Raw genomic sequence first — 55,281 nt, forward strand, 5'->3', positions numbered from 1 at the left:
CCCTGAGGCGGGAAGTGCCTGTGATACGAGAGTTCAAATCCTCAGGGTGTGATCAGCCCTGACGGATCCAGGTGAACGGACCGGGCTTCCGTTTGGCTAAGAGCCGGTCTTGAGATTGGTCCCGTTCTGCTGAGCCCGCGCTCGCGAAAGCGGGAAATTGGTGCTGCCGTTTGGAGCGGCGACCGTATGTGAGGTTGTACAGGCTCGATAGCGAGCCGGTAAAGCGATGGGCTCGGACCATGGATCCGCAAAAAAGGACGCTTTGTGATGACAACAAAATGAACCGTTGACAAAAAACCTGATGTGAACGGAATCGAACCAAAGACGATTCAGTCGGCCGATTCAAAATAAAGCTTATCTGATTTTCGGTTTGTAGCCATAGCGACTTGAAGTGAGCGCTCGGTTAGGAGCGTGGAAAAACCGACTCTGAAAAACGGCCGTTGACACAAGGAGGATTTTAGTTTTCCTTGTAAACCGGTTTAGTAAATCGCTTTACAAACCACACAGAGGTCGAAAAGGCCCGGATTGAGCGGAACAGAAAGCGGGAGTTCAATGGCGCGTCACCATGCGACCAGTCTCAAAGATGTTGCCCAGGCGGCAGGCGTTTCCGTCGCGACCGTATCGCGTCTGTTGAACGGCACGCTGGAGCTGCCCTCGGAAACGAAGACGCGGATCGAGACCGCCATTCGTGAGCTCAATTACGTCCCCAATCCCCACGCCCGGCGCTTGAGCCGGGGCCGCTCGGATACGATCGGCCTGGTCGTTCCCGACATTGGCAACCCTTTTTTTGGAATGCTGGTCGCGGCCGTGGAAGAAGAAGCCGACAGGCGTGGCCTTGCCCTGTCGCTGTTTGCGACGCTGAACCGCAAGGGCCGCGAATTGTCGTATCTGAGATTGCTCGCCCGCAATCACGTTGATGGTCTCGTCTTCATCACCAACCATCCCAATACCGATGAACTGGCGGAACTGATCAACACCACTGGCAAGGTCGTGGTCGTCGATGAAGACGTTCCCGGCGCAACCGTTCCAAAACTCTTCTGCGACAATGAACAGGGCGGCCGCCTGGCAGGCACACATCTGGCAGAGCACGGACACAGCCGGGTTCTTTATGTCGGCGGCCCGGAAGACATGATCAGTACCGAGCGCCGTTTTCGCGGAATGACATCCGCCCTTTCCGAAGGAAAGAGCGAGGCCGAGCTTTCGATTACAAGATATTGCGGCGCCTACACCGTGGAATTCGGCCGGGCGGCAGCACGCCGATTCCTTGATGAGGGCCGGCCTGCAACGGCGGTGTTTGCAAGTTCGGACGAAATCGCCATCGGCTTTGTCGAAGTGCTGCGCGCCGAAGGCGTGCGCATTCCGCAGGATGTCTCGATGATCGGTTTCGATGATGTCGGGCCATTGCATCTGTTTGCGCCACCGCTCACCGCCATTCGCCAGCCTGTCAGCGCGATCGGCCAGCGCGCTTTGTCGCTTCTGCTTGAAACCAATTGGGATCAGGACGCTCCGCTGCTGTCGGAGGAACTGCTGCCCGTCGAAATCGTCGTGCGTGAATCCGTTGCGCCGCCCGCGATCTAATAAAAAAGCAACGAAACCAACAGAGGAAGAACGATAATGCAAAATTTCAAACGTCGATATTTTTCCGCAGCGCTGGCTGCAACCGTTCTTGCCGGCGCGACCTTGTCTGCCGGTCTTGCCAATGCCGCCGAAAAGACGATCGCCCTGGTGCAGATCAACCAGCAGGCGCTGTTTTTTAACCAGATGAACGAAGGCGCGGAAAAAGCGGCCAAGGAAGCCGGCGTCAAGCTGGTGATCTTCAACGCCAACAATGATCCGGCCGCCCAGAACAGCGCCATCGAGACCTATATCCAGCAGAAGGTGGATGGCATCGCCGTGGTCGCCATCGACGTCAACGGTATCATGCCGGCTGTAAAGCAGGCGGCCGCCGCCAATATTCCCGTCGTTGCCATTGACGCCATCCTGCCGGAAGGCCCGCAGAAGGCGCAGATCGGCGTGGATAACGGTAAAGCGGGCGCGGATATGGGGAAATTTTTCCTCGATTACGTGAAGTCCGACATGGCCGGTAAGGCCAAGATCGGTGTCGTCGGCGCACTGAATTCCTTCATCCAGAACATTCGTCAGAAGGGCTTTGAAGACACCATCAAGGATAAGTCCGGCATTACGACGGCCGGCGTCGTCGATGGCCAGAATGTTCAGGACACCGCACTTTCTGCCGCAGAAAACCTCATCACCGGCAATCCTGACATGACCGCCATTTACGCCACGGGTGAACCGGCGCTTCTGGGCGCTGTCGCTGCCGTTGAAAGCCAGAGCAAGCAGAAAGACATCAAGGTGTTTGGCTGGGATCTGACCAAACAGGCGATCACCGGCATCGATGCGGGTTATGTCGCAGGCGTCATCCAGCAGGATCCTGCCCAGATGGGTGCAGCCGCAGTCAAGGCGCTCAAGACGGTCGCCGATGGCGGCACGGTCGAAAAGACCATCGCTGTGCCGGTCACCATCGTCACCAAGGCCAATGTCGAACCCTACCGCGCGGTTTTCAAATGATTGCCGCCGGACAGCCCACAGGCGCTGTCGACGGCGCCGGGGGAGATGTTCTCTCCCGGCAGCCCGATCGTGAAGCGCGTATCTCCCTGCGCAATATCCGCAAGACATTCGGCTCGCATCAGGCGCTGCGCGGCGTCGATCTCGATATCTTTCCCGGCGAATGCCTCGGCCTCGTCGGGGACAATGCGGCCGGTAAATCAACCCTCACCAAGGTGATCTCCGGAACCTACATCCCGGACGATGGCACGATCATCATGGAAGGCGAAGCCATTCGCTTTTCAGGCCCTGCCGATGCCCGCAACCGCAACATCGAAATGGTTTTCCAGGATCTCAGCCTCTGTGACCATATCGATGTCGTCGGCAATCTCTTTCTTGGGCGCGAAATCACCAAGGGTCCATTCCTCGACCGACCCACCATGCTTTCGGAAGCCCGCAAGATGCTGGATGCGCTGGAAATCCGCATTCCGCGCCTCACCTCCAAGGTAGAGAAACTGTCCGGCGGCCAGCGGCAGGCAATCGCCATTGCGCGGGCGGCCTCCTTCAATCCGAAGGTCCTGATCATGGATGAGCCGACATCGGCGCTTGCCGTTGCGGAAGTGGAAGCCGTGCTTTCACTCATCAATCGCGTTAAGGCAAAGGGCGTGTCGGTCATCCTCATCACCCACCGCCTTCAGGATCTCTTCCGTGTCTGCGACCGCATTGCCGTCATGTATGAGGGCACCAAGGTGGCGGAGCGCCAGATCAACGACACCAGCCTTGAGGATCTCGTGCGGCTGATCGTGGGAGGGCAACGTCATTGACCGTCTATACTGAACGCGCCAAAGGCTCGCCGCTCTCGGATTTCTTCGCCGAAAATGCACAGGTGCTTTCCATCGCAGCCTTTTTTGCCCTCTGCATGGTGTTCTTCTCCGTGACCACGGATACGTTTTTGACGGCTGGCAATCTTCTGAACGTCGTCCGTCAGGCCGCACCGATCCTGATCGTCTCCGTCGCCATGACATTCGTCATCATCACGTGCGGTATCGATCTGTCCGTCGGTTCGATGGTCGCCCTGATCAACGCCGTTGGCGCCATCCTGCTCGCAGCCGGTTATCCCTGGCCGCTGGTTATCGTCGCCATGCTGGTGCTCGGCGGCGGGCTTGGCCTGGTGCAGGGATGGTTCATTGCCTATCAGGGTATTCCCGCCTTCATCGTCACGCTTGCCGGTCTCTCCATCCTGCGCGGCGTCGCCCTCTACATCACGCAGGGATATTCCGTGCCGATACCGGAAGCGCCGGGGTTCTTTTACCTCGGCAGGGGTGATTTCCTCGGCATGCCCGTCCCTGCCCTGATCGGCGTCGTCGTTACCGTGATCGCCTATATCGTTCTTTCGAGCACCCGATACGGTCGTCGTGTCGTGGCGGTCGGCTCCAATCCGGAAGCGGCGCGCCGCGTGGGAATGCCCGCCAAATGGATCCTCGCCTCGGTCTATCTGGCCGCAGGCGTGGCGTCAGCCATTGCCGGCCTCATGATTGCGGCGCGGCTGGGGTCTGGATCATCGAATGCGGCGGTTGGTTTCGAGCTTCAGGTGGTTGCAGCCGTTGTTCTCGGCGGCACATCGCTGATGGGCGGTCGCGGCACTATCCTCGGCACGGTGCTGGGCACCATGACCATCGCCGTCATCGGCAACGGTCTTATCCTCCTGCACATCTCTCCGTTTTTCACCCAGATCGTCACCGGCGCCATCATCCTTGCCGCAATCTGGCTCAACACCCGCATCTTCACCGCCAACTTCCGCCTCGGCGCGAAAAGAAAGGGGTGATGCGATGACAACGGAACTGTCTGAGGGACATATCCGGTCGGGAAAGATCATGACCGTGCGTGGCGCAATCGCTGCGGATCAGCTTGGCGTCACCCTGATGCACGAGCATATCCTCAACGATTGCCGTTGCTGGTGGCACGCCCCCAAGACACCGGAGCGGCAATATCTTGCCGAAGGTTTCGTCTGCATGGAAATCCTCGGCGAATTGCGTCAGGATCCCTTCGTCAACAAGCACAACATTACGCTTGACGACGAGCCTCTGGCGATTGCGGAACTGAAGGATTTTGCCGTCGCCGGAGGACAGACGGTTGTAGAACCGACCTGTCAGGGCATCGGCAGAAATCCGCTGGCAATGCGACGGATTTCAGAGGCGACCGGGCTCAACATTGTCATGGGAGCGGGTTACTACCTCGCGTCCTCTCACCCCGAAAAGGTGGTTGGGCTGACCGTCGAAGCCATAGCCGACGAGATCGTGCACGAGGCGCTGCACGGTGTTGATGGCACCGATGTCCGCATCGGCCTGATCGGCGAAATCGGTGTCTCCGCAGATTTCACGGCGGAGGAGGAAAAATCCCTGCGGGGAGCGGCGCAGGCGCATGTTCGCACTGGTCTTCCCCTGATGGTTCATCTGCCGGGATGGCTGCGGCTGGGACACCGGGTTCTCGATATCGTCGCAGAGGAAGGTGCGGATCTCAACCACACCGTTCTTTGCCACATGAACCCGTCCCACGCCGATATTGCCTACCAGAGCGAACTCGCAGGCCGCGGCGCTTTCATCGAATACGACATGATCGGCATGGATTTTTTCTACGCCGACCAGCAGGTGCAGTGCCCCAGCGATGAAGATGCGGCCCGCTCCATCGTCACGCTGGTCGAAGGCGGTTACCTCGATCGCATTCTGCTTTCGCACGACGTCTTCCTGAAAATGATGCTGACGCGATATGGCGGCAATGGCTACGCCTATATTCTCAAGCACTTCCTGCCGCGCCTGAAACGGCATGGGCTCGACGACGTCACTCTTCAAACCCTTATGCGGGATAATCCGCGCTCGGTCTTCCAGGCGAAGACCTGACGAACCTATGGAAATGGAAAGATCATGACAAAAAAAGTGCTTCTCGTCGGTGAAAGCTGGGTCAGCTCCGCCACCCACTACAAAGGCTTCGATCAATTTGGCAGCGTCACCTTTCATCTGGGTGCAGAACCGTTGGTGAAGGCTCTGGAAGGCAGCGAATATGAGCTGACTTACATGACCGCCCACGACGCGGTGGAGAAGTTTCCTTTCGAGATGGCGGGTCTCGACGTCTATGACACCATCATCCTTTCGGATATCGGGGCGAATTCCCTCCTGCTGCCGCCGGCCGTCTGGCTGCAGTCTAAGACCGTGCCGAACCGGTTGAAGCTCATCAAGGCATGGGTGGAAAAGGGCGGCGGCCTGCTAATGGTCGGCGGCTATTTTTCGTTCCAGGGCATCGACGGCAAGGCCCGCTGGCGCCGCACGCCGGTGGAAGATACCCTGCCCGTTACCTGCCTTCCGTGGGACGACCGCGTGGAAATTCCGGAAGGCTCGACAGCCGATATTCTAATACCCGACCATCCGACTGTTGCCGGTCTTTCCGGCGAGTGGCCGCTTCTGCTTGGAGTGAACGAGGTAGAAGTGCGTGACCGTGACGATGTTGAGGTGGTTGCCCGCCTGCCGGAAGATCAGGGGTCTCATCCGCTGCTCGTCACCGGACGTTTCGGCAAGGGCCGCACGGCCGCATGGACGTCCGACATCGGTCCCCACTGGCTCTCTCCCGCCTTCTGCGAATGGGACGGGTACGGACGCCTATGGAAGAACATTCTCGGCTGGCTGTCGGAAAAGCCGTGATCGGCAGGCTCAAGCCCACAGGATGGTCATCAGTTCGTCATGGCTGGGAAAGGCATCCTGCGTGCCACGGCGGCCGACCGTGATGGCTGCGGCCCTTGCGGCATCCTCAAGGGCGCGGGCGTCCACGGCAACGCCGCGACGTATGGCGGAGGCAAGCGCAACACCCGTAAAACAGTCGCCAGCGCCCGTGGTGTCGACGATCGTCGCGGGCGCGGCCGGCACCTCGATAGCGCCTTCGGCGGACACAAGCACGCAGCCCTGTCCGCCGAGCGTGACGATGACGAGGCCTACACCGGCGCGCAGCAGGAGAGCGCCGGCCTCGGCCCCGTTCTCGCCGGTCAGCGCCTCAGCCTCGATGCGATTGAGGACGGCGATATCGATGAGCGGCAGAACGCTGGTGAACCAGGGTTGCAGCGGGGAAGGATTGAAGGCCGTTTTCAGCCCCTTCGATCTCGCCGCGTTGAGAATGGCGAGGGTTGTTTCTTCGGAGAGATTGCCCTGCAAAATGACAAGGTCGCCGGAGACGGCGTCGCCAAGCGAGTCCAGGGCAGCCTTTTCATCAAGCGCTGCCGCTGCTGACCGGGTGGTGATGATCGAATTTTCGCCGTCCGGCGTCGTCAGAATGATGGAGATATCGCTGGTGGCGCTGGGAACTGGAATGAGCTTTGGTGTCAGGCGCTCTCGGGTGAGCGCTTTTCCGATCGCAATGGCGCGGTCATCCATGCCGACGGCGGCAACCAACGTGGTTTCGACACCGCAACGTGAAAGAACAATGGCCTGGTTGCAGCCTTTGCCACCGAGACTACGCGAGGCCTGCTCGCCGAAGATTGAAGCGCCTGCCTCAGGCAGTGCGGCAATGGAATAGGTTTCATCAAGTGCGATATTGCCGATAACAAAGGCGCGCATGGAGAACTTTCGAAAGGGACTGAAATGCAGACCATATCCGACAATCCGGCCAATGCTATCAAGGAAATTTTCGGTCGACGCAAGGCGCTGATCGGCATGATCCATTGCCCGGCCTTTCCTGGAGCGCCGCGTTATCGGCAGGCGAGTATGGACACCATCTACGATGCGTGCATGCGCGATGCGGAACGGCTTGTCGAAGGCGGCATGCACGGTCTGATGATCGAAAACCATGGCGACGTGCCCTTCTCCAAGCCCGACGATATCGGGCCGGAAACCTCGGCCTTCATGAGCGTGGTGACAGACCGTATCGTTCGCGCCGCCGGCGTTCCCGTTGGCGTCAACGTGCTGGCCAATGCTCCCATTCCTGCCTTCGCCATCGCCATGGCGGGCGGAGCAAAGTTCATCCGCGTCAATCAATGGGCCAATGCCTATGTGGCCAATGAGGGCTTCATGGAGGGACGAGCAGCCGAGGCGATGCGCTACCGCTCGCTGCTGCGGGCAGAGCATATCAAGGTTTTTGCCGACAGCCACGTCAAGCACGGGGCCCATGCCATCACGGCGGATCGCAGCATCGATGAGCTGACGCGGGACCTCGCCTTCTTCGATGCAGACGGCGTCATCGCAACGGGCCAGCGCACCGGTAACAGTGCATCCCTGGAGGAAATCGAGGAAATCGGTGCAGCAACCCATTTGCCGCTGCTGGTCGGCTCGGGTGTCAATGAAGGCAATATCGTCGATATCCTCAAACGGACCAGTGGCGTTATCGTCGCTTCCTCGCTCAAGGAGGGCGGCGTCTGGTGGAACCCGGTCGAACTGGCGCGGGTGCGCTCTTTTGTTGCCGCAGCCGGCCCCGGCCTCGAAGCCTGAAGGGGGAGACAGGCATGGCAGAATTTTCGATAAACGGTGAAAGACTGTTGGCAAATCTCGACCGGTTTGCAGCGATCGGAGCAACCGAAAAGGGTGGCGTCAACCGGCAGGCGCTCACTGAACTGGATCGCGAGGCAAGACGGCTGCTGGCGAAACTCGCGATCGACAGGGGATTTTCGGTGTTTCAGGATCCCGCCGCAAATCTCTTCATTCGCCGGCGCGGCCGCGACGAAACGCTGCCGCCGCTTCTCATCGGCAGCCATCTCGACAGCCAGCCCGTCGGCGGGCGGTTTGACGGCGCGCTCGGGACGCTTTGCGCATTCGAGGTGCTGGAAACGCTCGATGATTTTGGGATGGAGACGGAACGCCCGGTTGAGGTCGTCGCCTTCACCAACGAGGAGGGCTGCCGTTTCGCCCCGGGCTGCATGGGATCGATGGCTTTCGCCTCTGGAACGATACCGCAGGCTTGGCTGAAGCTCACGGCAAACGATAACGGTGCCGATTTTGCGGGCGAGCTTTCCGCCACCCTGAAAAGTCTGCCGGAAGCCACCATGCGCGATCTCGGTTTTCCGGTCTTTGCCTATATCGAGGTTCACATCGAGCAGGGCCCGTCCCTCGAGAAACAGGGTGTGCCGATTGGAATAGTGACGGGCATACAGGGCACACGCTGGCTGGAAGTATCGATCACCGGCCAGACCGCGCATGCGGGCACGACGGCACTGATGTACCGACGCGATCCGTTTCACGCGGCGGTCAATGCGCTTGGATCACTATTCTCCGCCATGATGCCTAGGGATCCAGCCGCTCGTTTCACGGTAGGGCGGATCGCACTGCACCCCGGTGCGGTCAATGCCATTCCGCAGACCGCGGTTTTCACCGTCGACATCCGGCACCCTTCATCCGAAACGCTTGACGGAATGGAGAATAAAATTCGCGCGGTCACACAGGCGGCCGCGAGGGACCAAAACTGTGAAGCGACGATCACACAGATCTTCGAGATGCCGCCGGCGAATTTCCCGGAGGATATTCTCGCGACCTTGGATAACGCCGCAGAGGATCGGGGTTTTGTGACACGGCGAATGCTTTCCGGCGCCTTTCACGACGCGCTCTTCATGCATCGTATCGCACCATCGGCCATGATTTTTGTCCCCTGTCGTCATGGTCTTAGTCACAATGAGGCCGAGTACGTCGAACCAGAACATAGCGTAGCGGGATGCAACATGCTTTTAGCCTCAGTGCTTCAAATCCTCTCATAAGTCACGGCAACGTCATCCCCGCTTTACCGACATTTAGCTCAGAACAGGCTGATCTGCGTGACATCCCGGATGTCCTCACCGTCGATGCGAATGGCGCCATCGTGAATGTCGTAGAACCGCAGGAGTAGATTGACCAGCATGGTTTTTTCCGCACCCGACAGACCACAAGTCCGACCTTCTTCCCGGCACGTGTCGTCGGGATTATTCAGCGCGCGGCGATCGAGTTTGAGGATCTGGATGGGATCTGTCGGCCTGTCGGCTTTGATATTGTTCCTGTTGCCGACGAGGGGATGACCGCGGCAGGCCGCGACTATTCAAAACCAGGAGAATCCGCTCAGCACCTCCAAAATACGGCAGAGGGCATGCTCTGCATCGAGCGCTGCCGGGTCCGCACCTTCTGAGGTAAAAGCAAGAGAAACCGAACTCGTCGACCTGGCGATTAACCGCTTCAGGCCTGATCTCAGGCGCAAACTCCAACGGCAAGCCTCCAGTTACCGTGATATTGTCGACGCGGTGAAAACGCTTGAAGCGAATAAGTCGGCTGGATCAAAAGCGATGGTTTCGACGCCCGCGTGCTTATCATCAGCCCTCGACGCCTGTGTATCGAAAACAGTGATAAACAGCGCCACCTTTTAATATCCTCATGATGAAAAATCGACTAGTGAATTCTAGCGAGCGCCCGATCGAACTGGCGGGGCACGTTATCGAAACCCAGCGGGACGCGGGCTACGACGATTGCCAAGCCGATGCACTGATCTATCTCCCATTTCGCGACGGTGTGACGGTAAAACTCGGGGGTGATTTGGTTGATCGATTACAGGCGACGTTTGCCGATCAAAGAAGCGCGCGGATCAGCGGCAACTACAATCTTCGGCTGCAGACTACCCGCGGGCTGCAACAGCCGCTATGTTGGACATCCCCCGGAAACAACAACTGACCGGTGGCGCTGTTCAAGCGCACGACAACAGAGGATATGATCATGGCTACAACACCCCGGCGACCGTCCAACCCGAAAGATGCGGCAGAGGCGTTGTTCAATCCGGCAAAAAAGGTCGCAGCGCCCGTCGTTGAACGGCCTGCAATCCCCAACACCAGGGAGCTTGTATCATTGAAGATCGACAGCGACGTCCTCGCGCATTTTCAGGCGGACGGTCCGGGCTGGCAAGAGCGCATCAACGATACCTTGCGAGCCGCAATGAATGCGTCCAATTGACCGCTCTTGAATCGACCCTAAGCTGCGGCGCCCGAGACTGCTAGAATAGAACGCTTTGCATGAAGCCGTTAGTGTGGCGTCAGTCATCTTTTTTACGCTAACGTACCATCTTGTAAGAGTTTTAATCGTCGAGCGAGAGAGGCCGCGGTATCTTCTTTGATATAGCCGATTGTGAATCCTTGCTTACGCGACGAGCGGGTTGATTTTTCTTTCGCGAGCCCGCCCGATGCGTTTTGTGACCCTTATTGCAACGGCATCTGCGTCCGAGAGAGCGCCCTGGACAGCGTCGGCAATGCCCGTAGCAACGAAGTCGGCATCAATGTCCTCCGCCGCTAAGGAGCTTTCTCTTTCACCATCGATACCTGGCATTACGATCCCAACCCTTAGGGACGGCTTCTGCCGCTTGAGGCGACGCACTGCCTGGCGGGCATGGGCCTTGGATCCTGCATTCAGAAACGCAATGACGACGGTGTCGATGTCTGTGAGGCGAAGCAGGTTTATGGTTGTGCCGCTGACCATGGAATGCTCTGCCTGGGAGACGATCGCCCCCTGGATAGCAAGAACTTGCGCAATCATCGAAGCGGCAGCGTCGTCCATGGCGCCCCTGCCGCCAATGCAGAGGACCGATTTATACTCAGCCTCGGGCATTCCGGGGTTTTTAGTCGTCTCTCCAAGCGCGGTCGCTTCCGTTGCGGACTGATCCTGTTCCGCCTCTTCCTCGATCGCAATTTCCGCGAGGTTGCCGATCAGTGTCTGGGTCGTGGACGCAAACAGGGCAATTTGCGCTTCCGTCATCACACCCCGCTGCCGATCCATCTCACCGAGTTTCAGAGCCGGAAATCCGACTTGCTCGTAATAGTCGAGGAGGTACTCGTCCTCGAGAAAATCTTCGGCATTATCGGTAGCTTCGTTTGGGTCTCCGGCAAGAAGTCTCTGATAGAGCTTTTCTTGTGGTTGCAGGACGGGCTCGTTGCCGAGGAGAACGTCCAGAAAGCTAAACTGTGGGACATACCGCCCAAGCACGACGAGGCAGACGGTAAGGGGTGTGGACAGCATCAACCCGACTGGTCCCCAGAGCCATGACCAAAAGATCGCTGAGACGATGATCGCAAGCGGGGAAAGGCCGGTATGGCTTCCATAAAGCCAAGGCTCGACGACATTGTTGCTCACCAGTTCCGTGATGATGAAGAGCGCTGCCACCCATGCGACCAGCGACCATCCGGGCGCGATTGCTAGCGCCAGGAACAGCGGCAGGATCATGCCGATCACCGGACCGATATAGGGAACAAAACGCAGAACAAGCGTTAGCAGTCCCCAGAGAATGGCATTCGGAATGCCGAGCAACCATAGTCCAACTGCGATCGGAAGGGCATAAAGCGCGTTGACCACAAGCTGCATCAGGAGATATTTGCCGACGCGCTTTCCGGCATCCTGAAGCGCTGCCGTCGTCCGGTGCAGATCACCCAGCCCGACGAGACGGATGAACCTGTCGCGCAACTCCTCGCGCTCCAGCAGCATGAAGATGACCAGAACGATGACGAGACCAGCCGTTGCAAATGGGCTGATCAGGGGGAGGATAAAATTGCCGAGCGTTTGAACCGGGTTGGAGCGCGTGACGATTTCAACCGGCATCGGGTCACGCCTGGGGGATTGTGAGGTCGCGTCTTCCTTGCTCTCCTCGGCATTATACTGCATTTCCGAGCCGATGCGCTCGACGACCTTGCTGATATGTTCGAGCACTCCGTTGCCGGACCCGGCCTGGCTCAGCGCCTGCACCTTTGCAACAATGTTTCGTTGATAGGTCGGAACGTTGTCCGCCAAATTCGCAACCTGTCCGGCGACGATGAAGCCGAAGGCCGCAATAACCAGAAAGGCGCTCGCCACTGCCATGAGGACCGCAGCGATTTTGGGTACGCGGCGTTTGCGCAGAAAGCTAACGATCGGGGCAAGCGTGAAGGTCAGCAACAGGGCCAGCGCGAGGGGAATGAACACTTCCTGCCCGACGTACAGAATGACCGCAACGCCGATGAGGACGATGATCGTCCGACCTGAAAGGGTCGGCGCCGTGACCGCGACCGATCTAGTCGGAATCACTGCTCCTGCGATTGCGTTTTTCTCGATACCGCTCACGGATTTCTCCAAATTGGGTGCCCTGCCGTGAATTCGGCGTGCAGGTAAATGCGTCAGGGACGAAACTGATCGGGCCACTGCTAAAAAAATATTGAGGTCGCATAAAACCACGGCTCGTCTCTGAAGAGACGGTTGCTGGATCTGCGCCGACTTCAGTGTTTTAAGGTCATGACGCGATCCAGCCACACGACGATCGGCACTGTGGTCGGTCCGCAGTTTACTGGAGACATTGATCGATCATCGTACAGCATCTTATGCGCGTTCTATTTCCTTGAAGGAATAATTTCTAATGAAGTGATTGCGTATATATCAATCCAAACTGAAGTCACACGGCCGGAAGCGCTGATCAAACTCAACCAGCGACGCAAACCCTGAAGGTGCTGATTGGTCGAGAAATGTTCTTTACCTGCTGAAAGCCAGTGTCCTCGAACTTCAGCTTTCTTTGCTTGCGGATGTGATCCCTGACGGAGCGCGAGACACATATCCCCCCGGGCTCAGCAATCCCCTCAAGCCGCGCAGCGATGTTGACCGTATCACCGAATATGTCACCGTCATCTATAATAACGTCGCCGACATTCATTCCTATCCTGAACAGAAGCTGATCTTCATCCGGCCTGTCAGCGTTGTGCGTCACCATGAATTTCTGGATTTGAAGTGCGCAGTCGATTGCCGAGAGCGCGCTTGGAAATGCCGCCACGATGCTGTCGCCCGCTGTGGTTATTATCGAGCCATTGTTTTCTTCAATTATCGTATCGATGACGTCTCTCGCGGCCTTCAAACGCTCGAGGGTATCGGCCTCGTTGTTCTCCATGAGCCTGCTGTAACCAACGAGGTCAGCTGCCATCACCGCCATGAGGCGCCTGTCTGCACGCGAAAGAAGTTCATCTCTCGTTTTTTCAGCCGCTTTTGCCCGGGTGACCGTGGCGCGCACGACCAATATCGCCATACCTCCGGCCGTGATGGCAAACAGCAACAGCATCAGGTGCATCCGCGTCTTTGCTGTGCTGGCCGCTTCGGAACGCTTCGCGAGTTGCCCCAAACCATCCTTTTTCATCTGAGCCAGAACAGACCTAATCCCGTCCATGAGGATTTTGCCTTGTCCCGTTTTCACCAGCGCGATTGAGCCGTCCTCATCCCCATTGCGGCGATACTCCACGCTTTGTTGAAGCTCTGATTTTTTCTGGGCGACCAGACTGCGCAGTGTCGCGATACTTCCTGTTTCGGCAGATGCATTGTCGGCTCCCACAGCGAGCTTATCAAGCATACCGTCAAGAGACTCCATCGCTGTGGTATACGGCTTGAGGTAAAGCTCGTCGCCCGTGAGGAGAAATCCTCTCTGTCCAATTTCTGCGTCCTGGATATGAGACATGAGGTCGGAGATTGCACTGAGATATGCAACGTTTCTCTGGACAGCCAGATCTGCCTTTTTGTCTTCAGACGATATCCAGAACGACAGGTACATGGTCATGCAAACACCGATCGCAACGGCTGAAAGCGCAATGGGCATTGCCTTCTTTGCGAGCTGTCGGGAAATTGTCGAGTCGATGGAGGAAGGTCGTCGCATGCGTGTGATCCCACCCCAAAAAAAGCGTCGAAAGACAATCTGCAGCTCAACCCACAGCCTGCCGAGAGAAACGAGGGCCGACGAACATTGTTCACCAGCGCGCACGTTTAAATTCGCATGGATTTGTTTCATCCCGCCTCACGCAACCGGTCGCGAGCGTTGCTCTCGAGAGCGACGATCTGCATCACAGACTCGATTTCGCGCGCATCCGACCTTGATGGGGAGCATACTTGCAATCTCCACACTTCAGAGCAAGATGGCGGCCGTCTCTGGAGGAGGATGCTCACATGCTGGAAAATGCGCTGGTTTATGATGTGCATGGTCAGCCGCTCCTGAACGGAAAACTGAATGCGTCCCGGGAGTGGGCTGAAGTCAATGCATTCTGTAACAGGGTCTACATGCCGCTCGCGGCGCGGCCGCTCATAAAAGGTGCGGACCCGAACGCAACGTTGCGGACGCTTTCAATCGGCCGGATCATCCTTAGCCGCTTCTGCTTCGGCGTGCCGACGAAAGCAGATGAATTTGATCCGTCCTCGGGCAACATCATCGTCGTCAACACGATGCGGGGTAGCGTCCGCCATCCGCTTGCCGACGGCGCCAGCATAGATACGCAGCCCGGCGACAGCTATGTCGTCGATTGCAGCCGCACGGATTACTGGAACGTTGCCGATGGCGACGACTTGCAGTTGAACCTGACCATTCCTCACAGCCTGATGGAGGAAACGGCGCAGCGTTGGTATGGCTTCGTCCCAGACGACGACCTCTGGAAGAAACGCCTTCTCTTCGGCCATGGCCAATCTGCCTGGCTGTCCCTGGTCGAATATGCGACGCGCTCCGTTGATTCCCGCAATGACCGTATCGCCAATCCCCTTATCGAAAAGCGCATCGAGGAAACGCTGTGCCTCGAATTGCTGCGCGGGTGGGCAGAATGCTCCGGCCTCACGCTGGAGACGGGTGCGCGCAGTGCCGCGCCAAAATATGTGCGCGAGGCAGAACGGCTGATGGAAGAAAGGGCGCATGAGGGGCACTCGGTGCTCGAAATCGCCGCCGCGATTGGCATTTCCGCCCGCAGTCTCTCCAATGGCTTCCGGCGGTTTCGTGGCATCACCCCGCACGATTACCTCAAGGCACGCCGTCTAGACGCCTTGCGCAAGGCGCTGGGGGACGCGCCTCCCACCGAAACGGTTTCCTCTATCGGGCTTGCACACGGCTATGTGAACCTCACCGCCATGGCCACGAGCTACCGCCAGCGCTTCGGCGAAAGCCCCTACCAGACGCTGCGCAACCGAGCGGGAAAACACCCTGCAGACTGACCCACAAGCGACACCAAGATCCTGACACCTTGCAATCGTCAACCGCTTTAACCGCCGCTTTGCGCAAACGGCGAACGCCGCTGCGTTTCGGCGATGGACCTGCCTTATACGCCAATCGCTTCCGTTTTCGATTATCCGCTTCCGGAATGGAGCAAAGCCCGGCCAGCGGCGATCCTCTTCGTTGGCTATGGTGGCTGTCGGGTGTCGTTTCACCCCCGACAGCCCGGACAGGAGGCCGGTTTGTGCGATCTTTGCAACGTCATGCTGAGGGGTATGCCCTCGAGGGAGGATTTGATGAAAGCGCTTGTCTACAACGGACCAGGCAAGAAAGATTGGGTGGATAAACCCAAACCGGTCGTCCAGGAGCCAACCGATGTCATCGTGAAAATTACGAAGACGACCATTTGCGGCAGCGACCTGCATATTCTGAAGGGTGATGTTCCAACCGTTATCGAGGGGCGCACGCTCGGCCATGAAGGCGTCGGCGTGGTCGAAGAAATCGGTAGCGCAGTGCGCAACTTCAAGAAGGGCGATCCCGTCCTGATTTCCTGCATCACATCCTGCGGTTCCTGCCCGAACTGCAAGAGGCAGCTTTATTCCCATTGCGACGACGGCGGCTGGCAACTCGGCCACACGGTTGATGGCACGCAGGCCGAATATGTCCGTATCCGCCATGGCGACAACTCGCTTTACCCAATCCCCGATGGGGCAGACGAGGAAGCGTTGGTCATGCTCTCCGACATCCTGCCGACGGGTCTTGAAATCGGCGTGCAGGCCGGCGGCGTGAAGCCGGGTGACACCTTGGCAATCGTGGGCGCTGGCCCGGTCGGCATGTCGGCGCTCCTGACGGCCCAGTTCTATTCGCCGGGTAAGATCGTGATGATCGATATGGACCCTGCGCGCTTGGCACTGGCCCGGCAGTTCGGCGCCACCGATACCGTTCAGGTCGGCTCTGAAGATGCGGCCGCCAAGGTCTTGGAGATGACAGACGGACGCGGCGTCGATGTAGCGATAGAGGCCGTCGGCGTGCCCGCGACCTTCGATATTTGCCAGAAGATTGTCTCGGCTGGCGGCAAGATCGCCAATGTTGGCGTTCATGGCAAACCGGTGGAGCTTCACATTGAAGACCTCTGGATCAAAAACATCAACATCTCGATGGGACTTGTGAACACCAACACCACGCCGATGCTGCTAAAGACAGTAAAGGCCGGCAAGTTCGACCCAAGCAAGCTGATCACTCATCGCTTCGCGCTCAACGAGATCCTTGACGCCTATGAAGTCTTCGGCAACGCAGCCCGCGAAAAGGCGATGAAGGTCATTCTTGCGGCCTGAAATTCTGGGAGAATGCACACACAGGCCACCGGTGTCTATAGCCATACCGGTGGCTCAGTCCTTGATCGGCAAAGTCTCCTGCCCCTGCACCTGCGGCCGGTTCTGCTGGCTGGAATAGCCATAGTTGAGCGCTCAGTGCCAGAGATGCTCGAAATGCTTTGCGGACAAATGAGGGGCGGGAATAAGGTGCGTTTCCGCATTGCCATCAACGAGATCATGAGGCGTACCTTCCGATCAACCGCGTCATCTCAACTGCAGTTAATCTGAGAATCTTCCCGGGCAGATTCGCACGTTAACTGCTAAACCGGCTGTAAGCGAGCGGCATTCTTACGGTTAACTGCCAACCGACAGCCGCGTATCCGGCAGCATCCCGAAACGCCTCAATGGAAGGCATCTGGATATTATGTTGGCTCTGCGTACCTGTCTCATAGGTGTCAGGTTTCGCTGTCAATAAAGTCGGCATGAGATACAGAACCGTTAGCTTATCCCGGGGCGTGAAGGCTTTGCAGGGGCGGGCTCGAGCCCGTCCCTGCAAAGCCTTCGGCGCCGTTAGGAGGCCCATTGCCACAGCTCTTCTTTAGCGATCTTTCTGCCGTGCATGGTTCGGTGACGATCGACGGCGTGAAACACGAGTTGGAAGCGGACGAGATCGCGACCGCGCAGAACATCGGGCTCGTCGAGGGGATGTCGTTCATTCTCAGTCGAGATGAAGGCTATGACCAAAACCTCAATCGGTTCCTACGGTCGTGCCCGACCATGGGCGTACGCTCTCTGAACAGCCTTCGCACCTATGCGCGAGACATCGTCGTCTGGATGCGTTTTCTCGAAGAGCGTCGGGGGCGGCAAGCCCGTGTGGGCCGCGACCCGGGACGACATTGCCGCTTTCAATCAAGCCCCGCGCCTATCCAAGCCGCCGTTCCGCATTTCGGCTTCCTCCTGGAACCGAATGATTATGGCTCTCGACAAGCTCTACCGATGGGCCGGCGATGAGAGGATCATCACGACGGCTCCGTTCACCTACAGGCAGCTATGGTTACGAACGTCAATCTCGGGAGCGGTCGCGCCCGCGGCGGTCAACTGCGCCAAGGAGAGCGGCGCTCGCAACGGCGACATGCGCTTCCTGGATCTGCCGCGTTACCTGGGTTTCCGTGACGTCGGATTGCGCGGCAAGCTTCCGGACGGGCAGGAAGACCCGACTTGGCGAGGCCGCAACGGCGCGCGCAATGCCCTGTTTGCGGAACTGCTGATCAAGACAGGTCTGCGATTACAGGAGGCATCCAGTCTGCTGCTGAGCGAGTTGCCAAAGCTGGGCATCGAAACAGGCTCTCCAGCCCGTTCCTTAGCCTTCCGTCTGGCCGCAGCGACGGCAAAAGGATCGCGCGGACGGGACATTCGCACGCCTATTCGCCTGATCAGGCAGCTTCAGGACTATGCCTTGATTGAGCGGCAGAATGCTCTTGGACGTCATCAACGGCGCTGACGTACCTGGCGGATGCCTCGATCGATGGCGGTGGCCGGATATGAGCATCGCGCTTTACGCTTGGCCGAGGGCGATCACACCGTCGGGTCGGCGCCGACCGCTGAGCCCTTCAGAACGGGCTGGAGAGCCGGTTTCGATGGCGGCTTGGGAGGCAGTGTTCACGCGAGCCAGCGCACGATCTCGTCGCTTTGGTTTCGAAGACATGCATGTCACTCCCCGAGAGAGGGCAGTGCCGACCCCACATCATAACCGGGCGTTATGGATCTCGCACAAACATTTCGTGGTGAAACGAGCCGTCAGGCAGCATCCTTGATCGGCACGATAGGAGAATGGGTATGGCATACAGAGTCGGAGTGGATGTTGGCGGATCCTTTACGGACTTTGCCGTGCTCAACGACCAGACAAACGCAATTTCGACACTGAAGGTTTTTTCGCGGCCGGATGCACCGGGCGAAGAGATACTCCTGGCTCTCGATACGCTGGCAGCCCGCGACGGCATCGACCCCGCCGACATCGTCTACTTCACCCATGGCACCACCGTCGGCGTCAACACAGTTATTCAGCGCAACGGCCATGACATTGCACTGTTCACCACCCGGAACTTCGAGGACGTGCTGGAAGTGGCTCGCCTGAAGATCCCGCAGATCCACAATCTCTATTCCGTCCGTCCCGCCCCACTGATCCCGCGTGACCGAGTGTTCGGCATTGCCGAGCGCACACTGGCGACTGGAAGCGTCCAGACGTCGCCGCAGCACAGCGACGTCGCGCGTGCCGTCGAGGCAGCCCTCGTTGCCGGTTGCAAGGGCATAGTTCTGTCGTTTTTGAATTCCTATCGCAATCCCAAGAACGAGCAGGTTGTCGCAGCAATGATTGCGCAGATCGCGCCTGGCCTGCAGGTGGTTTCCTCGGCGGAGACATGGCCGGTCATCCGTGAGTTCGAGCGCACCGTAACCGCCGTCATCAGCGGTTACGTGCAACCGCGCGTCTCCCACTACCTCGACCGCTTCGAGACAGTCTTGCGCAGCAAGGGCGTCGCCTGCCCATTGCTGATCACCAAGACCAATGGCGGCGTAATGGGGATCGATCAGGCCCGTTCGGAATGCGTGCAGATGATTCTGTCCGGCACAGCATCCGGTGTAATCGGGGCCGGTTACCTGGCAAAGGCCAGCGGCTTTGACCGCATAATGAGCCTCGATATTGGCGGAACCAGTGCCGACGTCGCCGTCATTGTCGATGGCGAAGCTCAATATGGCACCGGCGAGCTTATCGGCGACTTCCATATCCACGTCCCCTCGGTATCGGTGAGTTCCGTCGGCCAAGGCGGCGGCTCTGTTGCCTGGCTGGATGGGCTCGGACTGTTGCAGGTTGGTCCGGAAAGTGCCGGTTCCACCCCTGGGCCCGCCTGCTACGGACGCGGCGGCCAGAAGCCGACAATCACCGATGCAATGGCAGCATCCAACCTGATCGGTCATGTGCCACTTGGCTATGGCGCTGTCAGCGTCGACCACGGGGCCGCCCGGGCAGCTCTTGCGCCACTGGCGAAAGGGCTCGAGACGAGTGTCGAGGAACTGGCCGGAAACCTCATCGAAATCTCTGTCTCGGGCATGTATGCCGAGGTCAGCGCGCTCGTATCGCGCTATGCCATCGACCCGCGTGAATTCCACCTGTTCGCCTTTGGCGGTGCTGGCGCCATGCTGGCCTGCTTCCTCGCCCGAGAGCTTGATATGAAGGGCGTTATCGTCCCGCCGACACCGGGCGTCGTCTCGGCGCTCGGCGGCTTGATCGCCGACCTGAAGAACGACTTTATCCGTACCGCTTACTGCGAAGTGACCGAGGAGACATTGCCGTCGCTTACGGCGTCGCTCGTTGAACTGGAAAGCAAGGCGCGCGCTTGGCTGACATCGCAGGGCCACGAAGGGCAAAGTGAGATCCGGCTTTCGGCCGACATGCGGTATCTTGGGCAGTCCTTCGAGATCGAGACGCCATTACGGTCGGAGTGGCTGACAAGTGGCAAGGCGCGTGCCGTCTCGGATGCGTTCCACCAGGAACATGCCCGGCTCTACGGCCATGCAGACGAGACAGCGGCCGTGCAGATGGTCAATCTACGCCTGGTGATATCAGGGGCAACGCAGAAGCCGCAGTTGCCGAAGGCGAAGACCGCCGAAGCACCGCCAACGCCACGCTTCGAGGTCGAGGCATGGTTCGGCGGCAAGCCTGCGACCACCGCCGTCTATCACCGTGACGACCTCGCGGCCGGCCATTACTTCCAGGGCCCGGCGGTCGTCGCTCAGGATGACACCACCACCGTCGTCCCCCCAGAATTCCACGTGACTGTCGATCACTTCGGCAACCTCGTCATTACCCGGCAGGAGATCTGAACATGGCCATCGACCGTCGCAATTTGAAAGTGCTCGCCAACTTCTGCTCGGCTGCAGCCGATGCCATGGCGTTCACGCTGATGCGCACCGCCCACTCAGCTTTCGTCAAGGAGACGGAGGACTTCTCCTGCCAGATCGTGACGCGCGAAGGACTGGCCTTCGCCAATCCTCGTCAGTTCGGGGCGCCGTGGTATAGCGGCATCGACTATGCGCCGCTGCTGTCGATGTTCGACGATTATGCCGAAGGCGACATCTGCCTGACCAACGACCCCTATAGCGGCTTCGTCGCCACGCATTCGCCGGATATCCATGTCTGGAAGCCAGTGTTCTCCGAAGGCAGGATCGCCTGCTTCGTCGTCGGCCATATCCACAACACCGATGTCGGTGGCGCCGTCCCTGCCTCGCTGTCGCGCTCGCTTAGCGAGATCGAGCAGGAAGGCTTGCGCATTCCGCCGGTCAAGCTGGTCCAGAACGGCGTAACCAACCGCTTTGTCGAAGAGATGATCCGCGTCAATGTCCGGCTTCCGGATCAAAACCTCGGCGACCTGCACGCGCAGATTGCCTCGCTGAATGTCGGCGAGCGCAAGATCGGCGACATCATCCGCCGCTTCGGCTTCGATGCCTTCACGGAAGGTATCGACCAGATCCTCGACTATGCCGAGGCGCAGACGCGGCAGATTCTGTCTAACGTGCCCGACGGGGATTACTTTTTTGCCGATTATGCCGACGAGGACGCCGTCAGCGGCAAGCCCTGCCGCGTGGCTTTGACACTGAAGATCCGGGGCGACGAGGTGATCCTCGACTATACAGGATCCGACCCGCAGCTCGGCTCGTCGCTCAACATGCCGACCGGCGGGCGCGAGCGCCATCCACTGGTGATGGTCGGCCTGACCTATGTGCTCTACACGCTCGACAACAGCCTGCTGCTGAATGCAGGCACGCTGCGCCCTGCCCGCGCCGTGCTGCCGGTAGGTACGATCGTCAACTGCACCCGTCCGGCCGCAGTCGGCATGCGTTCGCTGACCTGCGCGATGACGCAGATCGTCACGCTTGGCGCCTTCGTGCAGGCCATCCCGGATCTGATGCCGGCTGCATCCCCCGGCGGCAATGCGATTATGAACGTCAAGACCAGCGCCAGAAACGGTCGTCCGGTCATGGCCTCTATCGGCCCGGTCGGCGGTGGCGGTGGCGGGGCGCCCGGTTGCGACGGAAGCGATGGCGCCGGCGGGGCGACCGGTTTTTTGCGCAACACACCGATCGAGATCAGCGAAGCCGAAGTGCCGATCCGCTTCCTGCGTTATGGCCTCGAAGCCGATACAGGCGCACCGGGGCGCTATCGCGGTGGCCTGTCGGCGGTGATGGAATTCGAGATCTCCGCGCCGGAAACCGTGGTCACGGCGCGCAACCGCAACCGTTCGATCATGCCCGGGTGGGGTGTCAACGGCGCGCAGCCCGGTACGGTGTCGCGTTTCCTGCGCAACCCTGGCCGCGAGGATGAGATCTCGCTCGGCAATACCGATGTAGTCCATTGTGGTCCCGGCGACGTTATTCGCGTTGTCGGTCCGGGTGCCGGCGGCTACGGTGATCCGTTCACCCGTGCTCCTGAACTGGTGCTCGCCGATGTCCGCAAGGGCGCTGTCTCCATCACAAGCGCGGCCGACGATTATGGCGTAATCCTCAAGGATGGCGTCGTCGATGCCGCCGCAACCGCAGAAAGGCGCGCAACACGGCCCATCTCGATCGAGAAGATCACCCACGGGGCCGAGCGCAAGGCGTTCGAAGCTGTCTGGACCGAGGAGCGCTACCGGCATCTCACCGACTTCCTGACGTCAGCTCCGATCGGATGGCGATTCTTCCTCAAGCAGCAGACGTTTGAGGCCGTTGACAGACTTGTCGCCGACACGCGTCCCGTTGCCAAGCAGATGCAGGGCATCTTTGCCGAGATGCGTAGCCGCTACGAGATATGAAGCTGATTCTTGCAGTTGCTTCGAGCCCATTGAACACTGCAACAATCTCTTTCTTTTGCCCTGCCCTAAGCCGCGGCAAACGAATTGACTGCCGATCGCGGGCAGAACGGGAGAAACGTTGGGGCAGGCATGCCTGACAACGCATGCTGCTCGCTTCTTGCCGGTAGCCTGTCCCAAAAGCATTGCGAGGATGCGTCATGACACTCAGTTTCGATCCGAATACGATCTCCCTGCCAATCGGCCACTTCATCGGTGGGCAGTTCGTTACGGCAACAGGGGCAATCGACATGCGCCGTCCCTCCGACGGCAATGCCTATGCCGGCTGCCCAGTCGCCAATGAAGCAATCGTCGATCAGGCCGTACAGATGGCTAAGACAGCGCTGAAGACGAGCAACTGGGGCGGAATCCGCCCCCGCGAGCGCACGCGCATAATGCAGCGCTGGGCCGATTTGATTGAGGCCAAGGCTGAAACGCTCGCCAAGATCGAGGCGCTCTCCTCGACACGGCCGGTCGGCCATCTGGTGGCCGGCGATATTGCCGTGACCGCCGAGCAGATCCGCTTCTTCGCTGAATTCGCCGACAAGGAAGGCAGCGACCTCGTGCCGACCGATGATGCGAGCTTCGGCATGATCGTTACCGAACCCTATGGCGTCGTCGGCGCGATCACGCCGTGGAACTTTCCAGTTTCCATGGCGGCGTGGAAGCTCGGCCCTGCCCTTGCCGCTGGCAATGCCATCGTCCTCAAGCCATCCGAGATGACACCGTTTTCCTCAATCTATCTCGCGCAACTGGCTGCCGAGGCCGGCATACCTGCCGGCCTGATCAACATCGTGCTGGGCGATGGCCAGATCACAGGCAAAGCCATCACCGGCCACCCCGATATCGCCAAGGTTAGCTTCACCGGTTCGACCGCAGCAGGCTCGGCCATCATGAGCAACATCGCGCGCACGGGCGTCAAGCCGATGACGCTTGAGCTTGGCGGTAAGAGTCCGCAGCTGGTTTTTGCCGATGCGGATCTACAGAAATCGGCAAAGGCGATCGCCCGAAGCATCCTTTCCAACGCCGGGCAGGCCTGTGTCGCGGCCTCGCGACTCATCGTCGAAGCCAGTGTCGCCGACGAAGTCGTCACGCTTATCCTCAATGAAATGAGATCCGTTCGCGCCGGGCCGACGTGGGATGCCGCGAGCCAATATTCACCGATCATCTCCGAGCGGCAGCGGGACCGGATCGACAGCATCGTCCAGGCGGCGGTTGCAGCCGGTGGCGAATGCCTGATCGGCGGTGGCCCGATGGACGGCGCCGGCTATTTCTACGCTCCGACGCTGATTGCTAATGTCGGTCAGACGTCACCTGCAGTCACCGAAGAAATCTTCGGCCCGGTGCTGACGATGCAGACATTTTCGACCGACGAAGAGGCGTTGGCGCTCGCCGATCACCCGATCTACGGCCTCGCGGCCGGCCTCTTCACTCGCGATCTTTCCAGGGCGATCCGTTTTTCGCGTGATATCCAGGCCGGAACTATCTGGGTCAATAGATATGGCCGCTCACGCGATCACATCCTGCCAACCGGCGGCTACAAACGCTCCGGAATCGGCAAGGATCTCGGCCGCGACGCCTATCTCGCCAATCGCAAGAGCAAGAGCGTGCTCATCAGCCTCTGATATCGGAAGGTACCTTTCCAATTCCAATGCATGATCCCGGTCACGGCTTCGGAATCGGCCGAGCGTGGCCACCTGCTCACCGATCGCGATCGCGATCGGAACCCTTACCATCCGGACCGTTTTGAGGATCTGCCTGGGGCAAGGTCGCAGACTCCTGAGGCGACACCAGCGGCCTGTGACCAACGCGCTAGCGCAGTTTCAGGGCGTCGCGAATATCCTGCAAAAGCGGCCGGTAGAAGCGCGACAGAGGCCGCGCCGAATTGGTCGATATGGCGAAATTCATCATGATCGACGGCACGAACGGCCGCGCGACGAGACCGTCGAAACGCTCCCACGGCACAATTCCGTCCACAAGCGCGATGCCGAGGCCGGCCTGAACCAGCGGCGCAACGGTGATTGACGACGAGATCTGGATGGTGATCTGCCGGTGGGCGCCGATTGCCGTGAACGCATCGTCCAACGGACCGCCTATATCGGCCGCATGCGACCCGTAGGAGATCAGCGGACGACCGGCGAGATCGGCAGCGGTGATCTCATCGCGCTCGGCCAGCGGATCATCGGCGGGCATGACTGCCACAATGCCAACGGTGGCCAGGATCTCACTTTTGACCGTTGGCGCCTGAATGGTCGACATGGTCAGGCCGAGGTCGATATCGCCGATCAGCAACTGTTCGGTGATTTCGCGCTTCGGCAAGCTGTGCAACTGCACCTTGACCGTCGGATGCTTGGCATGGAACGCGGCAAGCGCCCTCGGCAAAACCGAAAACGTCACCGGCTGGCTGGCGCCGACGCGCAGCAGACCGATCTTGCGCTCGCCGATCGTGCGGGTCAGTTCCTTCAGCACTTCAATTTCGCGAAAGACCCGATCGGCGTCACTGTAGAGCAGATGGGCCTCCGCTGTCGGCGACAGGCGGCCGCCGATCCGCTCGAACAGCTTGTAGCCGAGGACGCTTTCCAGATGCTGCAACACCTTGCTAACGGCCGGCTGTGAGACTGCAAGCGAATTGGCAGCCGCCGTTAGCGAACCATCTCGCATGATCGCCCTGAAAACCTCAAGCTGCCGCGCATTCATACAGTCATCGCCTTTCGTATCTCGATAATGGTATAACCTTAGGTTAGAGATTGGGCAACGTTTGCAATTGGTCCAATTGTGCCTCCATCGGCACACTCCAGAATGCGGTCTTTCGACGTTTCGGACCGCGACGGAGAGGAATTTGCATGACCGCCCGTTTCAGACGTCTTGCCGAAACCGACCGCAAGGCCATAACCCTGACTATCGACCGGCAGTCCGTCGAGGCGCTGGAAGGCGACACGCTACTGGTGGCGCTGATGCTATCGGTCGGCCACGCCCGTTTCTCGGACTTCGGCGATGGCGAGCGGGCCGGCTTCTGCATGATGGGCGCTTGCCAGGATTGCTGGGTCTGGACCGAGGACGGCGATCGCCTGCGGGCCTGTTCCACCACGGTTGCACCCGGCCTTCGTCTCACCACCAGCCAGCCGGAGGACCTATGGCCACCGATCCCCGTATGACGCCCCATATTGTCATCGTTGGTGCCGGACCGGCCGGCGTGCGTGCTGCAGAGACATTGCTGCAGGCCGGCATTCGCCCGATCGTGATCGACGATGCCGAGCGTAGCGGCGGCCAGATCTACCGCCGTCAGCCGGCTCATTTCCGCCGCAGCTACGAGACGCTATACGGTAGCGAAGCCAGCAAGGCCGAGGACCTGCACCAGACATTCGACCGCATTCGCCCCAAGATCGACTACCGACCGAACGCGCTCGCCTGGGGCATGCTCGATGGCAAGCTTCACGTAACCGCCGATGGCGCCACAACGGCGATCGTCTATGATGCTCTCATTTTGGCGACGGGTGCGACCGACCGCATATTGCCACTTCCCGGCTGGACGCTGCCGGGCGTTTATTCGCTCGGCGCATCGCAGATCGCATTGAAGGCGCAGGGCTGCGCCATTGGCGAGCATGTCGTGTTCTTGGGCACCGGTCCCCTACTCTATCTCGTCGCCTACCAGTATCTGAAAGCTGGCAACCCGCCGGTGGCCGTGCTGGACACATCGTCGTTTCGCGATCATCTCGCCGGCTTTTCAGGCATGACAGCGCGACCAGAACAGATCATCAAGGGTATCAGCTACATCCGCGCACTGAAGGCCGCCGGCGTCGAGATCCACACCGGCGCAACGCCGCTATCGATCCTCGGCAGAGCTTCTTCCGGCGTCAGCAGCATTCGCTTCGAAAGCCGGGGCAAGGTCAAGGAACGGCAATGCAATGCCGTTGGTATGGGCTATCATCTGCGCAGCGAGAGCCAGCTTGCCGACCTCGCAGGTTGTAAGTTCGGCTTTGATCCGCTGTCGCGACAGTGGTTTCCGCAGACAGACGCGATGGGGCGCAGTTCCGTCGAGCACGTCTATCTGGCCGGTGATGGCGTTCGTCTGCTCGGAGCGGATGGCGCGGAATTGGGCGGCACGCTTGCGGCCCTGGCGCTGCTGGCCGATCGAAATCACGATGTCTCAAACCGCGACGTGCAGACGCTGCTGCGGCTCAGCAGAAAGCATCGGCGTTTTGCCGATGGCCTCCAGAAGGCCTTTCCCTGGCCGCAACGACTGGCCGCCAGCATTCCTGACGAAACTCTGGTCTGCCGATGCGAAGCGATCACGGCAGGTGAACTGCGCGCGGCCGCTGGCCCGTTCGACGCACCGGAAGTCAACCGCGCCAAGGCTTTTTCGCGCGTCGGCATGGGCCGTTGTCAAGGGCGCTACTGCGGCCAAGCCAGCCAGGAGATCGTCGCCGCAGCCAGGCAGGTGCCTGTCGAGACTGCGGGCCGGCTGCGTGGACAGGCGCCAGTGAAGCCGATCGCGATCTCAACCACGGCATGGGATGGCGCAGATGAAGAATAGACAGGCCGACGTGTTGATCGTCGGCGGCGGCTTGGTCGGCTCCGCCGCAGCATTCTTTCTGCGCCAGCGCGGCCGTTCGGTGATCCTACTGGAACGTTTTTTGGTCGGCCAACAGGCCAGCGGCACGAATTTCGGCAACGTCCGGCGCCAGGGTCGCTATCTCCGGCAATTGCCGCTCGCCAATCGATCACGCGAGATCTGGGAGAATATCCCGAAATTGACCGGCAGCGATGTCGAATTCCTCCAGGTCGGCCACATTCGTTTTGCCTGGCGCGATGAGCAGATTGCAGCGATCGAGGACTACGCCCGCAACGCCAGCGAGTTCGGGCTCGACCTGGAGATCATCGGCAAGGCGGCCCTGCGTGCACGATTCCCGTTTTCCGGCGACGAGGCCGTCGCGGGCTCGTTTTCGCCGCTGGACGGGCATGCCAATCCACGGCTAGCGGCACCGGCCTTTGCGCGTGCGGCCCGACGCGACGGCGCCACCGTGATCGAAAACTGCGAGGTCCTCAGCCTGGAGAAGGTCGGCGACGACTTCGTCGCGCAGACGGCGCAGGGCGAATTTCGCGCGCCGAGCGTGCTGGTCGCCAGCGGCGCCTGGGGCGGAAGGCTATCAGAAGCCTTCGGCGAAACCGTGCCGATCACCCCGGGGGGCCCCCAGATGGGCGTCACCGAACCGGCGCCGTACTTCATCAAGCCGGTGGTCGGCGTTTCGACCAAACGCCCCGAGGAGGTGATGTACCTGCGCCAGATCCCGCGTGGCAACGTGATCTTCGGTGGCGTCAAACGCAGGCCGGCCGCGCTCGACGAGCAGCGCGCCAAATATAGCCCGGCATGCTTGCTGCCACAATTTGCCCAGTTGACGCGCCTTGTTCCGGCGCTCAAGCATCTGAAGATCATCAGGACATGGTCGGGTGTCGAAGGGTATATGAGCGATGACCTGCCGATCATGGGGCGATCAGGGAGGGTGAGTGGCCTCTACTATGCCTTCGGCTTCTGCGGGCACGGCTTCCAGCTCGGGCCGGGCGTCGGCGATGTGATGGCGGAGTTGATTGACACCGGGTCGACACGCACGCCGATCGAGGATTTCTGCATTCAGCGCTTTGCGGCAAAGGGATCATGATGGAACTGCAGCATTTCGAAAGCCGGGAGTACAGCTGGCCGTTCGGGGATTACACAGTCAGCACCGAGCGAAGTCGGCTAGATACCCGCGCATTACTTGACCATTTCCACGCCGAAGCTTATTGGGCGAAAGACCTCGAATTCGCGCGCTTCGACACCGCCATCCGCAGCTCGCTGCCGATCGGCGTCTACGGCGCCGATGGTGCGCTTGCCGGCTTCTGCCGGGTGGTGACCGATGGCGCGATGTTTGCCTATCTGCGCGACGTGCTGGTGCTGGAAGCCCATCGCGGCAAGGGCCTCGGCAGGGCACTATCGCAGCATGCAATCGAGCATCCCGACCTGACCTATGTGAACTACTGGCTGCTGCGCACCAATGATGCACACAGCGTCTATGCCAAATTCGGCTTCACGGCGCTACCCGATGCCGACACGTTCATGATCCGTCGCACCGACAAGATTACATGGCAGGAAACGTGAGCAATGACTTGCATTGCACATCTATCAATACGCATGCCGCGACCGGCTATGTGCTACTTTAGAGATCGTGATTGGCTGCTGCGGTGACGCCGAACCTTCAAGTGTTGGTTTGGAGATGACAAGCAACCCGGCCTGCACCCCGCGTCGCCAGCAGCAGCGGGCGTTCCTCGCTGCAATGGCCAAATGCCTGGGCACAGCGCGGATGAAAGGCGCAGCCCGCGGGGGGGGAGAGCGGGCTAGGCAATTCGCCGTTCAACATCGACTGGCTTGAACTCCTTTTGACACCGACTTCAGGCGCGGCTCCCAGCAGTGCCCGCGTATAGGGATGCTGTGGATCGGCGAATATCTGTTCGGTGTCGCCTGTCTCCACCACCGCGCCGAGATACATGACGACGATACGGTGGGAGATATGCCTGACGACCCGTAAATCATGTGATACGAAGATCAGCGACAGTTCCAGCTTCTGCTGCAACTCAAGCAGAAGATTGATAATCTGCGCTTGTACAGATACGTCGAGCGCGGAGAGAATTTCGTCCGCGATGATGCATTCCGGCTCGACGGCAAGCGCCCGGGCGATCCCGATCCGCTGGCGCTGGCCACCACTGAATTCGCGCGGATAGCGATCGGCCGCATCGGCAGGAAGATTGACCAGGTCGAGCAGTTCGCGGATCCGAGCCGCGATTTTGTTACGGGGACAGATCCTGTTGACCGCAAGCGCTTCGCCGATTGCCTGGCCCACGGTCATGCGGGGATTGAGCGAGGAATACGGATCCTGAAAAATCATCTGAACGCGACGGTTGTAGGCACGCCGAGCGCGGCCGCGAAGATGAGAGATGTCCTGACCATGGAACAGGATCTTGCTCTCGCTGACCTCGTGCAGACGCACAAGACAGCGTGCGAGCGTCGACTTGCCGCAACCGGATTCGCCGACCACCGCCACAGTCTCGCCCTTGGCAATCGTCAAGGAGACATCACGCAGCGCCGAGACCTGCTGCTCGGGAGCCCCGGTCAGCCGCTCCGTCAGGCTGCGGTTCACACCGAAATACTTATCGACATTCTGGACGGCGATCACGGGGGGGACGGTGATGGTCATTGGAATACAAGCTCCTCGATCAGCGCGTCAGTTCGCATGCATGCGCTTTCCTGCTGCCCGGCAAGTTTCTTCAGGGTCGGGCGGGATGTTTCGCAAAGCGGCTTAACAAACCGACAGCGCGGTGAGAAAAGACAACCAGCCGGCCGCGCTCGTGGCGACGGCGGCGAGCCAGTAATAGGCCGCAGTGGTTCTCGGCTCGCGCCCGCCTGCGGAATGCTGTCGATCAATCCAAGCGTATAGGGATGGCGCGGACGCACCAGAAGGTCCTCCGAGGGACCCATTTCCAGGATCTCGCCTGCATACATGATCGACACGCGATCACAGACCGCCGAAACGACACCGAGATCATGCGTAACCAGCGCAACGCTGACGCCGAGATCGTCGCGTAACCCCAGAAGCAGTGCCAGGATCTGGTCCTGGATGGTCACGTCAAGCGCTGTCGTCGGCTCATCGGCGAGGATCAGCGACGGATCGCTGGCAAGGGCAATCGCGATCATCGCGCGCTGGCGCATTCCACCGGAGAATTGGTGCGGATAGTCCTCCAGCCGACGCTCAGCCGATGGAATGCCGACAAGGTCCAGCAGTTCGATCGCCCGCGCCTTGCGGCCGCGCCGATCTCGGCTGCCATGCGCCTTGAGACTTTCCGAGATCTGCCGGCCGATGGTCAGAACCGGGTTGAGCGCCGTCATCGGCTCTTGGAAAATCATCGATATTTCGCCGCCGCGAACCCGGCGAAGATCGGCTTCGCTCATGCCGTTGACATCGCGGCCGTGCCACAGGATTTCGCCGCCCACCTTCATCTGGCTCGGCAACAGCCGCATGATCGCCCGGAGACTAAGGCTCTTACCGGATCCGGATTCACCAACCAGCCCAAAGATTTCTCCCCTGCGCACGTCGAAGCTTGTCGATTGCACGATCGGGATGGTTTCCGCGTTCCGTTCCAGCGACACCGTCAGTCCGCGTACCGAGAGGATTGTTTTATGATCGAGGTTCATGAGCGCTCCTGCTGATGAAAGAGTTCTGCAAGACCGTCACTGAGCAGGCTCAACCCCAGCCCCAGCAATAGGATCGCGAGGCCAGGGAAAATCGACATCCACCATGCGGTCTCGATGTAGTTCTTGCCATCGGCGATCAGCACGCCCCACTCCGCTTCCGGCGGCTGGGCGCCGAGCCCGAGATAGCCGAGGCTTGAGCCGAGCAGAACGGCAAGCGCCATGTCGGTCATCCAGTAGATCATTACCGGAGTAATGGCATTCGGCAAAAGGTGGCGCAGTACGATGCGCAAGTGGCTGTAGCCTAACCCCTTGGCTGCGGCTGCATAGTCGAGATTCTTCTGGACGAGGATTTCCGCCCGCATCAGTCGACAATAAAACACCCAACCAACAGCGGTCATGGCGATATACATGTTGATAAGGCCCGGCCCCAGCAACGCGACCACGGCAATGATCAGGACAAGGAAGGGGAAGATAACAATCACGTCGATGATGCGGCCGACGATAGTGTCGAGAATGCCGCCGAAATACCCCACCACGGCGCCGACGATGGTGCCAAAAATGACCGATACGATGGTGGCGAGGAAGGCGATCTGCAGATCGACGCGAAACGCCCAGACGACCCGGCTGAATATATCTCGGCCGAAGCTGTCGGTACCGAACCAATGTGCGGCACTTGGACCAACCAGCAGCGCCTCGTAGTCAAAGGCTTCCGGATCATGCGTTGCGAACCATTGCGGTGCGATCGCCATGAGAACCGACAACACCACAATTGTTCCGCCGATCACAAGCGACGGCGCTAAGGGCAGGCGGGCAACCCGCCGTCGGAAAATAGGAACAGCGCTCATCACTTTTCAATCCTTGGGTCAAGCATGCCTTGGATGATATCGGTCATCAGGAAGACCAGCGACACAACCAGCGTCAGTACCAGCATCAGCCCCTGGATCACCGGATAGTCGCGCGCAAAAATGCTGTCGATCATCAGCCGACCGACGCCGGGAATGGCGAACACGGTCTCGGTCACCACCGCGCCCCCGATCAGCGTTCCAATGTTGAGACCAAACAGGGTCACGGTCGAGATCAACGCGTTGCGCAGCACGTGATGATAGAGCACTACGAAACGCGGCAGACCGCGGGCGGTGGCGAAGATAACGAAGTCACTCGACATCACCTGTATGATCGAGGAACGCAGGTTGCGGAAGAGGACGGCAGCAAAATTATAAGAAAGCGCCAGAGCTGGCAGGAACAGGTGGTAGAGATTGTCGACCAATCCCTTGCCGAAGCCGCCGACCGGAAACCAACGCAGCTGTGCCGCAACGAAAGTCAACATGATGATGCCAATATAAAAGGTCGGCATCGATAACCCGACCTGGAACAGGCCGCGCAGGACCAGGTCAGCGAACTGGTCGCGGCGCAAAGCCGCCAGCAGCGATAACGGCACGGCAATAAGCATCGCCAGGAACGCGCCCATTAGCGAAAGCATCAGCGTCACCGGCAAGCGCTCGGCGACAAGCTGCAGCACGGGGACCTTGAGTGCATAGGAAACGCCGAGATCGCCATGCGCCAGTTGGCCGACGAACATGCAGAACTGGGAAATCAGTGTCTGGTCCGTGCCATAGGCCGCCTCGATACGGGCTGTGGCTTCGTCCGTCGCGCGGTCACCAAGTGCTGCAAGCCCTGGACCGCCCGGCAACGTCCGCACCAGGACAAACAGGACGACGATTGCAATGAACAGGGTCGGGACCAATTGCAGAATGCGACCGGCGATAACGTTACCTCTGCGCATCGGCCAACTCCTTCATAGTTATAGAGTCCAGCCGGACCTTGTGTCCGGCCGGTTTTGCGATGCGCTTACTTGTTCAGCGAGGTCTTGGTGAAGACGTTGTTGCCGAGCGGGATCTGGATGAAACCTTCGACTTTTTTGCCGAGGGCGACCGGATATGGGCTCTCGTACATGTAGACGATCGGCACGCCTTCCTTGAACAGCTCCTGCATCTTCGCATATTGCTCAGCGCGCTTGCCCGGATCGGCTTCGTGCTGGCTCTATAGCTTGTCGACTTCTACGTTCTGCCAGCCGCTGCGGTAGGATTGGATCAGCGGATAGTAAGCGAAGTAGGATGTAGCCTGGCTAGGGTCGGCAATGTCGTTCGTCCAGGTGGACACCACCATCTGGAAGTCATTGGCCTTCTGGCGCGCAGCCCGCGTCGCCTTGTCAACCTGCTCGATCTTCAGCTTAACGCCGACTGCCGACCACATCTGCTGGGCCGCCGTGGCGATCTGCATCTCGTCCTGGCTGCCGCCAAGCGTCAAAATGCTGATCTCGGTGCCAGCAGGTACGCCAGCATCGACTATCAGTTTCTTGGCCATTGCGATGTTATAGCCGTACGGCTCGGCGGTGCCGGCAAACAGCGGCGTCGTGCTGGCAAGGTAGGACTGCATGGGTTTGGCAACACCATGCGTGACGATCTTGGTGATCGCTTCCTTATTCAGCGCATAATTCAGCGCCTGACGTACCTTCACGTCGTTCAGCGGATTGGGCTTACCGCTCGCTTCCGGCCGCGTGTTCATCGTCATGAAGGTCACCTTCGTCGAAGGGAACAACTCCATGTTGACGGCATCGTTGCGCTTGAGTTCGCTGACCCGCGAATAGGGGACTTGTTCTGCGCCATCGAGTTCACCCGATGTCAGCTTCAGGATACGTGTTGCGTCGTCGGGGATGATCTGGAAATGGATCTCGTCGAGATAGGGAAGTTGAACTCCTGCTGCATCCTTGGCCCAGTAATGCGGATTGGCCTTCAGAACCATGTCCGAACCACGGCTCCAGCTTGCCAGCGTGAACGGGCCCGAGGTGATCGGATGCTCGGAGAAGGCACGGGCTTTGTCGACTTCAGTCTGACCGGCAGCAGCCTCGAACGCCTTCATCGGCATGATCGCCGCATTGAACGTGGCAAGCGCAGCCTCGAAGGCAGGGTCGTAGTTCTTCAGCGTGATCTTGACCTTGTCGGCACCATCGGTCTCGACCTTGGCGATCGACCCAAGCATGAAGGACCAGATGCCGTTATCCTGCTTGCTGGCCCGCTCCAGCGACCACTTGACGTCTTCAACCGTGATTGGCGAGCCGTCGGAGAACTTGATGCCTTCTCGCAGGGTAAGAGTCAGTGCGGAATGGTCATCCGACCAGGACTTAGCCGAAGCGAGACCGAAATCGACGCTCTTCCCGTCAGACGCCGGCTGCAGGAGCGTGTCGTAGAGATTGGTCAGGATCCAGATATCGACATTCTGTTCGGTTTGGACCGGATCGAGGAACTGACTGTCTGCATAGCGACCGTAATTCAGCACGCCACCCTTTTCGGCGGCATTGACGCCATGGCCCATTCCGGCAGCCAGAAGCGCCGAAGAAGCCATGCCGATTATCCATTTTCTGCTATTCATCCTGCCATTCTCCTGTTGCACGCGCTGGTTATGAGCTGGCGATTTTGTTTTCGCCGAATGCGAGAAAAAGGAGGCTCCCAGCTCTTTGAGCGGCTGGCAGACTTTGATCCAAGTTATTTCTCGTTCCCTTTTTTTACGAACTAGCCACAGGATCTCGCGCTGCAACAATTCCAATATCCGCATTGTACATAACGAAAGGTTATGTGCTCGTTCGACGGAAGGCGCGAAACTGGCGAGTCTCATCTGAAATTACCGCCGTACGCACCTAAGACGCGCGCACGTCTTCCAGTCCAATACTGTTGATTTGCACTGAGAGCTGACCCGGGATTGCAGGAAAATATCACTGAGAATTGACCCATGGGGGTGCGGACGAAAACTTGGACCACCATGGAGGTAGTTCATGTATTCCTACGCAGACACCTCGACGAATTCGGGATTATCGTTGCTCAAGGACCAGCCAATCTCACGGCAGTATTGGGCATTCTGGCCGACGAGACCAATGACCTCCCTGCTGGAGTGAGAGAGATTGGTCAGCTTTACCTCAACCAGATCAGGCTGCTAACCGAGAAGATCGACGGACTGATGCTGAATCTTCGCGACGCAACCAAGGCAAATGAAGATATGCGTCGACTTTGCACCGTTCCCGGCGTCGGACCCGTGACCGCCGGCGCGATCCTCGCATTTGCTCCAGATTTTCGCGCATTCTAGAGCGGCCGGAATTTTGCTGCCTGGCTTGGCCTTGTGCCCAGGCAGCACTCCACCGGAGGTAAGACTCGACTGGGTGGTGTCAGCAAGATGGGGCAAACCGATATCCGAAAGCTACTCATCGTCGGAGCCATGAGCCTGATCCGCTGGATCGTGCGCAAGGGCGTGTTACCGGACAACTGGTTGGGAGGCATTCTACGCCGAAAGCCTCGAATGGTGGCTGCTGTCGCGCTCGCCAACAAGATAGCGCACATCGTTTGGGCAATGATGACCACGGAGCAGAATTACAAAATGGCGTCATCCGCTGCCTTTCGCGAAAGGCAATGCGGTGATGCCTGGGGCCAAAAGCCCCGGTGAGAAGATCGACTGACGGAACGATGCGGAAAGGACTTCAATGTTCAGAATGGGGTAAACCAGTCCCGGCGCTCGAGCACAAAGCTCTCTGAACCGATGTGGCCTCTGTTCTTCGAACTGCATCCCGGCCCGTGGCTAATCAGGCCACATCAAGAGGCCTGACACACGACCGATAGAATTCCTCGTTCGCTGACTGCCGTTAAAAAATCTTTTTGCCAAACCGGGGGCATCCACACATGCGCCTTTTCCAGCCGCTTCGCGTAAAGGCAGACCCCGGATCCATCCCACCAGACGATCTTGATCAAGTCGGCCCGTTTGGGCCGTAAGACATAAAGCGAGCCGCTGAACGGATCACTTGCCAGCATCACGCACCAGCGACAGCAGGCTGTCCGGCCCTTTGCGGAAGTCGATGGGATAGCTGGCGAGAAAGACCTTTACACCTGCCGGGATCATGCTGAGCGAACCGCTCGGATGACACGCTGCAGATGCGCTTCTTCGACATGTCGGCCGGCCCGCACGACTATAACATCACAGCATGAGGGCTGAGGAAACTGCGCTCCGCTCAGCAGTAATAGGGACAGCGTAGGCGTGCCTCGCCTTGAAGGGTATCGAACCGATGCGCTACTAGCTTCAAAATTCAGCTGGATCAGTAGGATAAACCACACCTACCGAAGACGACTATCTGGAATTGGCACAAGGTCGGCTGGAAACTTATGGCCCTTCAGACCTTCAACGCGTCGACAACAACCTTGAACGCCGGCGAGTTCTGCCGCCTGCTGGGATAGAATAGGTAGTATCCCGGAAACAGGGGAGACCAATCATCGAGGATCTGTATCAATCGCCCCGATGCACGTTCTCGCTCGACGAGGCTTTCAGGCACATAGGCGATGCCATATCCGGCGACTGCCGCGTCGATCATGGCGTATGAGGTGTTGAACGTCAGTTGTCCGTCGACACGAACGCGGACCTCCCGGCCATCCTTTTCGAACTCCCACGCGTAGAGGCCACCAGCGCGCGCTTGCCGATGGTTGATGCAGTCGTGAGCGACCAACTCCTGCGGCGTCTTCGGAACCGTTCGCGTCAACAGATATTCGGGAGACGCAACCGCCACCAGGCGCCAGTCGGGACCGATCCGGACCGCGATCATGTCCTTGTCAACGCTCTCACCCAGACGCACGCCAGCATCGAACTTCTCTTCCACGATGTTTCGGAACCCGTTGTCGCTGTTCAACTCGACTTTAATGTCAGGATACTCTCGCAGGACAGGACGCAATTTTGGCCAGACGATACTTTCCTGGGCGTAGTCCGACAGGGTGATCCTGACAGTGCCAGATGGCTTATCCCTGATCTCCATCAGTTGGTCGATTTCAGTCTCCAGTTCCTCGATCCGGGGCGCCAGCGAGCGGATCAATCGTTCGCCGGCTTCCGTTGGCGAAACGCTGCGCGTGGTCCGGGTCAAAAGCCGGAGCCCCATCCGTGCCTCGAGCTTTTTGATGGTATGGCTGATCGTCGACTGCGACGTGCCGAGCTTGGCTGCGGCCTTGGTGAAGCTGCGCTCCTCGGCGACGGCCAGGAACCACAGCATGTCATTCAGGTCTTCCCGCTTCATTGAGCGTCCTCCAAGCTTCAATTGATGTCAACAATCGATAAGTCCAAGCGGATTGCAATGTCTAATCTTCGAAGTGTGCGCGGCGTATATTGCCTTCATGACACAACAAGCTCTCACACGATCTGACTTCAACACCCGCGACATCGATGTTGCCGACGCGACTACGCCGACCTCGGCCTTGCCGACTGCCGCCTGGGGCGCAGTTGTCTCGATGGCGTTGTGCGTCTCGGTCCTGATCGCGTCCGAGTTCATGCCCGTGAGCCTTCTCTCCCCCATCGCCACGGATCTTGGCGTCACTGAGGGACATGCCGGCCAGGCGATTTCGATCTCCGGTATCTTTGCAGTTGTCACCAGCATTTTCGTCGCCGCGCTGACGCGTCGGCTGGACAGGCGGCTGGTTCTTGCGTCGTTTTCACTGATCCTGGTGATCTCGGGAACGATCGTAACATTCGCCCCGAACTACGGAGTGTTGATGATCGGCCGCGCACTGCTGGGTATCGCAATCGGCGGGTTCTGGTCGATGTCCACCGCGATCGTGATGCGGCTGGTTCCAGAAGACTCTGTTTCAAGAGGCCTTGCGATACTGAACGCCGGCAACGCCATTGCAGCCACGATCTCTGCACCTCTGGGAAGCCTGCTTGGCAGCTACATTGGCTGGCGTGGCGCTTTCTTTGCAGTCGTTCCCCTAGCGCTGCTGGCGCTCGTCTGGCAGTGGATCAGCCTGCCGTCTCTGCCGCCGCGTCAGAGCCAGGGATCGTCGAATGTCTTCCGGCTGCTGCTTCGTCCTCCGATCGCCATTGGCATGACCTCGATCATGCTTCTCTTCATGGGCCAGTTCGCGCTGTTTACATACCTGCGCCCGTTCCTCGAAACCGTGACGTCGGTCTCGATCTCGACCCTCTCTCTCCTGCTCCTGTTGATGGGCCTGGCGGGGGTCGCCGGCACCACCATCGTCAGCCACCTGCTGCAGAAACGGTTGTTCTTCATTCTTAGCGTGATCCCGTTGATCATGGCCATGATTGCACTCGGCCTGATCGCATTCGGTTCGTCCGCAACAGTCACCGCCACCCTCTTTATCGGCTGGGGGCTGTTCAGCACCGCCGCTCCCGTCGGCTGGGGCACTTGGCTCAGCCGCACCATGACGGAGGATGCGGAGGCCGGTGGTGGGCTACAGGTGGCCGTCATCCAGCTTGCGATCACTCTTGGCGCATCCCTTGGGGGCATGCTGTTCGACGACTATGGCTGGTGGACCACGTTCCTTTTCGCCGCCGTGCTGCTCGTCGGTTCGTTCCTGTTCGCCATCGCCGCATGGCGGCTTTCAACCCGCCGATAAAACCGGCGGCCATTCCATTCAGCTCCATTCCCGTTGCATCACCACTCAAGGAGACATGCAGATGACCGACCAGATTAACAACGACGCTGAAACCGTAAAGTCCGGCATTGATCGCCGAAAACTGCTCAAAATGACAGGCGCCGGAGTCGCGGCCCTGGGGGCGCTGTCCATTTTCGATTCGACATCTGCAAAGGCTCAAGACATGTCCAACGGTGCGTCCAATTTCTACACCAGCGACCGCGTGACCCTGCAAAAGGTCACGTTCAAGAGCCAGTACCAGACGAATGTCGCCGGTAATCTCTTTCTTCCCAACAACCTCGACCGCTCCTTGAAGAACCCGGCCATCATCGTCGGTCATCCGATGGGTGCGGTGAAGGAGCAGAGCGCCAATCTCTACGCCACCAAGATGGCGGAACAGGGCTTTGTCGCCATGTCGATCGACTTGCCGTTCTGGGGCGAGAGCGAAGGCGCGTCCCGCAACCTCGTTTCGCCGGAAGTCTATGCTGAAGCGTTCAGCGCCGGCGTTGATTTCCTCGGCTCGCACGCCTTCGTCGATCGCGCCAATATAGGCGCCATCGGCGTGTGCGGGAGCGGCAGCTTCGTCATCAGCGCCGCCAAGATCGATCCGCGTATCAAGGCGGTCGCAACCGTCAGCATGTACGAGATGGGCGCTGCCTTCCGCGATGCGTTGAACAAGTCGCAGACGGTCGAGCAGCGCAAGCAGTTCATCGCAACAGCGGCCGAACAGCGCTGGGCAGAGGCCGACGGCGCAGACATCAAATATATCGGCGGCACCACACTCGAACTGACGGCCGAGACGGATCCCATCCAGCGCGAGTTCTATGACTTCTACCGCACGCCGCGCGGGGAGTTCACGCCTGCAGACGTCGCCAGAGAAACAACGACGAAGCCGACGCTCAGCAGCGCCGTCAAGTTCATGAACTTCTACCCGTTCAACGACATCGAGACGATCTCCCCTCGCCCGATGCTGTTCATCTCTGGCGACCAGGCGCATTCGAAGGAATTCAGTCAGGACGCCTACAACCGCGCTGCAGAGCCGAAAGAACTGGTTTGGATCAAAGGTGCCGGCCACGTCGATCTCTACGATCGCGTCGATCTTATCCCGTTCGACAGGCTGAAGGGCTTCTTCGATCAGCACCTCGCCTGAGCGTCGTCCGGATTTCAACCTTGCGGGGGCCGATCGGCTCCCGCGGGTCCTTCAACTTCGAAACTCAACAGTATTTGGTCGCCGAGCATCCCAGGAGCAAGCAATGAGAATTTTTCGTTGGTCCGGCTTGTTGGCCCTTCCTTTCCTGATTGTCCTGACGGGTTTCTTTTTTGTAGAAACCGAGCTGCCTCCTAGCACGGCGTTGGCGGCACCAAACTCGGTGACATTTCCATCTCTTGAACAGCTTGAACACTACACGACGGTTCGGCGGGGCATCACGCGGGAACACATGCTGACAAGCCGAGAGGCCTTGGCCGCGCTCAAAGCCGGGCAGCCTGTCCCCACCGGCACCCATATGGTGCTGGTCGACTATCAGAGCGACGTTCTCACACGCTATCTCGTCGGCCAGAAAATCGGAGATGGCGCCGACCAATGGGAATACCAATGGTTTTGGCCGGATGGGACCGTCAAAGCCGACGAAAATGTCGCCCGCTGTTATTCCTGCCACCGATCAAAACAGTCCGACCAGTTCATGTTCACGTTCGATGGCGCCATCTCCGATAATGATCCGCTCTGATGGTGGGGAGTTACGCCATGTTCCGGCCAGTGACTGACCGTCTTTTACTACCCGCCGGCATGGCCGCGCTCCTGGTGCTTTCGCTCGCCTACTGGTGGCTCGACAACGGTCCGCACGAAATTTTCGGCACACTGTTGTTCGGACTTCTGGCGTGGCATCTTTCGATCAACAGGCGCTGGTTCCTGAAACTCCGCACCGGCAGGTACGACGCCCGCCGATGGGCGGTTGTGGCGATACACACATGGCTGGCGCTCAACATGACAGTGCTGTTCGCGACCAGCGTACTGATCTCCCGTTCGGTGCCAGGCTTCATTCAATTCACGGATAATGTCAGCGTCATCGAACTCCACTGGTTCTCAGCCTATTGGGTTGTCATGATCGTTGCCGTCCATATCGACACCCACTGGGCGCGGGTCATGGCCGCGTCGAGAACGCTGTTCAGGCTCAGTCCATCGCGGCTCAGGACAGGCATGTTCAGGTTTATGGCTCTGATCCTCCTTGTGTTCGGGGCGTGGAGCTTCGTTGTTCTCGGCGTCTCGACGAAGCTGATGTTTGGCTACAGCCTGGATTTTTGGGACTTTACCACGTCGGTGACGCCGTTTTTCGCACATTGGACAGCCGTCATCGCAGGTGTCGCCGTGCTTTCCTATTACTCTCCGGCTGGCCTCCGGTCCGCTGGGAAACTTCGTTCTCAATCAAGGAATGGTGGAACATGAAATATCTCGCAAGAACAGCGTTCGTCGCCGCCTCGCTCACAATGCCAATGGGAGGATCCGCTTTGGCCCAAGATCGCATTTCAATTTCGTCCGACTGGGGCAATGTCACCGCTGTGCTGGCCGACAACGCGGCGGCTCGTGCCCTGTCGAAAATGCTGCCCTTGACGATCGAGATGGATGATCATCTGCGACAGGAAAAGACAGGGAATTTGCCGGCTGCCTTGCCGGAGGCGTCACGCAAGCGCGACTTTTCCGCAGGGACGCTTGGCCTGTGGAGTTCGGGAGACTTCGTCATTTACTACCGTGATGGACGCGTGCCTTCACCCGGCATCGTCATTCTGGGCCAAGTCCAGGGCGATGTCTCGATCTTCGACCGTACCGGCAAGGTGAAAGTCAGGATTCAGAGTGAGTAATGCGTTCGCGTTTAACGCCTTGATAGGATTTGAACGCTTGACCCGTCTTTACAAGCGCCCGCCTCGCAGATTCGCTGGGCAAGCAAAATGCTTGGATGGTCTCGGAAGAACCACATGTGGACAAAACGCCGCGCCCGTTTGATATTCGGGCGAGGCCTCCCGTGTCCTTTCAGCAACCGGGAGAGAAACCTATATCGGATGCACCGGCAGGTCGACCGAACAGGAAACCTTGACCATAATTGCAGCCTAACGTTTGCAGCGCATCGCGCTCGGCCGTGGTTTCCACACCTTCGGCGACGACGTGCTTTCCCATTGCCCTCGCCATATCGATGATAGCTTTCACGATGGCATGATCAGCGCTCGACCTTGTCATCGCCCTTACGAAGGAACCGTCGATCTTGATCTGGTCATAGGCAAGCCCCTTAAGGTGCACAAGTGACGCAAAGCCGGTGCCGAAATCGTCAAAGGCAACGACAAAACCAGCGGCCCGCAATGCCTCCAGTTGCGCGCCGATCTCGCCGCCCTGCTCCGACAGCATGACCCCCTCCGTAACCTCGATCTGAATATGCTTTGGCGAAAGTCCGGCCGATCGGGTGGCCGCCAGGATTTCATCGACAAGACACTGACTGTCCGGAAACGTGATGAATTGGGACGACGAGACGTTAATAGCGATGTGTCCGAAATCGTCGAAGCCCGCGTTCTTCCATTCCTTGGCCTGCGCGACGGCGCTCCTTAGAACATGACTGCCAATGCGCTTGGAAAGTGCGGGCTCAACAAGAGCCGCCGCAAATGCTGCGGGACCAAGTATCGTACCATCCGCCTTCTTGAGCCGCAGGAGGGCCTCGAAGCCGGTCCGCCGACCGGTATCGAGCGCAATCTTCGGTTGGTAATGGAGCAGGAAAAGACCTTGTGTAAGCGCCTCCTCCGCCAGAACCAGTTCTGCCTTGTCTGCTTTCGCACGTTCGAACCGGCCGGAGTCGATCCGGGACAAGAGAAATCGGTCTTCGAATTGCAGAATACGTTCCACTGCGCAACGTGCCAGCCCAGCCAACAAGCCGCGGACGTCCGCACCCAGCCTCCTCGGCATGCGGTCTAGAACGCAGAGAGAGCCAAGGCGCAACCCAGGCTCGACCTCCAGCGGCACGCCGGCATAGAAGCGTATCTTGTCTCGTCCGGTTACGATGGGGTTATCGGTAAACCGGGCGTCGCGAACGGCATCCGGAACGACGAAAGGCATCGACGACCGTATTGTATAATCGCAGAAGGCGTCCGCCCGGCGGGAGCCCTCCCCCCCGATTCCGCGCTTCGACTTAAACCATTGACGCTCATCGTCCAGCAATGTGATGAGCCCGATAGGCGTGCCGGCAGCAAGGCATGCGGCATCGACCAGCGCGTCGAGCACCGGGTCCGGGCCGGTCGATACGATGGACAACTCTCTGAGCCGCTTGAGGCGAACTTTTTCCTCCGGTGAAAGTCTTTGGGCTTCGGCAGCCTGGGCGGAATGCAAATGACGCTCAACTAACTCATGCATATCGCACTTCTACTTTCAGTATTATTGGACATCGCTCAATCGATAGCCCACGCCGCGAATTGTCTTGATGGATCCGCCGCTTGCCGCATCAAGTTCCGCAAGCTTGCCGCGCAATCGGTTGATGTAGACGTCTATCGTCTTGTCGCGGGGATCGTATTCGCGAAAGAGGGCTTGGCGTGCAATGCTCGACTTCGGGCAATCCTCGCCGATACTGGCGTGCAGGACTTGGAGTATCCGTCCTTCAAGGGCCGTCAGCGCCTGACTGGCGCCCTCGCAATCCATGGACAGGCGACCGATGTCGCAATCGACATTGCCAATCCTGAACAAAGGGATTTTCCGTGGCGCGCTACGCGCCAGGCGCGCTTCGTGGAGCCGATGAACGCGGGCCCGTAGTTCCTTCACACTGAAGGGTTTCATCACATAGTCGTCTGCGCCGACGCTGATGGCGTCTGCCCGGCTGTCGGCATCGCCGGCGCCCGAGATCATGACGATGGGAATGTCGGAGCGAACGCGCGCATCGCGAAGCAGTTCCAATCCGCACCCGTCGGTCAGATTGATATCGATGAGTATGCAGTCATAGGCAGCGAGTTCATTGGAATGAATAAAGCGGTTTGCCTGTCTCGCTGTTGCAAGCGCGTCGAGCCTATCTCGAGAATCCGACCAATTTAGCCGCAGCATTTCAACGACATCGCGCTGATCTTCGATGATCATTATGTTCATGGTTTTTTCGAATGCTTGGTGGGTTGGCCCAAGCCTCCATTCCGGTCGCCATAGGATGGAGGAGGCTTTGGAGGCAGCATTGGCTGCGTGTTCTCGCCCCCTGATATGGTTATCGGGCTAAGGCTTTCCAAGGTCGCAAACGGAGAGGTAATGCGTGACAATCGATTGACGAAATCGGGCCTTAATTGCTTGAGGAAGCAAAGATGCAGATGGCCAGGATCGCGCTGAACGACGATGCTGCCAACGACGACGTCAAATCTGCCAAAAACGAGGTAGACGAAGTCTGGAATTTCGGCTTTTCCTATGCGCACGGTCGCGCCGCCCTCACTGATTTCGAGCACGAGGCAACGAATGGTCTGTGCCTTCCTCATCCATTTTTCCGCAAACAGCAGAGTGCAGAAGAGCGTGACGCTTCGGCCATACCATTTGCGGGTGAAGTAATCAGATTGGACGAGACTGAGATAGGTCTTTCTCTTGTTGGACTTCACAGTTTGACCTCAATGCTTGCCTGGACACCTCTATCGTCGGAAGGTCGGACCGCGGCAGTTGAATGCATCGATTAGACCGGTCTGCCCTTAAGCGACTGTCGCACCAAATTTAAAAAAGGTTAAACTGCCTGAGTTTCCCATGGATTACAGCGCCTTGGGATATTATCGAATGTGTGAATTCCATGACGATTGGGGGAAAACGCAGACCATGCAAAGGGGGTACGCAATCGCCGGCAATGTCTTTCGCTCATTTGTGAGTAGTCTAAAGCAGTGGAGAGCGGACCGGTTTTCCACCGGACTGCTTGCAGGAGGCGTCTCGGCTCTCGTTGTCGCGTGGTCGCCAATGTCGGCCTGGCTCTGGCTCGTCGGCGCCGCTCTCTTCATCGCCTGGAGATTTCGTCGAGATGGGGCATGGCAAAGGCACGATCTTCATGAAAATAAGGCACTACTGGAGATTGCCGGCAAGGTCGCGAAACTCGGCGGATGGGTGGTGCACCTGCCGGACAGGCGAATAGAATGGTCGGATGAAACCTGGGCGATCCACCGGATACCAAAGGGCAGAACTGTAACCATTGATGAAGGGATCGGCTACTTCGCTCCGGAATGGCGGGACAAGATCACGCGACATTTCGAATCCTGCGCCGCGACCGGCCTGCCCTACGATATCGAGGTCGAGATCATCGACGCTTCCGGATACCGCAAATGGGTTCGTGCGATCGGCGTAGCGATCCGCGATGACATGGGCCGGATCTGCCGGGTTCAGGGCGCCCTCCAGGACATCAACGAGCGCAAGCGGCTGGAAAAGACGGCCCGGGACCTCGAGCAGCGTTTCGCCGAGTCGATGGAAAACATCAGCGATGCGTTTTTCCAGCTCGACGCCCAGTGGCGCTTTACCTACCTCAACCACCAGGCCGAACGCCTGCTTGAGCGCCCGCGTTCAACACTTCTGGGCCAGTTGATCTGGGACGAATTTCCAGAGGCCTCCGCAGGAGCCATCCGTCAGCACTACGAGCGAGCGGTCCGCGATGGCAAGACGGCCGATTTCGAAGTGTTTTACGAGTCCCTCGACGCATGGTTTTCGGTCACCGCCTATCCTGGACCGGCCGGGCTGACCGTCTATTTCCGGGATGTAACGGCGCGGCATGCAGCCGATCAACATTTACGCCTCCTCGAAATGGCGATCTCGAGAATCGGGGACTTCGTGATCATCACGAAAGCTGAATCTCAGCCGGGAGGCAGACAGGCGATCGTCTACGTCAACGACGCATTCGCCAGGATCACCGGCTATTCGCCGGACGACGCACTCAACCGCTCTCCCGGATTTCTCCAGGGTCAGCGAACCGAGGCAGAGACCATCAAAAGGATCAACAGAGCGATAGCTCGGTCAAAAGCGGTTCGCGCCGAACTGCTCAATTACACCAAGGACGGCCGCGAATTTTGGATAGACATGAGTATCGCGCCCATTGTCGATTCCGAGGGACGCGCGACCCACTTCGTCGCAACCGGTCGCGATATCACCGACAGGAAACACGCCGAAGAACAGCTAGCGGAAACCGAAGAACGCTTCGCCATCGTCGCCATGCTGACGACGGACGCGGTCTGGGACTGGGACGTTGCCACCGGTCATGTGCAGTGGAACAACAACATTACATCCATCTTCGGGCATGACGACGTCCCGGTCGAGGATGGTTTTCGGGAGTGGGAAGCCAATATCCATCCCGATGATCGTACCCGGGTCATATCGAGTGTGCTCGCGGCAATCGAGGGAAGGGCCATCACCTGGATGGAGGAGTACCGCTTCCGCCGCGGGACTGGCACATATGCCGAGGTTATCGATCAGGGCCACATCATCCGCAATGCCGCAGGCAAGGCAACCCGGATGGTGGGCGGCGTTCGCGACGTTACCCAGACGCGGCTGAACGAGGCAAAGCGGCTGCAGGCGCAGCGGCTCGAAGCCATAGGCCAACTGACCGGCGGCGTCGCTCATGATTTCAACAATCTTTTGACGGTCATTATCGGGACCGCGGAAACACTGGCCGACGAAATCGCCGATCCGAGACTTTCAGCGGTAGCGCGGCTAAACCATAAAGCCTCGCAGCAAGGTGCCTCCCTCACGCGCCAGCTTCTCACCTTCGCGGGACGACAGCCTCTCGAACCAGCGGCGCTGAATATGAACAGCTCCATTCGGGCGTTGGAGGGCCTTCTCTCGACGGCACTTGGCGAAACGATCGTCCTCAGCCTTGAGCTCGATCCGGCAGCAGGCCAATTGAGAGCGGATGCCGCGCAGCTGGAAGCATCTCTCATGAACCTCTGCATCAATGCCCGCGATGCGATGCCCAATGGGGGCAACGTAACGATATCGACGGCACAAAGCGGCATCGATATCGTGATCCGGATTTCCGACACCGGCTTTGGAATGGACCAGGACACACGCGCAAAGGCTTTTGAACCTTTCTTCACCACAAAACCGTTCGGCAAGGGAAGCGGCCTGGGCCTGAGCACGGTCTACGGTTTCATGCGGCAATCGGGCGGCCGAATCGAGATTGCGTCAGAGCCGGGCAAAGGAACAACCGTCTCACTTTACTTTCCGAGGCTTGCATCCACCGAAATCGCTGTTGAGACGATAGCAACCGGGCTGTTACATGGCGGCAGCGAGCGCATTCTCGTCGTCGAAGATGACCCGATGGTGCGAGAATTTGCCGCCGCGACGCTTATGGCTCTTGGCTATTTCGTGACAAGCGCGGCCGATGCAATGGAAGCGTTGCGGATACTGGAAACGGGTAGTCCGTTCGATTTGGTTTTCTCGGATGTGGTCATGCCAGGGCCGCTCGATGGCCACGCGATGGCGGCCGAGATCATGACACTGTATCCCGGCCTCCCCGTTGTCCTGGCATCTGGCTATGCGGATATCGAACGTATCGGCGCCACGTCGCGCTTCCGGCCGCTTGCAAAGCCTTACACGCGACGGCAGCTTTCCGAAGCTTTGCGGGAGGCCATCGACGCTTCGCAGGACAGGTGATGGGCGCCCTTTTTTCAAAGCCGGAGAGTGACGATCCAGGCGCACCAGAGCCACAGGCGGTGGCTCAGTTCCGCAAGCAACTCAGGCCGCGTCGTCGTTCTGGTCAGTCGCGATGCGACAGTCCGATCCCCGTGGGTTACGCCGCACATAGCTGCCATATGTCGATCGGTTTTGCGAGCAGGCGGTCGAACTGGCTTAGCAATGGCTTGAGGTGATGCATGTACTCGGCAACACCGTTGCCGCTGTGGCATTTGAAGAGGACGCGTGCGAGTTGACAATCGTTAGTATCACCACCTTCGATCAGACCGCCGACATTTGGCTGGTCCTCAACATCGATGTCGCCGCCCATTCGTCTCCATTGGCTACACCAGTGACGATCTCCTTGAGCACGGCGCATTTGTCCCACCGACATCGGCCGCCCTTAACCACACGCGGTCGCTTCTAAAGAATATCATGCGGGTAGGCGACGACCCAAAAAAGGAGGCCGAGCCCCTTGGCCGATTTAGAGCTGCAGCTCATTTCCGTCAGGACTTAAAGTTTCGGGCGCTCATGGCCGTTTGTCAGCGAGGATAGCCAACTTATGTATCTGTGGCGGCTTGGCAAACAGGTCTCCTGCCTCTGCCTTCGCCATCAAAGCCGCAGCGACTTGGCCATTTAAGTGGGCATCTCTTCCTCCCTCATCGTCAAACGTATCGAAGATTGCAAACGAAGTTGGACCTTCCTGGATTGCGTACCAGGAAATCGTGCCAGGCTCCGCGTTGACGAGAGGTAAGGCTGACTTCAGAAAATCGGCGACCTCCTGTTCCTTGCCGGGTTTTGCTTCAAGCGGAACGTAGAGTGCGAATTTGGTCATGACCATCTCCATTGGCACCTGATCGTGCCGAAAGCTGCTATACCACGTTTAGCCGCCTGATGTACGCCATCGGGCAAATAAAGAAGCCCGTGGGACGGCGAACCCCTCGGAATGGTTGGAAATTAAGATCGCGGATCAAAAGCTCTTGAAAGGATCAGAACCGGCGACCCTGTCATTGGAATAGAGCTAACGCGCTGAAATTACTCATCTAGGGGCCGTCAGCTTGTCTCACGCCGACGGCTGATATAGCGCCGGTTGCAGATAGTCCGTTATTGGCTACCTACTTCTAAGAACCGGCCGACCGCAACGAGCAATCGAACGATGCGTAACACGCATAGTCTCATCCAAGGCCAGCCTCCGCGATGAATGGGGTCGGCTTGTTTCTCCAGTGGGACTGATCGGACGCGACGAGTAAGATGCGCTTAGCACGGGTCAGGCCGACGTAGAACAATCGCCGAGATTCGTCGTACGCCTCCTGCGTCGATGTCGAAAAATGCGGGATACTGCCCTGATTCATACAGATCAGAGCAACTCCCTCAAATTCGCGTCCCTTGGAATTGTGCAGCGTAATCAGCTTGAGCGCCTGCTCAGGATTGGCAAACAGGCCCATATCGGAGATTAGCAGATTTGCCAGGTCAACCTTACTGGCTTTCATGTCGGATAGCATTTCCTCAGCGGAATCGATCAGCGGCTGTTTGGTGCTGCCAGGCAACCATTCCTCTTGTTCAAGATAGTCACCAGCTTCGCGGGCGATGGCGCGCAGCCAAGCGACGCCGCCCGGATACTTTTCAGCAAGCGCACGAGCGAGATAAATCAGGCCAAGCGCCAACCGACGCCCTTCATAACTGAACATGTCGTATCGCGAATTACCGGTGAGGTCGCCGATGAGCCGAAACAGCGCCCGCTCCACCCCCGGGAGTCCGAGGTAATTGCCGGCCTCGGCGCAAGCTCCGAGTTGCTCGGCAAGCCCGGCAAGCAGTCGCCTGCGTTTGTAGGGCCGCGCACCCGGGCCGAAGACAGGCACGTCCAATTCTCTGAGGGCACGGGCAACGGGAATGAGATGTGTCCACCACGGCGCAAGAATTGCGGCCTTGCCGAGCGGGATACCGGCATTCTGTAAGGCGGGCAGAAAATAGTCGGTGATGGCGTCAATCGGCCTTTCGACGTGAACGTAGTTCACTTGTGCCGCGATTTGCGCGGCATCGCCCGCCGCCTGCATCCGCGGCACGGTCGGGATCAGTGTTGATGCAGTGCCGACAATCTCCGGTCCGCATCGGAAGTTGCCGGTCAAAGTCGTATCTCGGTGCGCGTCGATCTGATTTCCAAACTGATCGGCGAGTTCGGGACGCGCACCTGCGAAGCTCATGATCGACTGGTTCTGGTCACCGACGAGAAAGAAGCGTGTGTGGAGGAACTCCCGGAGTGCTCCGAAGATGGCGATCTGGATGTCCGTTGTGTCCTGGAATTCGTCGATTAGCAGCCAAGCAAAGCGGCTCGCGATGCCGCGTCCGACGAACGGATGTTGCTCAAGAACCTTCCATGAATAATAGAGGATCATCGCGAAATCGAGGTATCCGTGGGCGCGGACGCGCTCCCAATAGAGCGCGGCGGATTCCGCAGTGACAATACCTGTCTCGATCCCCGGTCCGCAGGGGTCGCCGTTTACGTCGATGCGAAGCGATTCATAGTCCTCGAACACCTGGCCGGCGGGCATGCGACCGAATGCGTCTTCGACCGCCGTCACGATCTGCTCAAACTGTTGATTTCCACTGAGAGCTGACCCGGCGTTTCCACCGAGAAGTGACCCGCCTTTAGGTATCGTTTGTGGTGGTCGTAGTGGTCAAGGTCCTGCGTTTCTCCTTCGTCGGTTTGGGTTCATGAGCCGAACTGTTCTTGAAGCGGAAGCTGTCGTTTCCGGTCTCGAGGATGTGGCAATGATGAGTAAGGCGATCGAGCAGCGCGGTGGTCATCTTCGCATCACCGAAGACGCTGGCCCATTCGCTGAAGCTGAGGTTGGTCGTGATGATAACGCTGGTGCGCTCGTAAAGCTTGCTCAGCAGATGGAAGAGCAGTGCACCACCTGAGGCGCTGAACGGCAGGTATCCCAGCTCGTCGAGGATGACGAGATCGGAATGGACGAGGCGATTGGCGATCTGTCCCGAACGACCTTGGGCCTTCTCCTGCTCCAGCGCATTGACCAACTCGACGGTGGAGAAGAACCGGACCCGTTTGTGATGATGCTCGATGGCCTGGACGCCGATCGCGGTTGCGATATGCGTCTTGCCCGTGCCGGGACCACCGACCAGAACGATGTTGTTTGCGTCATCGAGGAAGTCGCAGCGATGAAGCTGTTGCACGAGCGCCTCGTTGATCTCGCTGCTGGCAAAGTCGAAGCCATTCAGATCACGGTAAGCGGGGAAGCGTGCCGTCTTGAGCTGATATGCCGTCGATCGGACCTCTCGTTCGGCCGTTTCCGCCTTGAGAAGCTGGGACAGGATTGGAATGGCAGCCTCGAACGCCGGCGATCCCTGTTCGGTCAGATCACCGACGGCGTGGGCCATTCCGTGCATCTTCAGTTGCCGCAGCATGATGACGATCGCGCCGCTTGCCGGGTTATGACGCATGGCGAACCTCCGTCTTTCTCAAGGTATCGTATCGTTCGACATTGGCCTTGGGCTCGTTGGTGAGCGTCAGGGCCTGAGGTGCGTCGAGGGTCGGCGGCGTGAAGGTTTTTCCGTCGACGAGGCGATGCAGCAGGTTCAGGACATGCGTCTTCGTCGGAACACCGGACTTTAGCGCCATGTCGACGGCCGAGAGCACTGCCTGCTCGTCGTGCTGAAGAACGAGTGCCAGGATATCGACCATCTCGCGGTCGCCACCTGGCTTCTTGAGCAGATATTGTTGCAAGGTCCGGAATGCATCGGGAAGCTCGACGAATGGAGCGCCGTTGCGAAGCGCCCCTGGCTTTCGCTGCACCACCGCCAGATAATGCCGCCAGTCATAAATGGTTTGGCCCGGTCGATCATGCGAGCGATCAATGATGCGACGGTGCTCACAAACGATTTGGCCTTCCGCGGCAACAACAACACGATCCGGATAGACCCGCAGGCTCACCGGTCGATTAGCAAAGGATGCCGGAACGCTGTAGCGGTTACGCTCCAGATGCACGAGGCAGGTAGGTGTGACCCGCTTCGTGTATTCGACAAACCCGTCGAACGGCCTGGAAACGGGCATGAGGGCTGGAACTTCCTCAGCCCAGATGTCGGCGATAGTGCCACGCATCTGGCCATGTGGCGTCTTGTCCCAGAACTCCTTGCACCGAAGCTCAAGCCAATCATTCAGGGCTTCCAATGATGGAAAGCGAGGGATCGGTTGAAAGAAGCGATGACGGGCATCCTGAACGTTCTTCTCGACCTGTCCCTTTTCCCATCCGGACGCTGGATTGCAGAACTCGGGCTCGAACACGTAGTGACTGGCCATTGCCATGAAGCGCACGTTGACGTCTCGCTCTTTGCCACGGCCGACCTTGTCGATCGCTGTGCGCATGTTGTCGTAGATGCCGCGGCCAGGGATGCCACCGAAGACGCGGAACGCGTGATTATGGGCATCGAACAACATCTCATGCGTCTGCAGCAGATAGGCCCGGACGATGAAGGCGCGGCTGTAGCTCAGCTTCGTATGGGCGATCTGCAACTTGGTGCGCTCATTGCCGATGATCGCCCAGTCTTCCGACCAGTCGAACTGGAAAGCCTCTCCGGGCTCGAATGCCAGCGGCACAAATGTCCCACGGCCCGTCGTTTGCAATTCTCTCTGCCGATCATCACGCCATTCCCGAGCGAATGCCGCAACGCGGTTATAGGAGCCCTCATAGCCGATGCTCATAAGATCGGCATGCAACTGCTTCATCGTCCGCTTCTGCTTGCGGCCTTTCTTGGATTCTGTCTTCAGCCAGGCCGACAGTCGATCCGCAAACGGATCAAGCTTGCTCGGCCGCTCCGGGACGTTGAACTTCGGCTCCACGCCGTTGGCGCGCAGGTATTTGCGGATGGTATTCCGGGACAAGCCAGTCCTGCGGCAAATCTCCCGGATTGAGAGATGGTCTCGAAAATGCCAGCGTCGGATCACGCTCAGTAACGCCATGTCGATCACTCCAGAGCCCCCACTGAAAACATGCGAGGGACGGTTGAAACATGGGTCAATTCTCAATGGAAATATCGGGCTGCGCCGGGTCAGCTCTCAGTGGAAATCAACAGTCGGGGATTTAGCGTTTGATCGCAGTGCTACGGCGTACTGTATCGTAGTTTGGGGCTACTGCCGGATAGCATGTCGTGCTGTAGAGTGGTTGCGGGGGCAGGATTTGAACCTGCGGCCTTCAGGTTATGAGCCTGACGAGCTACCGGGCTGCTCCACCCCGCGTTACCAGCGTAAATCCCTATGGGATTTATCGCGACTGCATAACAGCTTCCCTGTGATGCACACTGCCGGAGTAAATTGCTGAGCAATTTATCTCCTGTGATGGGCGCACCTGATTTGGCGCGCCGTTTTATTGCCTTTAGAGCTCTGTCTTAAACGACGAAAGGCCGCTTTAGGCGGCCCTTTTTGTCGGCTGGGCCGAAGTGTGTGATGAGAAGATATTGATTGTTGAGTTGCGTTTTGCAGACCTGGCAGCGACCTACTCTCCCGCGTCTTGAGACGAAGTACCATTGGCGCTGGGGCGTTTCACGGCCGTGTTCGGAATGGGAACGGGTGCAGCCGCCCCGCGATAACCACCAGGTCGGCAAAACGCAACATTGTTCATGTTTTAACATGGACTGTTGTTTTCGAGAAGCTGGGTGGCGATGCCACTTTTTATCTTAATTACACGTCTTACTTGACCTGTCCGTATTCTACCTTTGCTCAACAGTGAGCATGGCAGCCATACAGACCAGAGGTCGTCGCGCCCTGTGGCGCGGCCCGTCCGGAGCCCATCGGGCGTCAGGACAGAAGAATGATGTCATCGAACTTTGTTCGATGAACATAATCAATGGGAACGAAGAAGTCGATCGAGCTATTAGTAACGGTAAGCTTCACACATTGCTGTGCTTCCACACCCGTCCTATCAACGTGGTCGTCTTCCACGGCTCTGATAGGGAACACTCGTTTTCAGGTTGGTTTCCCGCTTAGATGCCTTCAGCGGTTATCCATTCCGTATATAGCTACTCTGCTATGCCCTTGGCAGGACAACAGATCCACCAGAGATACGTCCATCCCGGTCCTCTCGTACTAGGGACAGATCCTGTCAATATTCCTACACCCACGGCAGATAGGGACCGAACTGTCTCACGACGTTCTGAACCCAACTCACGTACCGCTTTAAATGGCGAACAGCCATACCCTTGGGACCTGCTCCAGCCCCAGGATGCGATGAGTCGACATCGAGGTGCCAAACAACCCCGTCGATATGGACTCTTGGGGGTCATCAGCCTGTTATCCCCGGCGTACCTTTTATCCGTTGAGCGATGGCCCTTCCACACGGGACCACCGGATCACTATGACCGACTTTCGTCTCTGCTCGACTTGTCAGTCTCGCAGTCAGGCGGGCTTATGCCATTGCACTCGACGACCGATTTCCGACCGGTCTGAGCCCACCATCGCGCGCCTCCGTTACTCTTTCGGAGGCGACCGCCCCAGTCAAACTACCCACCATACACTGTCCCGGATCCGGATAACGGACCGCGGTTAGACATCCACGAAGATAAGGGTGGTATTTCAAGGATGGCTCCACACGAACTGGCGTCCATGCTTCAAAGCCTACCACCTATCCTACACATGCCTTGGCGAATGCCAGTGTAAAGCTATAGTAAAGGTGCACGGGGTCTTTCCGTCTGACCGCAGGAACCCCGCATCTTCACGGGGAATTCAATTTCACTGAGTCTATGTTGGAGACAGCGGGGAAGTCGTTACGCCATTCGTGCAGGTCGGAACTTACCCGACAAGGAATTTCGCTACCTTAGGACCGTTATAGTTACGGCCGCCGTTTACTGGGGCTTCAGTTCAGAGCTTGCACCCCTCCCTTTAACCTTCCAGCACCGGGCAGGCGTCAGACCCTATACGTCGTATTGCTACTTCGCAGAGCCCTGTGTTTTTGATAAACAGTCGCTACCCCCTGGTCTGTGCCACCCCATCATACTTGCGTACAAAAGGGTCACGCTTCTTCCGAAGTTACGCGTGCAATTTGCCGAGTTCCTTCAACATAGTTCTCTCAAGCGCCTTGGTATACTCTACCTGACCACCTGTGTCGGTTTCGGGTACGGTCTATACGGTGGAGCTATTTCCTGGAACCTCTTCGCCGCACATTCAATCCAGTAAGAATGTACAACACACGAGATCCGTCACTACCACCAGGCCCACGAATATTAACGTGGTTCCCATCGACTACGCGTGTCCGCCTCGTCTTAGGGGCCGGCTAACCCTGCTCAGATTAACTTTAAGCAGGAACCCTTGGTCTTTCGGCGAGGGAGTCTCTCACTCCCTTTATCGTTACTCATGTCAACATTCGCACTTCCGATATCTCCAGCAGCCCTCACGGGTCCGCCTTCACAGACTTACGGAACGCTCCGCTACCACTTGCACAAAGTGCAAATCCTCAGCTTCGGTGCATGGCTTTAGCCCCGTTACATTTTCGGCGCAAAGACCCTTATTTAGACCAGTGAGCTGTTACGCTTTCTTTAAATGATGGCTGCTTCTAAGCCAACATCCTGGTTGTTTTGGGATCCTCACATCCTTTCCCACTTAGCCATGACTTGGGGACCTTAGCTGGAGGTCAGGGTTGTTGCCCTTTTCACGACGGACGTTAGCACCCGCCGTGTGTCTGCCGACTAGTACTCCTCGGTATTCGGAGTTTGGTTAGGATCAGTAAGACGGTGAGTCCCCATAGCCCATCCAGTGCTCTACCCCCGAGGGTATTCGGTCGACGCTCTACCTAAATAGATTTCGCGGAGAACCAGCTATTTCCGAGTTTGATTGGCCTTTCACCCCTAGCCACAAGTCATCCCAATCTATTGCAACAGATACGGGTTCGGCCCTCCAGTTGGTGTTACCCAACCTTCAGCCTGCTCATGGCTAGATCACTCGGTTTCGGGTCTAATGCAACTAACTCAATCGCCCTATTCAGACTCGCTTTCGCTGCGCCTACACCTACCGGCTTAAGCTTGCTAGTTACACTAAGTCGTTGACCCATTATACAAAAGGTACGCCGTCACCCTTGCGGGCTCCGACTGTTTGTAGGCATCCGGTTTCAGGTTCTATTTCACTCCCCTCGTCGGGGTGCTTTTCACCTTTCCCTCACGGTACTTGTTCGCTATCGGTCATGCACGAGTACTTAGGCTTGGAGAGTGGTCTCCCCATGTTCAGACAGGATTTCACGTGCCCCGCCCTACTCAAGGACAATGACTGTTCTACGCGTAAGGGGCTATCACCCTCTATGGC

General features: G+C 58.5%; 48 protein-coding genes, 1 tRNA gene, 2 rRNA genes and 3 pseudogenes (2 of these 54 cut by a window edge). 30 read left to right on the top strand and 24 right to left on the bottom strand.

What is annotated here, in order from left to right:
• The 7 genes and pseudogenes from NYR50_RS19070 to NYR50_RS19100 form a co-directional block, all read left to right on the top strand.
• Nucleotides 1-6, top strand: a pseudogene (locus NYR50_RS19070) (IS110 family transposase); it begins 1,154 nt to the left of the window's first position.
• 546 nt (nucleotides 7-552) lie between these two features.
• Nucleotides 553-1,578, top strand: a complete 1,026-nt coding sequence (locus NYR50_RS19075; protein WP_418137872.1) for a LacI family DNA-binding transcriptional regulator — start codon at nucleotides 553-555, stop codon at nucleotides 1,576-1,578.
• 36 nt (nucleotides 1,579-1,614) lie between these two features.
• Nucleotides 1,615-2,568 carry a substrate-binding domain-containing protein gene (locus NYR50_RS19080; protein ID WP_418137873.1) on the top strand — a complete coding sequence of 318 codons (954 nt, stop codon included), beginning with the start codon at nucleotides 1,615-1,617 and terminating at the stop codon, nucleotides 2,566-2,568.
• Nucleotides 2,565-3,368, top strand: a complete 804-nt coding sequence (locus tag NYR50_RS19085; protein WP_418137874.1) for an ATP-binding cassette domain-containing protein — start codon at nucleotides 2,565-2,567, stop codon at nucleotides 3,366-3,368. The genes NYR50_RS19080 and NYR50_RS19085 overlap by 4 nt, the downstream gene beginning before the upstream one ends.
• Entirely contained in the window at nucleotides 3,365-4,369 is a 1,005-nt protein-coding gene (locus NYR50_RS19090; RefSeq protein ID WP_418137875.1) for an ABC transporter permease, read from the top strand. Before NYR50_RS19085 ends, NYR50_RS19090 begins: the two co-directional genes overlap by 4 nt.
• A gap of 4 nt (nucleotides 4,370-4,373) precedes the next feature.
• Nucleotides 4,374-5,441, top strand: coding sequence for a phosphotriesterase family protein (locus NYR50_RS19095; protein WP_418137876.1), 1,068 nt, complete (start codon nucleotides 4,374-4,376; stop codon nucleotides 5,439-5,441).
• 24 nt (nucleotides 5,442-5,465) lie between these two features.
• On the top strand, nucleotides 5,466-6,236 hold the full coding sequence (locus NYR50_RS19100) for a glutamine amidotransferase (RefSeq protein WP_418137877.1): 771 nt from the start codon (nucleotides 5,466-5,468) through the stop codon (nucleotides 6,234-6,236).
• A 9-nt stretch (nucleotides 6,237-6,245) separates the two neighbouring features.
• Here NYR50_RS19100 and NYR50_RS19105 read toward each other — a convergent pair whose 3' ends face one another.
• A complete protein-coding gene (locus NYR50_RS19105) occupies nucleotides 6,246-7,142 on the bottom strand; it encodes a ribokinase (protein ID WP_418137878.1) in 897 nt (298 codons plus the stop codon).
• A 24-nt stretch (nucleotides 7,143-7,166) separates the two neighbouring features.
• Between NYR50_RS19105 and NYR50_RS19110 the strand changes: the two genes are divergently transcribed.
• Nucleotides 7,167-8,009: a BtpA/SgcQ family protein gene (locus NYR50_RS19110; RefSeq protein ID WP_418137879.1), complete on the top strand. Its 843-nt coding sequence runs from the start codon at nucleotides 7,167-7,169 to the stop codon at nucleotides 8,007-8,009.
• A gap of 14 nt (nucleotides 8,010-8,023) precedes the next feature.
• Nucleotides 8,024-9,265 (top strand): Zn-dependent hydrolase, encoded by a 1,242-nt coding sequence (locus tag NYR50_RS19115; protein WP_418137880.1) that lies wholly within the window; start codon nucleotides 8,024-8,026, stop codon nucleotides 9,263-9,265.
• Between the two features lie 44 nt (nucleotides 9,266-9,309).
• Here the strand turns inward: NYR50_RS19115 and NYR50_RS19120 are convergent.
• A pseudogene (locus NYR50_RS19120) lies at nucleotides 9,310-9,461 on the bottom strand (ATP-binding cassette domain-containing protein); the annotation flags it as partial.
• A gap of 447 nt (nucleotides 9,462-9,908) precedes the next feature.
• Between NYR50_RS19120 and NYR50_RS19125 the strand changes: the two are divergent.
• The gene (locus NYR50_RS19125; protein WP_418137881.1) at nucleotides 9,909-10,202 is read left to right on the top strand and encodes a hypothetical protein; all 294 of its coding nucleotides are present in this window, start codon (nucleotides 9,909-9,911) and stop codon (nucleotides 10,200-10,202) included.
• Nucleotides 10,203-10,244: 42 nt separating this feature from the next.
• Complete coding sequence (locus NYR50_RS19130) at nucleotides 10,245-10,478, top strand: BrnA antitoxin family protein (RefSeq protein WP_418138277.1); 234 nt, start codon at nucleotides 10,245-10,247, stop codon at nucleotides 10,476-10,478.
• Between the two features lie 183 nt (nucleotides 10,479-10,661).
• Here the strand turns inward: NYR50_RS19130 and NYR50_RS19135 are convergent, their stop codons facing one another.
• Both NYR50_RS19135 and NYR50_RS19140 read right to left on the bottom strand, forming a co-directional pair.
• The gene (locus NYR50_RS19135; protein ID WP_418138278.1) at nucleotides 10,662-12,572 is read right to left on the bottom strand and encodes an AI-2E family transporter; all 1,911 of its coding nucleotides are present in this window, start codon (nucleotides 12,570-12,572) and stop codon (nucleotides 10,662-10,664) included.
• A gap of 388 nt (nucleotides 12,573-12,960) precedes the next feature.
• Nucleotides 12,961-14,304, bottom strand: coding sequence for a CHASE3 domain-containing protein (locus NYR50_RS19140; protein ID WP_418137882.1), 1,344 nt, complete (start codon nucleotides 14,302-14,304; stop codon nucleotides 12,961-12,963).
• A 155-nt stretch (nucleotides 14,305-14,459) separates the two neighbouring features.
• Between NYR50_RS19140 and NYR50_RS19145 the strand changes: the two genes are divergently transcribed.
• From NYR50_RS19145 to NYR50_RS19175, 7 genes are all read left to right on the top strand, one after another.
• Nucleotides 14,460-15,485: a helix-turn-helix domain-containing protein gene (locus NYR50_RS19145; protein ID WP_418137883.1), complete on the top strand. Its 1,026-nt coding sequence runs from the start codon at nucleotides 14,460-14,462 to the stop codon at nucleotides 15,483-15,485.
• Nucleotides 15,486-15,779: 294 nt separating this feature from the next.
• Nucleotides 15,780-16,817 (top strand): zinc-dependent alcohol dehydrogenase family protein, encoded by a 1,038-nt coding sequence (locus tag NYR50_RS19150; RefSeq protein WP_418137884.1) that lies wholly within the window; start codon nucleotides 15,780-15,782, stop codon nucleotides 16,815-16,817.
• A gap of 561 nt (nucleotides 16,818-17,378) precedes the next feature.
• The gene (locus NYR50_RS19155; RefSeq protein WP_418137885.1) at nucleotides 17,379-17,807 is read left to right on the top strand and encodes a hypothetical protein; all 429 of its coding nucleotides are present in this window, start codon (nucleotides 17,379-17,381) and stop codon (nucleotides 17,805-17,807) included.
• Nucleotides 17,770-18,297, top strand: a complete 528-nt coding sequence (locus NYR50_RS19160; RefSeq protein ID WP_418137886.1) for a hypothetical protein — start codon at nucleotides 17,770-17,772, stop codon at nucleotides 18,295-18,297. The genes NYR50_RS19155 and NYR50_RS19160 overlap by 38 nt, the downstream gene beginning before the upstream one ends.
• 335 nt (nucleotides 18,298-18,632) lie before the next feature.
• Nucleotides 18,633-20,675: a hydantoinase/oxoprolinase family protein gene (locus NYR50_RS19165; RefSeq protein ID WP_418137887.1), complete on the top strand. Its 2,043-nt coding sequence runs from the start codon at nucleotides 18,633-18,635 to the stop codon at nucleotides 20,673-20,675.
• A gap of 2 nt (nucleotides 20,676-20,677) precedes the next feature.
• Nucleotides 20,678-22,642, top strand: coding sequence for a hydantoinase B/oxoprolinase family protein (locus NYR50_RS19170; protein WP_418137888.1), 1,965 nt, complete (start codon nucleotides 20,678-20,680; stop codon nucleotides 22,640-22,642).
• Nucleotides 22,643-22,839: 197 nt separating this feature from the next.
• On the top strand, nucleotides 22,840-24,303 hold the full coding sequence (locus NYR50_RS19175; protein ID WP_418137889.1) for an aldehyde dehydrogenase family protein: 1,464 nt from the start codon (nucleotides 22,840-22,842) through the stop codon (nucleotides 24,301-24,303).
• Between the two features lie 187 nt (nucleotides 24,304-24,490).
• Here the strand turns inward: NYR50_RS19175 and NYR50_RS19180 are convergent, their stop codons facing one another.
• The gene (locus NYR50_RS19180) at nucleotides 24,491-25,375 is read right to left on the bottom strand and encodes a LysR family transcriptional regulator (RefSeq protein WP_418137890.1); all 885 of its coding nucleotides are present in this window, start codon (nucleotides 25,373-25,375) and stop codon (nucleotides 24,491-24,493) included.
• Between the two features lie 146 nt (nucleotides 25,376-25,521).
• Between NYR50_RS19180 and NYR50_RS19185 the strand changes: the two genes are divergently transcribed.
• Genes NYR50_RS19185 through NYR50_RS19200 form a run of 4 tightly spaced genes read left to right on the top strand, consistent with a single transcriptional unit; the run spans nucleotide 25,522 to nucleotide 28,811 of the window.
• Nucleotides 25,522-25,833 carry a (2Fe-2S)-binding protein gene (locus NYR50_RS19185; protein WP_418137891.1) on the top strand — a complete coding sequence of 104 codons (312 nt, stop codon included), beginning with the start codon at nucleotides 25,522-25,524 and terminating at the stop codon, nucleotides 25,831-25,833.
• Entirely contained in the window at nucleotides 25,812-27,212 is a 1,401-nt protein-coding gene (locus tag NYR50_RS19190) for an FAD-dependent oxidoreductase (RefSeq protein ID WP_418137892.1), read from the top strand. The genes NYR50_RS19185 and NYR50_RS19190 overlap by 22 nt, the downstream gene beginning before the upstream one ends.
• On the top strand, nucleotides 27,202-28,335 hold the full coding sequence (locus NYR50_RS19195; protein ID WP_418137893.1) for an NAD(P)/FAD-dependent oxidoreductase: 1,134 nt from the start codon (nucleotides 27,202-27,204) through the stop codon (nucleotides 28,333-28,335). The genes NYR50_RS19190 and NYR50_RS19195 overlap by 11 nt, the downstream gene beginning before the upstream one ends.
• Entirely contained in the window at nucleotides 28,332-28,811 is a 480-nt protein-coding gene (locus tag NYR50_RS19200; protein ID WP_418137894.1) for a GNAT family N-acetyltransferase, read from the top strand. Before NYR50_RS19195 ends, NYR50_RS19200 begins: the two co-directional genes overlap by 4 nt.
• 97 nt (nucleotides 28,812-28,908) lie before the next feature.
• On the opposite strand, the gene NYR50_RS19205 is transcribed toward NYR50_RS19200, so the two are convergent.
• The 6 genes from NYR50_RS19205 to NYR50_RS19230 form a co-directional block, all read right to left on the bottom strand.
• Nucleotides 28,909-29,904 (bottom strand): ABC transporter ATP-binding protein, encoded by a 996-nt coding sequence (locus tag NYR50_RS19205; RefSeq protein ID WP_418137895.1) that lies wholly within the window; start codon nucleotides 29,902-29,904, stop codon nucleotides 28,909-28,911.
• Entirely contained in the window at nucleotides 29,901-30,899 is a 999-nt protein-coding gene (locus NYR50_RS19210) for an ABC transporter ATP-binding protein (protein ID WP_418137896.1), read from the bottom strand. Before NYR50_RS19210 ends, NYR50_RS19205 begins: the two co-directional genes overlap by 4 nt.
• Nucleotides 30,896-31,744, bottom strand: coding sequence for an ABC transporter permease (locus NYR50_RS19215; RefSeq protein WP_418137897.1), 849 nt, complete (start codon nucleotides 31,742-31,744; stop codon nucleotides 30,896-30,898). The genes NYR50_RS19210 and NYR50_RS19215 overlap by 4 nt, the downstream gene beginning before the upstream one ends.
• On the bottom strand, nucleotides 31,744-32,682 hold the full coding sequence (locus NYR50_RS19220) for an ABC transporter permease (protein ID WP_418137898.1): 939 nt from the start codon (nucleotides 32,680-32,682) through the stop codon (nucleotides 31,744-31,746). The genes NYR50_RS19215 and NYR50_RS19220 overlap by 1 nt, the downstream gene beginning before the upstream one ends.
• Before the next feature lie 65 nt (nucleotides 32,683-32,747).
• Entirely contained in the window at nucleotides 32,748-32,891 is a 144-nt protein-coding gene (locus NYR50_RS19225; protein ID WP_418137899.1) for a hypothetical protein, read from the bottom strand.
• A gap of 48 nt (nucleotides 32,892-32,939) precedes the next feature.
• Nucleotides 32,940-34,328, bottom strand: coding sequence for an ABC transporter substrate-binding protein (locus NYR50_RS19230; RefSeq protein WP_418137900.1), 1,389 nt, complete (start codon nucleotides 34,326-34,328; stop codon nucleotides 32,940-32,942).
• A 621-nt stretch (nucleotides 34,329-34,949) separates the two neighbouring features.
• On the opposite strand from NYR50_RS19230, the pseudogene NYR50_RS19235 reads away from it, so the two are divergent.
• Together NYR50_RS19235 and NYR50_RS19240 are read left to right on the top strand one after the other, a co-directional pair.
• Nucleotides 34,950-35,166, top strand: a pseudogene (locus tag NYR50_RS19235) (transposase); the annotation flags it as partial.
• Nucleotides 35,166-35,390 (top strand): hypothetical protein, encoded by a 225-nt coding sequence (locus NYR50_RS19240; RefSeq protein WP_418138298.1) that lies wholly within the window; start codon nucleotides 35,166-35,168, stop codon nucleotides 35,388-35,390. The pseudogene NYR50_RS19235 and the gene NYR50_RS19240, both read left to right, overlap by 1 nt.
• 146 nt (nucleotides 35,391-35,536) lie before the next feature.
• On the opposite strand, the gene tnpB is transcribed toward NYR50_RS19240, so the two are convergent.
• Both tnpB and NYR50_RS19250 read right to left on the bottom strand, forming a co-directional pair.
• A complete protein-coding gene (gene tnpB / locus NYR50_RS19245) occupies nucleotides 35,537-35,752 on the bottom strand; it encodes an IS66 family insertion sequence element accessory protein TnpB (protein WP_418137901.1) in 216 nt (71 codons plus the stop codon).
• Between the two features lie 356 nt (nucleotides 35,753-36,108).
• Nucleotides 36,109-36,996, bottom strand: a complete 888-nt coding sequence (locus NYR50_RS19250) for a LysR family transcriptional regulator (protein ID WP_418137902.1) — start codon at nucleotides 36,994-36,996, stop codon at nucleotides 36,109-36,111.
• 97 nt (nucleotides 36,997-37,093) lie between these two features.
• Here NYR50_RS19250 and NYR50_RS19255 point away from each other — a divergent pair, with 97 nt between their 5' ends.
• The 5 genes from NYR50_RS19255 to NYR50_RS19275 all read left to right on the top strand — a co-directional run bounded on the left by NYR50_RS19255 (nucleotide 37,094) and on the right by NYR50_RS19275 (nucleotide 41,203).
• A complete protein-coding gene (locus tag NYR50_RS19255; protein WP_418137903.1) occupies nucleotides 37,094-38,329 on the top strand; it encodes an MFS transporter in 1,236 nt (411 codons plus the stop codon).
• Between the two features lie 55 nt (nucleotides 38,330-38,384).
• Nucleotides 38,385-39,497: an alpha/beta hydrolase gene (locus NYR50_RS19260; protein ID WP_418137904.1), complete on the top strand. Its 1,113-nt coding sequence runs from the start codon at nucleotides 38,385-38,387 to the stop codon at nucleotides 39,495-39,497.
• Nucleotides 39,498-39,600: 103 nt separating this feature from the next.
• On the top strand, nucleotides 39,601-40,074 hold the full coding sequence (locus NYR50_RS19265) for a hypothetical protein (RefSeq protein ID WP_418137905.1): 474 nt from the start codon (nucleotides 39,601-39,603) through the stop codon (nucleotides 40,072-40,074).
• A 17-nt stretch (nucleotides 40,075-40,091) separates the two neighbouring features.
• Entirely contained in the window at nucleotides 40,092-40,790 is a 699-nt protein-coding gene (locus NYR50_RS19270) for a hypothetical protein (RefSeq protein WP_418137906.1), read from the top strand.
• Nucleotides 40,787-41,203 (top strand): cyclophilin-like fold protein, encoded by a 417-nt coding sequence (locus NYR50_RS19275; protein ID WP_418137907.1) that lies wholly within the window; start codon nucleotides 40,787-40,789, stop codon nucleotides 41,201-41,203. Before NYR50_RS19270 ends, NYR50_RS19275 begins: the two co-directional genes overlap by 4 nt.
• 169 nt (nucleotides 41,204-41,372) lie before the next feature.
• On the opposite strand, the gene NYR50_RS19280 is transcribed toward NYR50_RS19275, so the two are convergent.
• From NYR50_RS19280 to NYR50_RS19290, 3 genes are read right to left on the bottom strand one after another with little or no spacing between them, the layout of a single operon-like run.
• The gene (locus tag NYR50_RS19280; RefSeq protein ID WP_418137908.1) at nucleotides 41,373-42,734 is read right to left on the bottom strand and encodes an EAL domain-containing protein; all 1,362 of its coding nucleotides are present in this window, start codon (nucleotides 42,732-42,734) and stop codon (nucleotides 41,373-41,375) included.
• Nucleotides 42,735-42,755: 21 nt separating this feature from the next.
• Nucleotides 42,756-43,454 carry a response regulator transcription factor gene (locus NYR50_RS19285; RefSeq protein ID WP_418137909.1) on the bottom strand — a complete coding sequence of 233 codons (699 nt, stop codon included), beginning with the start codon at nucleotides 43,452-43,454 and terminating at the stop codon, nucleotides 42,756-42,758.
• On the bottom strand, nucleotides 43,451-43,942 hold the full coding sequence (locus NYR50_RS19290) for a hypothetical protein (protein ID WP_418137910.1): 492 nt from the start codon (nucleotides 43,940-43,942) through the stop codon (nucleotides 43,451-43,453). The genes NYR50_RS19285 and NYR50_RS19290 overlap by 4 nt, the downstream gene beginning before the upstream one ends.
• A 139-nt stretch (nucleotides 43,943-44,081) precedes the next feature.
• On the opposite strand from NYR50_RS19290, the gene NYR50_RS19295 reads away from it, so the two are divergent.
• Entirely contained in the window at nucleotides 44,082-46,961 is a 2,880-nt protein-coding gene (locus tag NYR50_RS19295) for a PAS domain S-box protein (RefSeq protein ID WP_418137911.1), read from the top strand.
• Between the two features lie 136 nt (nucleotides 46,962-47,097).
• Here NYR50_RS19295 and NYR50_RS19300 read toward each other — a convergent pair whose 3' ends face one another.
• The 8 genes from NYR50_RS19300 to NYR50_RS19335 form a co-directional block, all read right to left on the bottom strand.
• Entirely contained in the window at nucleotides 47,098-47,310 is a 213-nt protein-coding gene (locus NYR50_RS19300; protein WP_418137912.1) for a hypothetical protein, read from the bottom strand.
• A gap of 198 nt (nucleotides 47,311-47,508) precedes the next feature.
• Nucleotides 47,509-47,814: a putative quinol monooxygenase gene (locus NYR50_RS19305; protein ID WP_418137913.1), complete on the bottom strand. Its 306-nt coding sequence runs from the start codon at nucleotides 47,812-47,814 to the stop codon at nucleotides 47,509-47,511.
• A gap of 340 nt (nucleotides 47,815-48,154) precedes the next feature.
• Nucleotides 48,155-49,558 (bottom strand): UvrD-helicase domain-containing protein, encoded by a 1,404-nt coding sequence (locus NYR50_RS19310; protein ID WP_418137914.1) that lies wholly within the window; start codon nucleotides 49,556-49,558, stop codon nucleotides 48,155-48,157.
• A 67-nt stretch (nucleotides 49,559-49,625) separates the two neighbouring features.
• Nucleotides 49,626-50,438 carry an IS21-like element helper ATPase IstB gene (istB, locus tag NYR50_RS19315; RefSeq protein ID WP_418135855.1) on the bottom strand — a complete coding sequence of 271 codons (813 nt, stop codon included), beginning with the start codon at nucleotides 50,436-50,438 and terminating at the stop codon, nucleotides 49,626-49,628.
• Complete coding sequence (istA, locus tag NYR50_RS19320; RefSeq protein WP_418137260.1) at nucleotides 50,428-51,954, bottom strand: IS21 family transposase; 1,527 nt, start codon at nucleotides 51,952-51,954, stop codon at nucleotides 50,428-50,430. The genes istB and istA overlap by 11 nt, the downstream gene beginning before the upstream one ends.
• Before the next feature lie 199 nt (nucleotides 51,955-52,153).
• Nucleotides 52,154-52,230, bottom strand: a tRNA-Met gene (locus tag NYR50_RS19325).
• A 243-nt stretch (nucleotides 52,231-52,473) separates the two neighbouring features.
• Nucleotides 52,474-52,588, bottom strand: a 5S ribosomal RNA gene (gene rrf, locus NYR50_RS19330).
• A 255-nt stretch (nucleotides 52,589-52,843) separates the two neighbouring features.
• A 23S ribosomal RNA gene (locus NYR50_RS19335) occupies nucleotides 52,844-55,281 on the bottom strand; it runs 362 nt beyond the window's last position.

This window comes from Agrobacterium sp. El2ro-1b (assembly GCF_048298475.1).
Classification (GTDB): domain Bacteria; phylum Pseudomonadota; class Alphaproteobacteria; order Rhizobiales; family Rhizobiaceae; genus Agrobacterium; species Agrobacterium fabrum.

What these genes read in the sequence shown, in the direction of transcription:
- NYR50_RS19255 (WP_418137903.1), top strand. Translation starts at nt 37,094, where the DNA reads ATGACACAACAAGCTCTCACACGATCTGACTTCAACACCCGCGACATC.
- NYR50_RS19190 (WP_418137892.1), top strand. Translation starts at nt 25,812, where the DNA reads ATGGCCACCGATCCCCGTATGACGCCCCATATTGTCATCGTTGGTGCC.
- NYR50_RS19140 (WP_418137882.1), bottom strand. Translation starts at nt 14,304, where the DNA reads ATGAAACAAATCCATGCGAATTTAAACGTGCGCGCTGGTGAACAATGT.
- NYR50_RS19210 (WP_418137896.1), bottom strand. Translation starts at nt 30,899, where the DNA reads ATGAACCTCGATCATAAAACAATCCTCTCGGTACGCGGACTGACGGTG.
- NYR50_RS19220 (WP_418137898.1), bottom strand. Translation starts at nt 32,682, where the DNA reads ATGCGCAGAGGTAACGTTATCGCCGGTCGCATTCTGCAATTGGTCCCG.
- NYR50_RS19265 (WP_418137905.1), top strand. Translation starts at nt 39,601, where the DNA reads ATGAGAATTTTTCGTTGGTCCGGCTTGTTGGCCCTTCCTTTCCTGATT.
- NYR50_RS19075 (WP_418137872.1), top strand. Translation starts at nt 553, where the DNA reads ATGGCGCGTCACCATGCGACCAGTCTCAAAGATGTTGCCCAGGCGGCA.
- NYR50_RS19300 (WP_418137912.1), bottom strand. Translation starts at nt 47,310, where the DNA reads ATGGGCGGCGACATCGATGTTGAGGACCAGCCAAATGTCGGCGGTCTG.
- NYR50_RS19185 (WP_418137891.1), top strand. Translation starts at nt 25,522, where the DNA reads ATGACCGCCCGTTTCAGACGTCTTGCCGAAACCGACCGCAAGGCCATA.
- NYR50_RS19110 (WP_418137879.1), top strand. Translation starts at nt 7,167, where the DNA reads ATGCAGACCATATCCGACAATCCGGCCAATGCTATCAAGGAAATTTTC.
- NYR50_RS19230 (WP_418137900.1), bottom strand. Translation starts at nt 34,328, where the DNA reads ATGAATAGCAGAAAATGGATAATCGGCATGGCTTCTTCGGCGCTTCTG.
- NYR50_RS19305 (WP_418137913.1), bottom strand. Translation starts at nt 47,814, where the DNA reads ATGACCAAATTCGCACTCTACGTTCCGCTTGAAGCAAAACCCGGCAAG.
- NYR50_RS19200 (WP_418137894.1), top strand. Translation starts at nt 28,332, where the DNA reads ATGATGGAACTGCAGCATTTCGAAAGCCGGGAGTACAGCTGGCCGTTC.
- NYR50_RS19180 (WP_418137890.1), bottom strand. Translation starts at nt 25,375, where the DNA reads ATGAATGCGCGGCAGCTTGAGGTTTTCAGGGCGATCATGCGAGATGGT.
- NYR50_RS19160 (WP_418137886.1), top strand. Translation starts at nt 17,770, where the DNA reads ATGGCTCTCGACAAGCTCTACCGATGGGCCGGCGATGAGAGGATCATC.
- NYR50_RS19080 (WP_418137873.1), top strand. Translation starts at nt 1,615, where the DNA reads ATGCAAAATTTCAAACGTCGATATTTTTCCGCAGCGCTGGCTGCAACC.
- NYR50_RS19170 (WP_418137888.1), top strand. Translation starts at nt 20,678, where the DNA reads ATGGCCATCGACCGTCGCAATTTGAAAGTGCTCGCCAACTTCTGCTCG.
- NYR50_RS19115 (WP_418137880.1), top strand. Translation starts at nt 8,024, where the DNA reads ATGGCAGAATTTTCGATAAACGGTGAAAGACTGTTGGCAAATCTCGAC.
- NYR50_RS19240 (WP_418138298.1), top strand. Translation starts at nt 35,166, where the DNA reads ATGAGCCTGATCCGCTGGATCGTGCGCAAGGGCGTGTTACCGGACAAC.
- NYR50_RS19195 (WP_418137893.1), top strand. Translation starts at nt 27,202, where the DNA reads ATGAAGAATAGACAGGCCGACGTGTTGATCGTCGGCGGCGGCTTGGTC.
- NYR50_RS19260 (WP_418137904.1), top strand. Translation starts at nt 38,385, where the DNA reads ATGCAGATGACCGACCAGATTAACAACGACGCTGAAACCGTAAAGTCC.
- NYR50_RS19085 (WP_418137874.1), top strand. Translation starts at nt 2,565, where the DNA reads ATGATTGCCGCCGGACAGCCCACAGGCGCTGTCGACGGCGCCGGGGGA.
- NYR50_RS19095 (WP_418137876.1), top strand. Translation starts at nt 4,374, where the DNA reads ATGACAACGGAACTGTCTGAGGGACATATCCGGTCGGGAAAGATCATG.
- NYR50_RS19295 (WP_418137911.1), top strand. Translation starts at nt 44,082, where the DNA reads ATGGATTACAGCGCCTTGGGATATTATCGAATGTGTGAATTCCATGAC.
- NYR50_RS19215 (WP_418137897.1), bottom strand. Translation starts at nt 31,744, where the DNA reads ATGAGCGCTGTTCCTATTTTCCGACGGCGGGTTGCCCGCCTGCCCTTA.
- NYR50_RS19105 (WP_418137878.1), bottom strand. Translation starts at nt 7,142, where the DNA reads ATGCGCGCCTTTGTTATCGGCAATATCGCACTTGATGAAACCTATTCC.
- tnpB (WP_418137901.1), bottom strand. Translation starts at nt 35,752, where the DNA reads ATGCTGGCAAGTGATCCGTTCAGCGGCTCGCTTTATGTCTTACGGCCC.
- NYR50_RS19285 (WP_418137909.1), bottom strand. Translation starts at nt 43,454, where the DNA reads ATGAACATAATGATCATCGAAGATCAGCGCGATGTCGTTGAAATGCTG.
- NYR50_RS19145 (WP_418137883.1), top strand. Translation starts at nt 14,460, where the DNA reads ATGCTGGAAAATGCGCTGGTTTATGATGTGCATGGTCAGCCGCTCCTG.
- istA (WP_418137260.1), bottom strand. Translation starts at nt 51,954, where the DNA reads ATGGCGTTACTGAGCGTGATCCGACGCTGGCATTTTCGAGACCATCTC.
- istB (WP_418135855.1), bottom strand. Translation starts at nt 50,438, where the DNA reads ATGCGTCATAACCCGGCAAGCGGCGCGATCGTCATCATGCTGCGGCAA.
- NYR50_RS19275 (WP_418137907.1), top strand. Translation starts at nt 40,787, where the DNA reads ATGAAATATCTCGCAAGAACAGCGTTCGTCGCCGCCTCGCTCACAATG.
- NYR50_RS19225 (WP_418137899.1), bottom strand. Translation starts at nt 32,891, where the DNA reads ATGCAGGAGCTGTTCAAGGAAGGCGTGCCGATCGTCTACATGTACGAG.
- NYR50_RS19165 (WP_418137887.1), top strand. Translation starts at nt 18,633, where the DNA reads ATGGCATACAGAGTCGGAGTGGATGTTGGCGGATCCTTTACGGACTTT.
- NYR50_RS19270 (WP_418137906.1), top strand. Translation starts at nt 40,092, where the DNA reads ATGTTCCGGCCAGTGACTGACCGTCTTTTACTACCCGCCGGCATGGCC.
- NYR50_RS19125 (WP_418137881.1), top strand. Translation starts at nt 9,909, where the DNA reads ATGATGAAAAATCGACTAGTGAATTCTAGCGAGCGCCCGATCGAACTG.
- NYR50_RS19250 (WP_418137902.1), bottom strand. Translation starts at nt 36,996, where the DNA reads ATGAAGCGGGAAGACCTGAATGACATGCTGTGGTTCCTGGCCGTCGCC.
- NYR50_RS19280 (WP_418137908.1), bottom strand. Translation starts at nt 42,734, where the DNA reads ATGCATGAGTTAGTTGAGCGTCATTTGCATTCCGCCCAGGCTGCCGAA.
- NYR50_RS19150 (WP_418137884.1), top strand. Translation starts at nt 15,780, where the DNA reads ATGAAAGCGCTTGTCTACAACGGACCAGGCAAGAAAGATTGGGTGGAT.
- NYR50_RS19175 (WP_418137889.1), top strand. Translation starts at nt 22,840, where the DNA reads ATGACACTCAGTTTCGATCCGAATACGATCTCCCTGCCAATCGGCCAC.
- NYR50_RS19130 (WP_418138277.1), top strand. Translation starts at nt 10,245, where the DNA reads ATGGCTACAACACCCCGGCGACCGTCCAACCCGAAAGATGCGGCAGAG.
- NYR50_RS19100 (WP_418137877.1), top strand. Translation starts at nt 5,466, where the DNA reads ATGACAAAAAAAGTGCTTCTCGTCGGTGAAAGCTGGGTCAGCTCCGCC.
- NYR50_RS19205 (WP_418137895.1), bottom strand. Translation starts at nt 29,904, where the DNA reads ATGACCATCACCGTCCCCCCCGTGATCGCCGTCCAGAATGTCGATAAG.